We start from the raw sequence: 55,649 nt of genomic DNA on the forward strand, positions 1-55,649 counted from the left end.
CGCTTTTTCTCCACCAAAATACACCAATAACAAAGTGGGTGATCAATATTTACAAACAAATGCTAAAGAATGGTGGGCTGGTGGCCCTTGAAATGGTTTTAATGGTCAGTGCTTTAGATTTGAGAAAATTTAAAAAGACCCAAATCTTTTTGATCCTTGGCTCTTTTTAGTCTAAATCTTGCGTGATGCCAAGTGCATTGAAATAACCAGCTTGGGCTTTTTAGTGCTTTGACATATGATTTGGATTTTAGGATATAACAAGAATGAAAAAATGCACACCATTGGGCAGTACGATGAAAGCAACTATACTCTTGGGGCTATGTTTCTTAAACACTCTGCAAGCCACGCAGTATTTTTTTAGAGATTTTTACTCGAGTGATTTGGAGCGCGCTATCCGTTTGCCAAAGAAACTTAAGAAAGAAATCCAAACATGCACACAACTCAACACATTGCCCCATTACACAGAAACAGGCGAAAGAAAAGCCGATCCGTGCAGCGCAGCGTTTAAAAGATCAGCCACTTTAGCCTACGATTTGGCCTTAGGATTCCTCGTAAGTGGCAAAAAAGAATATGCCAAAAGGGCTCAAGAAATTCTAAACAAATGGGCTCAAAGCCTTAAAGTGGTGGGCTCTAAGGAAGCTAAAAATCTCATCAACTTTTACATGCCCTACATGAACATGGCCTATCTCTTCATCCGCTCAAAGTTTCCTAGCCCCCCATTTGAGCGATTTTCGCGCGGCGTGTTGGCGTATGCGCGCTATCATAAAGACAATAATATCGGGGCGTGGAGCGTGCTTTTTGGTGTGAGCGGCGCGCTTGTGATCCACGATCGCGCTTTGTTGCTAGAAATGGCGCGTCTATGGCAAAAATGGATTTTAAACGCCATTGATGAAAATGGTGTGATGCAAAAGGAGATTGTGCGCAGCAACACGGCTAATTACAATGGTGGCCCCACTAAGGGGATTAAAGGGATTGCCTACACGCATTTTGCGCTCACGCCCATTAGCGTGGCTGGCCAATTGCTTGCTGAAAATGGCTTTGATCTGTGGCACACCAAAGCCGGGCAAAAACTTTTTAAAGCCTACAACAAAACCGCAGAGTGGGTACTCAACCCCACAACTTTTCCCTACTACCAACCTAACTTAATGGGCATCCACCACAATGCTTATTTTCTGCTATTAAACCAGTACTTTAAGAGCACGGCGGGGCAACAAGCGATTGAACAAGACGGCTTTAAAGGCGATCGCTTTAGGCTGCAGTTTAACGATGCACTAAAAGCCATTAAATAGGCAAGGCCCACGCGCTTAAGGCGGCTTTAGCGTGTTTTTATAAAGCCCCCTAAGGGGGTGGCCTTGCTTTTTACGAACTTTTCATGAGATCTAAAAGCGTGTCTTTGTTGAAGCTTGGGGTGTTGAGCGTGGGGGGCTTTTTAAAGACTTGTTTTTGGCTCACGCTCTCTTGGATCGCGCTTAAAGCTTGCCTGATTTGTGTTAGGCTCTCTTGCAACGCATCCTTTAAAACCTCCTGCCCTTGTGCGAGCAGTCTTAAGGGATTGGGGGCGTTTAGCTCAAGGGTGTTTTCGCCTAGATTGATGCTAAGGGTGCTGTTAAAAAGAGCTTTTCCCATAAATTGCGCCTTTTGCATCACCTCTTGCACGCTCTCACAGCTCAAAGACTCTAACTTTAGGATTTTTTGGCAAGCGATTTGCAAGGTTTGCAAAGCCCCAATGCCCTCATTAATCCCCTTGATTTCGTGGCTAAATTTCTCAATTTTGTACGCCTTGTGCTGTGTGTCTAGCATTTCTAAAGACTGCGTGTCGATCACTCCCAAGTGTTTTTGCAGAGTCTGCAAAATGTCTTGTTTTAACATCATCCATCCTTTGTAGCAAGATACAGCGCACAAGCATTTTTTATTCCTTAAAACTTAGGGGGTTTTTTGGGTATAATGGCGGATTTTAACAGGATCGTCGATGAAGTCTATTTTATTGTTATTCTTGTGTGTGTCCTTAAACGCCGTCTCGTTGCAGCTTGTGAAAAAAGAAGGCTCCAGTACTGCCCCCACCTTGCTCTTGATGGGGGGGATTCAAGGCGATGAGCCGGGGGGGTTTAACACCACAGATATTTTTTTAATGCACTATAAAATCTTATCAGGGAGCGTGTGGGTTGTGCCCGTTTTAAACCGCTATTCCATGCTGCGCAACCATAGGGGGGTGTATGGGGATTTAAACCGCAAATTCGCCTATTTAAGCCCCAAAGACCCTGAATACCCCCTCATCCAATCGATTAAAAAAATCATCACCGCCCCGCAAGTGAGCGTTGTTTTGCACCTGCACGATGGGAGTGGCTTCTACCGCCCGCGCTATGAAAGCCCCCTACTAAACCCTAGGCGTTGGGGCAACTCGTCCATCATCGATCAAAACGAATTGCCCGCCGTGCCTTTTGGGCATCTAAGACAAGTGTCAGAGGGAATCATTGCCAATGTCAATAAATCCCTCTTAAAGCCCATCCACCGCTACCATATCCGCAACACCCACACAGCCAAGGGTAATATAGAAATGGAGAAAGCTTTAACTTACTTCGCTATTAAGCACAAAAAACCCGCCTTTGCTAACGAAGCGAGTAAGGAATTGCCCCTGCCCACAAGGGTGTATTACCACCTATTAGCCCTTGAGGGGCTCTTAAAAGAGTTGGGCATCCAATACAGCAAGGATTTTACCCTAAGCCCTGAAAACCTCTATAAACTCATCAACGACCCGAGTTTAAGCGTGGTGTTGAACGACAACACTCTCTTACCCATTTATGGCTTGCGTAAAACCCTAAACTTTTTCCCCCTGCCCAAAAACACCCCCCTAGATAAAATCCCCTTGGTTTCTAAAAGCTACATTTTAGGCTTGCTCCCCCGCCAAAAACAGGTGTGGCTCAAATACGGCAATAAATTAATGACCCGCCTACGCCCCCTTTACTTGCCTTTTGATCACAGCCTTAAGAATGTCAAACTCGAAATTGATGGCAAACAAGAGGAAACCACCCCCGCGCGTGTGGTGGAAGTGCATCAATCCTTTAAGGTCTTGGCGCAAAAGGGCTATCGGGTCAATGTCATCGGCTACACGCACAAGGGCGCGAGCGATGAGGCGGGTTTTGAGATCACCTATAAGGACCTAGACAAACGCTTTTCTATTGATACAGAGGGGCGGATTTACCGCATCGAGTTTTATAAAAACCAAGCGTTTAGTGGCATGGTGTTGGCGCGCTTTCTGTGAGTCTCGCTTTTTGTATCCTAAAAGCCTTAAAATCGTTAAATTTGCTAGACAACGCTCCGCCCTTGTGGTGGCCAAATGCCGGAAGCGTTGAGGTCGTGCTGGGGGCGATTTTAACCCAGCGCACCAAATTTAGCAAAGCACAAGAGAGCCTAGAGCGGCTTAAAAACGCTGGTATTTTAGAGCAAGACCCTAATAAGAGCCTACACAATCTAGCCCACACCCTCCCTGCCACGCTCGCACAACTCATTAGCCCCAGCGGGTTTTATAACCAAAAGGCGCGTTCTCTCATTGCCTTGAGCCAAAATCTCTTAAAGGACTTTGACAACTTTGAGAGCTTTAAAAAGGGGGTTAGCCGTGCGTGGCTTTTAGCGCAAAAGGGCGTGGGCTTTGAGAGCGCGGATAGCATTTTAAATTACGCCTGCTTGCGCCCCGTGTTTGTCGTGGATGCCTACACCTACAAACTCCTAGCCACTTTGGGACTAGAGATGGAGGACTACCATGCCCTGCAAGAGTTTTTCACAAAGGGGCTAGAGCAAGATCTGCCCCAAACCTTAGAGCTTTATGCTAACCAGCTGGACCTAGCCGGCATTTATGCGCGTCTGCATGGCAAGATTGTGGCTTGCATGCAAGCTAAAATCGCGCTTAAACCCCATTTAAAGGATTGCAATGATCTTTATTGACGCATGCTTTAGACAAGAAACCCCCTATACCCCCATTTGGCTCATGCGCCAAGCGGGGAGGTATTTGAGCGAATACCAAGAGGTGCGCAAACAAGCCAAGAGTTTTTTAGACCTGTGCGCCGATGTTAAACGCGCCACTGAAGTGACCTTACAGCCCATTGAAATTTTAGATGTGGATGCGGCGATACTCTTTAGCGATATTTTGCTCTTGCCCCACGCGATGGGTTTGCCCTTAGAATTTATCCCCGGTTTTGGGCCAAAATTCACGCAAACCATTACAAGTCTAGAAGACATTAGAGCCCTGAAAAGAGGTGCCTATAAAGATTTGGGTTTTGTCTATGAGATCGTATCTAGCGTGCGCTCTGCATTAGGCAAGTCTAAGGCGTTGATCGGCTTTAGTGGCGCGCCTTGGACTTTGGCGACTTATATGCTAGAGGGGCAAGGGAGCAAGACTTACAGCCAGTCTAAAAAAATCCTTTATAGCCAGCCTGAAGCGGCGCACGCCTTGCTAGAGGCACTGAGCCAAGAAATCATCCACTATTTAGATGCACAGGCACAAGCGGGGGCTAATGCGCTCATGCTCTTTGACTCGTGGGCGGGGGCGTTGGAGTTGGAGGCGTATTTAGACTTTGGTTGGGGTTATGTCCAAAAAATCACCAAAACCCTTAAAGCAAAGCACCCCAAAACCCCTCTGATTGTTTTTCCTAAAGGTGTGGGGGCGTACTTGGGGCATTTAAAGGGGGATTTTGAGGTCTTTGGGTGTGATTGGGGTGTACCTTTGAAATTAGCTAAAGAAATGTTAGGGGATTGCTATGTCTTGCAAGGGAATTTGGAGCCCGCAAGGCTTTATAGTCAAGAAGCGATGCTTGAGGGCGTGAAGCGCATTTTTGAGGTGATGGGTAAAAAAGCGGGTTTTATTTTTAACTTGGGGCATGGGATGTTGCCCGACTTGCCCCGTGCTCACGCCACCCAGCTTGTGCGCTTGGTGCGCGAGATCAGCCAGCGTTAGGCAAGCCTAGCTAGAAAGTGAAGACATAGTTGATGTACCAAGAGTAGTGGCGGATGATCGAGAGATTGGGGCCGAGTTTTTGGGGGATCATGGGGAATTTGATGCCCGCTTGTACCGCCGAGTGCGTGCCTAGTCTAATGCGTCCGCCCACATTAAAGAGGAACTGAAAGGCGGTGTGTGAAGCCATGTTGCCAAATTGCCATGTGTTACCGGCAAGTTGGATACCGCCCACTACCCCCATAGAAAAGGGGCTTGTAGCGATGAAATTAACGATCATATCCGCCGCCCCACCATAGGTGTAGAGGTTGTCTTTATCCCTGTTGCTAGATCCCCATTGGGTGCTGTTGTTCCAATCAAAGAAACCATACACCTGACCGCCAAACCATTTATTAGCAAAGCCCACACCCCCGATTTGTGCGCCCAAACCATAAAGAGGGGAGCCGGTGGTCAAGCCCTCACTATAACCCTTGTAGCCATACTTACCCTGTTGGTAGCCAAGACCTACAAAAAAGCCATTCTTTTCATCCGCTTGGGCTACAGACATAGCACCACAAGCCATCAAGCTAGAGAGAGCCAAGCCTTTCAATGTGCGTTTGAAACCAAGAACCATAAAAAACTCCTCATCAGATTTAGATTATGGACACACAAGCCAAGAGTGTTCCACCTGCTTAAAAACAAGCGCATGCAAGATCGGCCAAAGTGGTAAATATTGAATAAAAAAAAGAGAAAACTAAAAAAGCCTTTAATAAGATTTGAAAAAACTTAAAACGGAGAGTGGCTCCAGATGTAGGATTCGAACCTACGACCAAGCGGTTAACAGCCGCCTACTCTACCGCTGAGCTAATCTGGAACAAAAACGCCATTTTAGCATTTTTATATAGGGCTTGTCAAGAAGCACAGCCCTAAAAATTTAATTAAAGTTTTAAAACCCGCCTGTGCCACCACTCAATGGCATTTTTAAGCCAAAGTGCAGGCAACCCCACCACGCGCAAAGCCCCGATTTGGCCGACGGCATAGCGTACTCCTAGCGAGCAAACCACGCCTTTTGGCTTAAAGGTGAAAGGGGTTTGGGCGGGCTTGTTTTTGAGAACATGCTGAAACTGAGCCCCCAAATATGCCCCCATTTGATCTGCTAGCTGCGCTGTGGGCGGGTAGGGGCGGTTTTGCGCGTCCTTAAAAAGCGCGCAATCGCCCAACACAAACACCCCTCGCTCTTCCAAGCCCACAGGCTCTAAAAAGCTATTGACCTCCACACGGCTGCGCACGCTCTTAAAAAAAGGGGAGTTTTCAATGACAGGACTGCCCCGCACCCCGCAAGTCCAAAAGATAAAATCTGCTGGGATTTGCTCTTGTTGCCCTCCTATTTCCACCACAACCCCCTCTTTTAAACACTCTAGGATTTTTGCCCCAACTTGCAAGCGCACCCCTAGTTTTTGCAAATACTCCTGCGCCTTTTGGGCCAACTTAGGAGAAAACATGGGTAAAATTTTAGGCATGGCTTCTACACAGATGATGTTGATTTTGCCTTTAAAAGCATCCGCCAAAGCCCCCACGAGCTCAATCCCGCTAAAGCCAGCCCCACACACTACAAGGTTTAAGGGTTTTTTGCTCTCTTGCACGGCATTTTGTAATTTCTGGTGTAAAGCTTGGCATTGCTTGTAATCAACTAGGGGGTGGGCGTGTTGTGCTACCCCAGCCACCCCAAAGCTCTCGCTAGCAAAGCCCAGCCCCACGATTAACTTTGTGTAGGTGTACTCTTGTTTTTTCCCCACCACAACCCCCTCTTTAATCTCCAAAACCTCATCTTGGATGAAGCGCACTTGTGGAGGTAAAATTTCTGTTAGGCTGATGGCGTGGCATCCGGGCAAGCCGGCCACAACATCATGCAACAAGATCTGCACGCCGTGTTGGTAGCTTTGCGACACGAGAGTAAAAGAATAGGCCTGCAACACTTCTTTGCTTAAGGACTTGACAAACGCGAGACTCGCATACCCTGCCCCTAAAATCAAGACTTCTTGCACGCTTAGAGCCTACCACTTGATCTTAACAACGGGCTTGATGAAATTAGCCGGTTTGTCTTTCATCCACGCTAGAGCCTGTGCAATCTCTTCAAATTTGCCCTCTAAATGGTGCGTGATGATGGGCTTGACATCGAGCTTTTTAATTTGCAACAAGCGGGCAAGTTTTTCCATACGCCCTCTGCCCCCCGGGGTGAGCCCTCCCTTAATCGTTTTATGCCCCATCCCCACATCCCACGCCACGCGTGAAATGGGCAAATTCTCTCCACTGCCAAAGTAATTGACATTAGACACCACCCCGCCATTGATGAGGCAAGAGCAAGCCGCGCTTAAAATGTCCGTGCCCCCACCGGCAATGAGGATTTTATCCGCCCCCACGCCCTTTGTGATCTCTAGGATTTGTTGGGCCATAGGGGCTTTGCTAAAGTCGATGAAGTGTGTGGCCCCGTAGTGTTTGTGTGCCACTTCGTATCTAAAAGGCACGCAATCCACGGCGTAAATCTCACTCGCGCCCATCAGATTTGCCCCCGCTAGAGCCATCAGCCCCACAGGGCCTAGCCCCACCACAGCCACCCGATCGCCGGGTTTAATGTCTGCCTGCTCGGCGCAATGAAAGCCCGTTGTTACCATGTCGCTAAGCATCACGGCATCGGTCAAATCCACCCCTTCGGGCAAATGCCCCAAATTGCCGTCTGCATCGTTGATGTGGATTTTCTCGGCAAAGACCCCATCTTTAAAATTAGAGAACTTCCACCCCGCAAGGGCGGCGTGGTCGTGCTGTGGATAACCCCTTTGCGCCCCTAAAGAACTCCAATCAGGCGTGATTGCCGGGATAATGACCTTGTCCCCCTCTTTAAAATCCTGAACCAGCGCCCCCACTTGCAAGACCTCTCCCACTCCCTCATGCCCTAAAAACATATCAGCACGCTCGCCAATCCCGCCCTCATAGCAAGTGTGTAAATCCGAAGTGCAGGGCGCAACCGCCAGCGGACGCACAAAGGCATCGCGTGGCCCTAAATCTAGTTTCTTACGCACGGGTACCACACACTCTAACGACTCTTTTTCAATGATCCCCACGCGCCCAATGCCTAACATCGCAAAACCTTTTACCATGAAAACCTCCATTGTTAATTTTAAACAATGAGATTATAACGATTTAAGGTAACCTTTAAGACCCTATGGGCTTTTTAACCCCCAATAGTTAAGGCCCATGCTACTAATCTTAACTTCTTAGCTAAACCACCCCCGCTTTTGCCCGTACAACTTTTGCGCTGGGATTTTAACATTTTGCATTGTTCCCCTCTGCGTATAAATAGCGCAAGTCATTTAAAGGGATAAACTGCCCCTTGTGGTGGGTGTAAAAGTAGTCCCACCCATTGTGGTTGATCTTATTTAAAAGTTTTGCGCTCATTTTGTGGATGGAGAGCACCGCTCCGCTGCTATCTTGCACCTGCCCACTAGGCAAGATTTGGCATTGCTCTACCCCACTTGGGGAGCATAAAGCCTGCCCCACAAGCAAATATCCCGAATCAACTAAGGTTTTCATCGGCACTTTGGGGGGCTTTTTCTCGCATTCTAAGCGGCTAAAAGCGTCCATTTTAATAGGCGTACTTGTTATCCTAGCTAGGGCGGCTCGGATGTAATGAGAATCTTTTTCAATGCCTAAGAAGTTGCGTCCCAATCTTTTAGCCACTGCCCCCGTGGTGCCCGTGCCAACAAAAGGGTCTAGCACTAAATCTCCCGGCTTTGTCGCCATTAAAAGCAACTTTTCTAAGAGTCTTTCGGGCTTTTGGGTGGGGTGGAGCTTTTGCCCTTTGGAGTCTTTGAGTCTTTCAGCCCCCACACATAGGGGGATTTCCCAAATGGATTTTTCTTGCTTGCCCCCATTTAGGGCTTTTAAGGTTTTGTAGTTGAAAGTAAAAGAAGCTTTTTTGTCTTTAGCGCACCAAAGCAAGGTTTCATGCGCATTGCATAGACGCGTGCCGTTAAAATTGGGCACGGGGTTAGATTTTGCCCAAATGATGTCATTAATCACCCAAAAGCCCAAATCTTGCATCAAAGCCCCCAAGCGGTAGATGTTTTGAAACGAGCCGATGACGCAAATGCTGCCATTAGTTTTTAAGACCCGTCTGCATTCTGCCAGCCACGCTTGAGAAAAGCTGTCATAATGGGTAAAGTCCTTAAATTTGTCCCACTCCTCAGCCACGCCTGCAAACTTTGCCCCGCCCACTCTTAAAAGCTCTCCTTGGGTTTGCATAAAATAGGGCGGGTCGGCAAAGATAAAATCCACACTGCCACTAGGCAGCGTTGTTAAAATTGTGGCGCAATCGCCTTGTAAAATCGTGTTTTGCATTAGATCATGCCCTACGAATCTAGACTTTGATTTGCCCCTAGCTTTAAGCTAGGCAGTGCCCGCACAATCTTTAGACTAAGCGCGCTTGTGGGGGTGTATTTAAAATCTTGCAAAGGGATTTTAACTAGGTCTGTTGGGTCTAAATCCTCTAAAGTGGCTTGGTAGATTTTTGCGCTTAGGCGGTATTTGGTGTAGCTGTGGCGCACTTGGGCTAAAAGGGGCAGGCGGGTGTGTTCTTGCTCTTTTAATAGCGGGAATTGGTGCAAGTGGGCGTATAGCCCCGATTTGGCGCAGGTTAAATATAAAAAATTATCTTGCACGCACACGCCATAATGCTTGGTGATGGGGGTGCTTGGGGGTTTTTTAGCCACGCTAAAACGCATTAAATCGTGCTTGCCTTTGCACCCTCGTTGCAGAGGGCAGAGCAAGCAGGCGGGGTTAGTGGGGGTGCAAATAAGCGCGCCTAGGTCAATTAGGGCTTGGTTGTGATCAAAGGGGTTTTCTAAGTTTAAAAACTCTAGGGCCTTAACTTGCAGGAGTTTGGCGAGGTTGGGGCTTTTGGGCTCAAGCGCAAAGAGGCGCAAAAGCACCCGTGCAACATTGGCATCCACCACCCCCACCGCCTGCCTAAAGCCGAAGCACAAAATCGCGCTTGCGCTGTATGCGCCAATGCCGGGCAGGGCTAATAGGGCTTCATAGTCATTGGGCAGTTGTCCGCCGTGTTTTTCGCAACAAATTTGTGCGCTTTTGTGTAGGTTTTTTGCCCTCGCGTAGTAGCCCAGTCCCTGCCACAACAACAACACCTGCTCTAACTTGGCATCTGCTAGGGCTTTTAGTGTGGGTAGGGCTTGTAAAAAAGGGGGGTAGAATTTGTCGAGCACCACGTTAATTTGGGTTTGTTGGGACATGATTTCGCTGATATAGACCTCATAGGGGGCGTTTGGCCCGCTTAAGTGGCGGATGGATAAGTCAGTGCGCCCACTGGTGGCATACCACTTTAAAAGGGCATTGTGTAGGGGTTTAAACATCAAGCACTCTCCAAAAGTGGGTATTATAGTGCTTTTCTCTTAAAGGGGTGCTATGGAGTTTCAAATCGATTTAATCGATGAAGTGCAAAGCGAGTTAGAGGATTTAGAGCAACACTTAAGCCCGCTCATGGCGCATTTAGGCAGGAATGGGGGCGTGGAGTTGGTTTTGGTTTCGCCTAAGCGCATACAAGAATTAAACAATCTATATCGGGGCGTGGATAAGCCGACCGATGTTTTGAGCTTTCCCATTGACATGCCCGCCGCGGATTTATTAGGGAGTGTCGTCATCAATATAGAGCAAGCCAAAGAAGAAGCCCAAAAACGAGGACATCGCTTATTAGATGAGGTGACGCTGTTGTTCTTGCATGGCTATTTGCACCTACTAGGTTACGACCATGAGAGCGACAACGGGGAGCAACGCACGTTAGAAGAAGAGATCATACAAGCCTTTAATTTGCCCCCCAGTTTGATTGTGCGGACTGAAAATTTGTGAGTTGCTCTAAAGTGTTCGCCCACTTAGGGCTAAAAAAAAGGGGGCGCACTAAAGGGGGGATTAAAAGTGCACGGCAAGTGTCTTTATAAGACTTTGGCAGGGCAGGTTTAACCTTTAAAGCCCGCCCCACATAGACAAAGCCCCCCCCGCACCCCACCACAAAGCCCCCCCCCACAACCCCATTAAAGCCCTGTTGTGCTAACTCTAGGCGTTGTTTTGTGCTTAAAACATAGCCCAATTTTTTAAGCAGGCCATCTATGTAGTAGAGGTTTTGCGCCCCCTCTTTAAAAACAAAGACCCCCTTAAGCTCAAGGCAATTTAGGGGGGGATAAAGGGCGTGCTTTTCTAATTCTAGGGCTTTAAAGCTACGCACCAAACCGCGCGCTTCTGCCAAGTTTAAAAAGGGCGTGGCTAAATTATGGCGGATCAAATTGCGCTGGAAGCGTAAATCGTTGTTTGTAGAATCTTCAAAGTAGCGTAGATTGCGGGCTTGCAAATACTCTAGCAAAGCAGATTTAGGGGTGTAAATTAAGGGGCGAATCAGCGTGTAGTTTTTGCGCTGCTCTAGGGCACTAAAGCCAAGTATTGTTTGCAAGCTCGCCCCCTTGGCTAGTTGCATTAAAAACCACTCCAATTTGTCGTTCAAGTGGTGGGCTAAAATTAAATGGGTGTAGCCAAACTTCCTTATCAAGTCCTCAAAAAAGCGATACCGCTCTTTGCGCCCCTGTGCCTCTAAATTACCTCCCATTAGGGTCACTTGTTTGGTATAGACTTTTTTTTGATGCTTTGCCCCTAACTCTTTGGCGTAGGCGATTTCCTCTTGCGCTTGCACCCTCAAGCCGTGATCTAATATGGCTAAATCAAAGGGCAATCCCCGCTCTAAAAGCAAGAAAAACAACGCCACTGAATCGCCACCCGCTGAAAAGCCCAACAATCCCCTTCCTTGCCCTAAAGCCTCTAAGCTCTCTAACGCCACCATTTAAGCCCTAATTTAGTTTGGTTTAATAAAATGCGCTCATTGTTGCTCCATTTACTTTAGATTAACTTAACTCAATTCTACACAAGGAGCAACCCCGTATGTTAGCGTTTTTGTCTAAGTTTTTTCAGTTCAAAGAGCGCAACACTTCGCTAGGCATTGAAACCCTAGCCGGCTTAACCACTTTTGTCACCATTTCCTACATCGCCATTGTCAATCCCTCTGTTTTGCAAAAAGCGAGCATGGATTTTAATGGTGTGTTTGTGGCAACCTTAATCGTTACGATTGTGGGCACGCTCATCATGGGGATTGTGGCTAACTACCCCATCGCCATCGCCCCGAGTATGGGCATGAATGCTTATTTTACTTTTGTCTTGGTGCTGGGCATGGGCATGTCTTGGCGCACCGCCTTGGGGAGCGTCTTTTGGGCCTCTTTAATTTTTTTGATCCTTTCTTTAACCGGCTTTAGAGAAGCTTTGATTAAAGCCATACCCACCTCCCTAAAAGCGGGCATCACGGCAGGCATCGGGCTTTTCATCGCTTTCATTGGCATGCAAAACGCCCACTTAGTCGAGCCCTCTAGCGCAACGATCATCACCCTAGGCAACTTCTCTAGGCCCATCGCCTACATGTCCTTAATCGGGCTGTTCATCACCATCGTTTTATTGGTAAATCGTGTCAAAGCAGCCATATTCTTAGGCATTTTAATCACCGCTTTGCTGGCCTTGCTCTTAGGGCATTTAAAACTGCCAGACCGCCTTTTTGAATTGCCAAAGCACATGGAGAGCACCTTTTTTAAGCTGGACATTTTGGGCGCGCTAAAACCAGACTTGGGGGCGGTGATTTTCACTTTCTTTTTAGTCATGCTCTTTGACACCACCGCGACCATGATCGGCGTGGCACAGCAGGCAAACCTTATGCGAGGCGATCGCTTTTTAAACGCCAAAAGCGCGCTCAGTGCCGATGCAATCGCGAGCGCGGTGGGCGCAATGGTGGGCACTTCGCCCACTTCAACCTACATCGAGTCGGGGGCGGGGGTGAGTGTGGGTGGGCGCACGGGCTTTACTTGTGTTGTGGTGGCTTTGCTCTTTGCTGCCCTCATCTTTTTAGCCCCCTTGGCAAAAGCACTAGCCAGCGTGCCCGCCATCACCTCCCCGGCTCTCATCATCGTGGGCTTTATGATGATGAGCCATTTAAGCGAAATTGATTGGCATGACCTAGAAGAAGCCCTGCCCGCCTTTTTTGTGCTCTTTTGGATCCCCATCTCTTATAGCATCACCAATGGCGTGGGCATTGGACTCATCATTTACCCTCTCATTAAAATCTGTCGTGGCAAGTTTAAACAAGTGCATCCCTTGCTCTATCTCTTTGGGGCTTTATTCGTGGTGCAATTTGTGATAGACATGCACGGCTAAAGCCAGCAGCAATGACACAGCCCCTATTGTGGTCTTTTTTGCCAGGTATAGGGGCTTTGTAATGCAAATCTAAATGGTGGCGTTATTTTTATGGCCCTTTAAAGCGTGGGCGGTGTGGCCTTTAGGGTTTTTGCATAGGAACTTTCTTAATAATAAAAATCAAAAACAAGGATGGCAACGCATCAAAGAACTTTGGGCTTGTTTTAAGTTTGTTTGTGTAAAAATCGCCCTTTATCTGGGTAGGCAAACTTAAATGAAAGGTGGTGCTTTGTTATCCCGTTATTTTCTCCCCCAAGAGAACTTAGCTTTTGTACCCAACCACCGCCTGCGCTATTTGAGCTTAAGTGTGGCGTGTTTGGGAATTGCCTTTATTCTAGGCATCATTGGGTTGTATTTGATGCCAGAGAGTGTAACGCACTGGACGAAACAAAAATTTGGACTCATCAGTTGGCTTGAAAATGTCCATTTAGGCCCCGTGTTTGACAACGATTTATTTGTTTTTAATTGGGTCTTGCACCCCTATTTCGGCGCGATTTATTACATGCAAGCTCGGGTAGCGGGGTATCGCTTTTTAACGGGGGTGGTCTTTACGGCCTTGGTTTCTACTTTCTTTTGGGAGTATGGGCTGGAGGCCTTTGTCGAGATTCCTAGCATTCAGGATTTAATTTGCACCCCCACTTTAGGCCCGCTTGTGGGCGAGATTTTCTACCGCATCAGCCAGAGGCTACAACAGCCCAACAAATTGCCCAAAATCTTTACAGAGTGCGCGCTCTTTTTCTTGGATTTTATCGGTTTTAGTATCCAAAAATTGGGCTTTGCCAAGGCCTGTGGGATTTGTAACAAAAACGCCATTTACCATCAATCTACCCCAAAATGCTAGATTCACCCCCTATAAAGTGAGGTTTTTATGCAGTTTCAAGTTTCAAACCAAGCCAAGTTGCCGACCCCCTTTGGCACCTTTTGCTTACAATCTTTTAAAGAACAACAGGGGGCTTTGGAGCTGGACCATTTAGTGGTTTTTACCAAAGAATTAGGCAAAACACCCCTAGTGAGGGTGCATTCAGAGTGCTTGACCGGCGATGTCTTTGGCTCGCAAAAATGCGATTGCGGGGGGGAGTTACACATGGCATTAAAGCGCATCGGCAAAGAGGGAGGGATGTTGGTCTATTTGCGTCAAGAGGGGCGGGGCATTGGGCTTTTTAATAAAATCAACGCCTACGCTTTGCAAGACCAAGGCTATGACACCGTAGAGGCAAACGAGGCGATCGGCTTTAAGGACGATGAGAGGGACTACACCATCGTTAAGCACATTTTCGAGCATTATGGGCTTGAGAAAATCCGCCTGCTCACAAACAACCCTAAAAAAATCGAAGCCATTGGGGCTTTTGTGCAAGTGGAGCGGTGCAGCATTTTAGTCAAGAGCAATTGCCATAACCAGCAATACTTGCAGACCAAAAAGCTTAAAATGGGGCATTTGCTCTAATGCTAAGTTTTCACGAGGCTCTAGAAGTCATTGGGGCGAGTTTTTTAACCCCACTAGGTAGCGAGAAGGTCTTGTTTGCGGACGCTTTGGAGCGGGTTTTGGCTGAGGACATTTTGGCCCCAAAGGATAGCCCCGCCTACCCCACAGCTAGCATGGATGGCTACGCCTTTAGGTTAGAGGATTTGGATTTGTTGCAAACCCAAGGGTTGCTCGTGCAAGGGATCAACCCCGCCAATTTACAAGAGCCTCCCATGTTAAAGCCCGGTTGCTCGTTTAAAACCTTTGTGGGGGCAAAAATGCCTATTGGGGCAGATGCGCTTGTCATTGTGGAGGAGGTGCAAGAGCAGGCCGAGCGGATTTTTCTCACCCACAGCAGTGGATGTTCCCACGAGAGCGGGCATTATAATTGGATTAGACCCGTAGGATCACAGCACAAAAAAGGAGCGGTGGTGCTCTCTAGGGGCGATAAAATCACGCCTTATAGTGTGGGGGCCTTAGCCGAGCACAACCAAGTTTTTGTGCAAGTGTATAAAAAACCCAGAGTGGGGATTTTAAGCGGGGGGGCAGAGATTGTGGAGGTGGGCGCGCCCATTGAGGGGGTGCGCAGCGTGAATAACCACATGCTAAAGGCGATGGCTAAACAGCTAGGGGGCGAGGGGGTGCTTTACCCGCTTTTGCCCGACAAGCAAGAGAGCATCGAGCAGGCCATTTGCCACGCCTTTAGAGATTGCGACATGGTCGTTACAACCGGCGGGATGAGCAAGGGGGACTTTGACTTCACCCAGCACGCCATCGCCAATGTGAGCGAAATTGCCTTTAAATCCGCCAAAATCAAGCCGGGCAAACCCGTAGCTTACAGCATTCACGCCAAAGACGGCACGCACAAGCCCCTGCTAGCCTTGCCGGGCAACCCTCCCGCCGCCGCCCTCACTTTCTATCTTTTTGGCACGGCGATTTTTGCCAAACTCTTTAATATCCCCTACGCCCCGCCTTTTATACAAGCCATCTTAGAAGACGACTTTAACAAACACGAGGAACGCATGGAGTTTTTGGCTTGTTTTGTGCGCTTAAAAGAGGGGCGTTATTTTGCCAGTTTGCGCCCCAAGGCGCATCTATACGACACACAGAGCGCGCTTTTGGTGCTTGAAGAGGGGGCGCGGCACTACAAAAAGGGCGAAAGCCTTGCGCTCTTGTTGCACCATATTTTTTAAGGAGCTTATTATGGTATCTGTGCGCTTTTTAGGACCGATTAAAGAGGAGAGCCTAGAGTTAGACATCACAAATTTAGAAGGCTTGCGCCAAATCTTGCACGCAAAAGCGCAGGTCAAGCCGTGGCTAGCCATGAGCGCCATTGCGTTAAATGGGGTGCTTATCGAAGACATCAACACTCCCTTAAAGGCGGGCGATGAAGTTGTGGTTTTGCCGCCCGTGTGTGGGGGCTGATGTTAGAGATCGTTGAGGGCGCGCTTGATACAGGCGTGATTTACAGCGCGTGGGCTAGGCTGTGTGTTGAAAAAAACTTAGGCGCTTTGTGTGTCTTTAGTGGATTTGTGCGCCCTGAAGAGGGGCTAGAGGGTTTGAGTTTTGAGGTGTATATGCCCCTATTTGAGGCGTGGTTTCATGCATGGCAGCAACGGGCGGGGGCTGGAGGGGTGTTTTTGTGTTTGGCACACTCAATGGGGGATGTGCTCGTGGGGCAGAGCTCTTACATGGCGGGTTTAATGGGTGCGCACCGCAAAAAGGCGCTAGAGCTTTATAACCCCTTTATTGAGGACTTTAAGCGCAACGCCCCCATTTACAAGTACGATCTTAAAAACGGGCAAAGGATTTACGCCAAAGATCGAAGCCATCCATTGAAAGGGAGCGGATTATTGCAATGACAACCATTAAAATAGGTGTAGTGGTGGCAAGCGATCGCGCCAGCACAGGCATTTACGAGGATTTGAGCGGACTAGCGATTAAAGAGGTCTTGGGCGAATACATTTTAAACCCCCTAGAGTTTCTTTACCGCTTGCTGCCCGATGAGCAAAGCGCTTTGGAACAAACTTTAAGGGAGTTGAGTAAAGATTGTGCCCTCATCGCCACCACAGGAGGCACGGGGCCAGCCCCAAGAGATGTTACGCCAGAAGCCACTAAAGCCGTTTGCTCTAAAATGTTGCCCGGCTTTGGCGAGCTGATGCGTGCGGCCAGTTTAAAATATGTCCCCACAGCGATACTATCGCGTCAGAGTGCGGGCATTTGTGGCTCAAGTTTGGTTGTGAATTTACCCGGCAAGCCCAAGAGCATTAGGGAGTGTTTAGAGGCGGTGTTCCCGGCGATTCCTTATTGCATCGATTTAATCGGGGGCCCCTACATTGAGGCAAACCCTAAAAACATCAAAGTTTTTCGCCCCAAAAATGCTTAACCATTTAGACAGCCACCAAAACCCCACAATGGTGGATGTGGGCGCAAAGGCGCACACAGAGCGCAAGGCCATTGCCAGCGGACAAATTAGCATGGGCGCGCAGGCTTATAGGGCGGTTGTGGAGCAAAAGATCGCTAAGGGTCCGGTGTTGCAAACTGCCATCATCGCCGCCATTATGGGGGCTAAACAAACCAGCTCTTTAATCCCCCTATGCCACCCCCTAAGCTTATCAAGCGTGCAGGTGGAGGTGCAAGAGCTAGAGGAGCTTTGCGCTTTTAAATTGCGCGTGAGCGTTACACACACGGGGCAAACAGGCGTAGAGATGGAGGCCCTTACGGGGGTGAGCGTGGGGCTTTTAACGATTTATGACATGGCCAAGGCGGTGGATAAAAGCATGGTGATTAGTGGCATTTGCCTGGAATTTAAAAGCGGGGGCAAGAGCGGGGATTATAAGCGCCCTTAAGCCGTTAGCATAAGTGCGCTATAATAAGAGCTTCACCTAAAAAATAACACGACTTTAAGGAGAATAGATGCAATTAAAAACATGGTTATGTGGGGTGGGGCTAGCCGCCGTTCTTGCGGGGTGCGGACCGGACATCATCGTTACGAACAATGTCCCCTTGCGCTTGGCCTACAAGAGCCAAACCGCTAAGGCCCCCGCCACACACAAACAAATCATGATCTTAAAACCCCTGTTCCAATACAGCGACAATATTGTCAAAGAGTATGAAAACCGCTTCAAAAAGCAACTTGTGCTAAAAATCCAAACCTTGCTCGAAAATCAGGGGTATAAGGCCACGATTTTAGATGTGAGCGATAAAAATGACCTGACCTTTTCACAAAAACGGGACAATTATTTAGGGGTGGAACTGAGCGGAGAGATTGTGTTAAGACCTGATCCTAAAACCACAGAACAAAAGAAATCCAGCCCCGGGCTTATTTTCTCCACAGGCATGGATGTTACTAGAGGCGCGCTCTTGGCGATGGGTTATATTAAGGTGGTCTTCATTGAGCCAGAGAGCGGGGAGGCGGTCGATTCGTTCATGATCGATCTTAGCGAAATTGATGTGCGCGAGCCCTTTGTACGCTCCAGCCGATCCGAGCACACCGGGGGGCTTTTAAGCTCGCTTTACAAAGGCAAGGACGACTCGAATGATGCCGTAAAAAAGGCGTTAAACACCATCTTTAGTGCCGTGCTCGCTAAAATTGACGCAAAAATGACCCAAGAAAAAATCCAAGCCTACTCCAAAGACATCGCCGATCTAAAAGCCCAACGCAAGTACTGATGCCATCCCCCCGTTTAGATTGGGCTAAACGGGCAATCAACGCCCTCTTAGACGCTCTTGTTTTTAGCCTTTTTTTGAGTTTATTTTTAAGCCTTTTGAGGGTGGGCTTTATCGCTTACAGTGGGATTTATAAGGGCGCACTGGCCTCTCCCCTGCCCTTAGATCAAATCACTCAAGTGCTCAAAGACGGCTTTAAGTACGACAACCACATGGCCGCCGCCTTTTCTTTAATTTTCTTGCTAATCGCCCTTGTGCACTCTAGACTCGGCCATTTTTACGCCTTATTTGTGCTGGCCCTTTGCCTTGCCTTGCAGGTGGCAAACATCACCTACTACGAGATTTATGGCGGGGTGTTTGACACAAATTTACTAGACGCGTTTAACCAGACCCCCAAAATTTTAATGGGCATGGCATTGCATAGCGAACAGCACATCCCCACTAAGGTGTTTGTGTGGCTGGCATGCAGCGTGCTGGCAGGCTTTGTTTACCACAAACTGGGGCGTGCAAGTGATGGGCTTGCTGGGGTGTTGCAAAATTTGCCCTTTAAGCCCGTGTGTGGCTTGCTTGTGGCTAGTTTTTCTGTGTGGATGCTCTATTGCATCAATGCGCGCTTGGGGTTTAAAGGCGTTTCGCTAGACACCGCCGTTAAACCCGCCAAAAACCCTTTTTTACGCCAAGTAACCCCGGGGGCGTTTAGGGATTTATATTTGGTCTTTAAAGATTATAAAAAAAGCCACCATGTCCGCTTTGCCAACTTCACACATAAAAGCCTATTGCAAGCCAGCATAGATTATTTTAACTTGCCCCCCACGACCAAACTCCCTCTAGACTTAAGAAAACTCTTAAGCCACACGAGCCAAAACCCCAGCCCCTCCACCATTAGACATGTTTTTTACATTGTGTCCGAGTCGCTCTCTAGCTGGCACTTTGACCCTAGATTTGATGCGATCCACTTAGTGAGTGCCCTAAAAAGCCTCAACGACCAGCAACACGGCTTTATCTTTCCTCTATTCATAGAAAACGCTAAACGCACGGTCAAGAGTCTAGATGTGCAACTCACAGGGCTGTTTAACATCAACGACACAAATTTTGTCAATATGGGTGTGCATATCCCCAGCCTGCCCACCGCCATAGGCAACCAAATGAAAGGGCTAGGTTTTGACAACACCTTTTATTATGGGGGCAGCGGGATTTGGAATAGATTAGATCGCTTTAGCAAAAGAGAAGGCTTTGATCATTTTATTTTCAACACCTATTTAATGGACTTTGCCAAAGCCCAGCTAAAGGCCAACCCCAAAGCCTACCCCCAACCCTTAGAAAACGATTGGGGCGTGCATGACAATGTGCTTTTTGACTACATTTTAAAAAACACCCCCACCCACAAAAAAACCTTTAGCATGGTGATGACTTTAAGCAATCACCCCACCCGCAATGTCAATTTAAAAGCCTTTGGCGTGCCCGTTGAGAAAATACAAGACTTTGTCAGCCGCTCCAAAGATCAAAACATGCCCAGCGCAAACTTCTTAGGGCACATCTATTGGTACGACAAAATCTTAGTGGATTTCATCAAAAAGGCCAGTGCAAAATTCCCCAATTCTCTCTTTATCATCACAGGCGATCACTTTGATCGCAGTTTCATCTACGCCAAAGATAATCACTACTGGACTAAAAGCGTGCCTCTCATTATTTATGCTCCAAGCTTAAAGCCTAAACTTGCCGCGTGCATTGGCGCACACATTGACATTGCCCCCACGATCATGGAGCTGGTCGCGCCTAAGGGCTACCCATACGCCAGCTTTGGCAAACCCCTTTTTAAAAACGCCACCAATAGCACCGACACGCCCAAAGATTGTGCCGCGCGAGAACCCTTCGTGTGGGGGCAATCTAAAGATTTTGCTTTGGGTTTTGAGTCGGTGGCAGGACAGAGCCAAAAAAGCGGACTGGATTTTATCTACACGGATGGCGGCGCGCTCTTGTATGTCAAAAACCACGCTTGGATCAAAGCCCCACTTTTAGAGGCAGACATGGCCCTAGCCAAAGAGCTAAAAGACAAAAACCAAATCGCCAATGGCCTTAGCTGGTATTTTTTATTTAAAGGAGCCATTTTAAAGTAGGCAACCAAACATGGCTTAGTTGCCAAAACCGCTCAAAGATAGTTTGTAAGGCTCATTTGGTTAATCTTGCTCGCCGAGGCTAAGGATGCATCGTAATTGTTGCGCAGTTGGGCGAACTTGTTGTAGGTTTGGGCGACATCGGTGCCTGTGGTGTCGGCACGGATCGACTCGACTTGGTTTTTCAACACTTCATTGCGGCGCATGACATGGGAGAAGTTGCGGCTATGCGCCCCATTGGAGGCGATGATTTTTTCAATGTGATCGCTCAAGTGATCGATGAGGGCGATGCCATTTTGTATCCCCGTGTTACGCATTTCAGGGCCATAGCCTTGCAAGCTGTCTGGGCGATCGATCCCCTCGCGCACCGCTTCAATCACTTGGTCCAATTGTTTGAAAAAGTGGATATGCGGGGTGTCGATCGTGGGGGCGTTGTTGGCATTAAGGCGGATAGCGGGCGTGTCGCGTCTTAAACTCTCAGGACTAAAGTCGCTGGCCTTATTGTCGTAAAACATGAATTGCATGGGGGTCTTGGAGTGCATTTTATCGTGGATTTGCACTTGCCCCCGATCGTTGAGATTCACATCTACCCGCTCATCGGCTTGCTTTAAGAGGGATAAAAACGCGTCTTTGCTCGCTTTAGAGGGCGCACCCGCTTGGGCTTGCTCGTATTCTTTGGGGTCGCTGTTGCTAAAATTAAAGGCTAGCGTCATTGCGTCCATCAGCTGGCGGTAAGTGAAGTCATTAGGCTTGGTGAGGTGTGGGGGGGTGTCGTCTCTATTGTAAAGGGGGATGTGATACACCCCCCCGCTTTTCTTAGGCAAGTCTAAAAACGCCCCCCCGGGGCTTAGGTGCAACTGGGCTTTCACATCTACGCCATTATTGTCCTTAAGCACCATGGTGTAATCTTGTTGGGTGATTTTTGCCCCCATGGCAGAGGCGAGCGTGCTGGCCCCTGTGGCGTAATCCATGCTTTTAGGCACGATCTGAGACACATTGCTGTGTAAATACGCCCCTTGTCGGCTGAAGTAGGTTTGCTTATAGGTGTCGGCGTAATCTAGAGGCAAGGCTTGAGTGGGCGTGCCCTTAGCATCTAGGCTCGTGATCTTCAAGCTAAAGCCACTTTCACCATCAAAAGGGGGTTTGTTGCTGTCATGCGCCTTGTTGCGAACATTGTTATCCACGACCCTTAAATGCCCATCGTTAGACAGCTCGACATCTAATTTCCCCCCAAAGTGGCTTTTAATGCCATCCATTAAATCTTGCATGGTGGTGGTGGGGGTGATGGCTAAAATCAAAGGCTCTAGGGGGGTTGTGTCTATGTGGCCATCGGGTTTATTAGGGCGTGTGCCTTCAAGTTTGAGGCTAGCGACACTGGGGCCTAGTATGTCTTTTAGGGGGGTGTTTCTTGTGGCAGGGGTGTTGTCTTCTGTGGTGATGAACGCGCTTTTAATGTCGTGCATGCGGTGATCGTAGGGGTCCAGCGTGCTTTGCAAGCTCTCTAGCGAGCGGTTAGCCACAAACGCGCTTTTGACATAGGTGCTCACCCTAGCCCCACTGGTAAAGAGGTCGTTTAAATCATCTACATTTTTTTCACTTGAGAGCATGTGAAAGTCTAGGGCCGCGCGCCCCGGGGTCAAGTCTCTAATCTCAATCTCCCCCCACGCGTTTAAGGACACCTGCACGACTTGGTTGGTGGAGGTGTTGCCATACGCCTTGCCGATTTGATCCAACAAATCCTGCACTCTAGTGGCATCGGCTTTATTGTTATAACCCTTATCCAGCGCAAACTTTGCCTTAAAGGCACTCCCATCGGGGCGCACGCCTTGCAAGTAAAAATACTCGGGTTTGTCGTTGCGTGGGTCGTTGTCGGTGTCGCCAATGAGATCGCGCAAAGTGTCTTGGGCGTTGATATAGACTTCTTGCGGGTTTTGGGTGCGGTTGTAGGCATCCATAATATCTGGGTGCAACTTGCTTTGGTTGAGCTTTTTAATGTTGGCGGTGATGATTTTTTGGCGATCGACATCTTTACCCAAAAAGAGATTTTGCCCGCTGATGTTGTAGGGGACTAAATTATTCGAGCCGATCAAGGCATTTAAATTTTCGTTGTTGCCGTAGTAATTGCCCGCTTTATCAAAGGGGGGGCGATCGACCTTGCTCCCGCCAAAGAGATACTCGCCCCCAATAGAGGTGTTGGCGACATTGATCATGTGGTCTTTGAGTTTGGCTAGGTCTAGGGCGATGGCTTGACGGGAGGTCGTGGAGTGCACATCGCTGGCGGCTTGAATCAATTTTGTTTTAAATTGCTCCATCGTGCTGGAGAGCTCGCTTAGAGCCTTGTCGGTGTTGAGCGTGGAAGTGTAGGCACTTTGGGCGACATCGTGGGCCTGATCGAGCGTGTTGGATTCAAAGCCGTATTTGAGGTTTTGGTTATTGACATTGTTGTTTTGATAGCCGTACTCGGCTTTAAGCCCGGAGGCGATTTGGTTGTTGGCGGTGTTGAGTTTGTTTTGGAGCGCATTTTGGTAGTAGTTGATTTGGTTGTAGCGGTTGCTATCAGTGATGCGCATAAGACTTCCTTTTCAATGTAACTCATCCCAAACATGCAATATATATACCACTTTGCTAAGGTAAAATTTTAGGTTTCTTATGCTAGAATGGACTCTAATTTTAATTTCTAATTTTAGGCGGAGATATGTTTTACGCGGTCTTTAAGAATGGGGGCAAGCAGTACAAGGTGCAAGAGGGCGACATCGTCCTATTGGATCACATGGGCTTAGAGCCTAAGACAAATTTTCAAATCCACGAAGTGTTGGCCATCTGCCAAGAGGGGCAGGTGTCTTGTGGCAACCCTTTTTTAAGTGGGGCGCAAATTGAGGCAGAAGTCATCAACGAGGGGCGGGGCAAAAAAGTCGTGATCTTTAAGAAACGCCGCCGCAAGGACAGCAAAACTAAAAGGGGCTTTCGCCGCGACTTCACCCGCGTCAAAATCACAAAAATCGTAGCATAAAGGATTAAAGCATGGCACACAAGAAAGGGCAGGGCAGCACCCAAAATAACCGCGACTCCGCGGGGCGCAGACTAGGCGTTAAAAAGTTTGGTTCAGAGTTCGTGCGGGCGGGCAACATCATTGTACGCCAAAGAGGCACAAAAGTACATCCGGGTAAAAATGTCGGCATGGGCAAAGATCACACCATTTTTGCGCTCATTGATGGTGTGGTGCTTTTTAGCCACAAAGACAAGCACCGCAAGCAAGTTTCTGTCATGCCGCGAAATTAAGCATGATGAAAACCCTCACCCTTTTTTGCCTTAGCTGTTTGTGCGTGTGGGCGAAAGAGGGCGGGACCTTGATTTACGCGAGGGGAGCGGATGGTTCGGGGATGGACCCCGCCTTAGTTGTGGATGGGGAGAGTTACGCCGCCACTTCTAACATCTATGAAACCCTTGTGCGTTTTAAATACGGCTCTACAGAGATTGAGCCTGCTTTGGCGAGCAGTTGGGAGATTTCTAAAGACGGCCTGATCTACACTTTCCACCTGCGCCGTGGCGTTTATTTCCAAACCACCCATTATTGGGACCAAAAAACCGAACTCACCGCTAAAGATGTTCTTTTTTCTTTTGAGCGGCAAATGGGACAGATGCCCTACTACAAGGGAGGCAAATCTTACGGCTACTGGGCGAGCATGGGCATGTCCTCGATCATTAAAAAAATCGAGGCTTTGGATAAATACACGGTGCGCTTCACTTTAAAACACCCCGAAGCCCCATTTTTGGCGGATTTGGGGATGGACTTTTTAAGCGTGCTGAGTGCCGATTACGCCGCCCACTTAAAGAGCCTGAATAAAGAGGACGAACTCACGAGAAAGCCCATAGGCACGGGACCCTTTAAGTTGGCGACTTGGTTTAGAGACGATAAAGTTGTCTTGTTAAAAAACTCCGATTATTGGGGGTCTAAGGCGCATTTAGACCGGGTGGTTTTAAGGGTGATCCCTAATCCTTCTGTGCGCGCTTTGGCGCTGCAGCGAGGCGAGGTGTCGATCATCAATGCCCCTAATCGCAATGAAATCCCCCGCTTGGCGCACTTGCCCGGGGTGGCTGTGGATGAAAAGCCCGGGCTCTTTGTCACTTGGATGAGTTTAAACTTAGAAAAAAAGCCCTTTGACAACCGCCTTGTGCGTCTGGCCATCAACCACGCCATCAACACACAAGACTATGTCAAAATCGTGTATGAAAACTACGCCACGCCCGCGATCAACCCCATGCCCCCCACAATGTGGGGCTACAACAAGGACATTAAGCCCTATGGCTATGACTTGAAGTTGGCTAAAGAGCTCTTGGCTAAAGCCGGCTACCCCAATGGTTTTGAAACCACGCTTTTTACTGCCTCTAAATATAACAAACAAGCCGCCGAGTTTGTGCAAGCACAGCTGGCTAAAATTGGCATCCAAGTAAAAATTGAGTTTTTTGAGTGGGGGACTTACCTTAAAAAGGTGGCGATGGGCGAGCATAAAATGGCCTTTAGTGGTTGGAAGGCCGACACCCCGGATCCGGACAATTTTTTATACATTTTGTGGAGCAAAGAGGCGGCGGCAGAAATCCCCACCCGCAACGACTCTTTTTATAAAAACGATGTCTATTCTAAGCTCGTAACGCAAGCAAAACATCTCTCAAACCAAACCAAGAGGGCAGAGCTTTACAAAAAAGCCCAAGAGGTTTTTCACAGCGATGCCCCTTGGGTGCCTTTGGCTTACCCTTACAGCGTGGTGGCGCGACTCTCAAGTGTGCAGGGCTATCAAATAAGCGGGGTGCAAAATAACCGCTTTGTGCATGTGTATTTTTCTAAATAATGTTGCTTTTTTTGCTCAAACGGCTGTTATGGACGATTCCCACCCTGTTTGGGGTGAGTGTTTTAGTCTTTTCGATGGTGCATTTAGTCCCGGGCGATCCGGCACTTATGATTTTGGGCGAGCATGCCAATAAAGAGGCGATCGAGGCTTTAAGGGAGCAAATGGGCTTAAACAAGCCCCTACTAGAGCAATACCTAAGTTACATGGGGCACGTCTTGCACGGGGATTTAGGCACTTCTTTGGTGTCTGGCGAGAGTGTGTTAGAAGCCTTTTTGCAACGCTTCCCGGCGACTTTAGAGCTGTCTTTAAGCGCGCTCTTCATCGCCGTTGTTGTCGGTCTAGCCACGGGCATTTTAGCCGCCATTAAACGCTATAGTTTGTTTGATAATTTAAGCATGGGTTTTGCGCTTGCCGGTGTGAGCATGCCCGTCTTTTGGCTGGGGCTGATGCTCATTTACTTTTTTAGCGTGAAGCTGGGTTGGTTTCCCGTCTTTGGGCGGCTTAACGATGCCTACTACTTAGACGGGCCCACGGGCTTTTATTTGATCGATAGCCTCATTGCCGGCAATTTGCCCGCTTTTTGGGATACACTGCGCCATTTAGCCTTGCCTAGCATTGCCCTAGCCACGATCCCCACCGCCATCATCGCGCGCATGACCCGTGCGAGCATGCTCGAAGTTTTGCAAGAGGACTATGTCCGCACCGCACAGGCGAAGGGTTGCCCCCCTTGGCGTGTGGTGTTGATCCACACTTTAAGAAACGCCCTAATCCCCGTTACCACCGTGGTAGGGCTCATGCTGGCTGGGCTTTTGGCTGGAAGCATCCTCACCGAAACCACTTTTTCGTGGCCGGGCGTGGGGCGCTGGATGGTCAATGCCCTCAATCAAAGGGATTTTCCCATCATCCAATCCTCAAGTCTGATTGTGGCGGTGATTTTCGTGGGGGCAAATTTGGTCGTGGATCTTCTCTACGCCTTCATCAATCCGCAGATTAGGCTAAGTTAATGGAGCGTTTCAAGACCTTTTGGGAGAATTTTAAGCAAAACAAAGCCGGTTTAGTCGGGCTGTTTTTGCTGGTGGTGTTGGTGATCTGTGCGCTCTTTGCCCCGATCTTAGCCCCCTATGATCCCACTTTGCAAGACGCAAAAACACGGCTTGTGGTGCCCTTCTTTATAGAGGGGGGCAGTGGCACGCACTGGCTAGGCACGGACGATTTAGGGCGCGACATTCTCTCCCGCCTGCTCTATGGGGCGCGCATTTCTTTAACCATTGGTGTCGTTGCAGTGGGGATTGCCGTGTTCTTTGGGGTGATTTTTGGGCTTTTGGCGGGGTATTTTGGTGCTTTGGCAGACATGCTGATCATGCGTTTTATGGATTTAATGCTCTCCTTGCCCTCTATTTTGCTCATCATCATCGTGGTGGCGATCTTAGGCCCCTCTCTTACCAACGCCATGCTCGCCATTGGGATTGTGGGCGTGCCCGGGTTTGCCCGCATTGTGCGCGCCAGCGTCTTAGCCGAAAAGCAAAAAGAATACACCCAAGCGTCTAAACTCAACGGCTCTTCGCATTTGCGCTTAATGTTCGTGGTGATCTTGCCTAATTGCACCGCCCCCATCATCGTGCAAGCCACGATGGGGCTTGCCGGAGCCATCTTAGAGGCGGCGGGTTTAAGCTTTTTGGGGCTAGGGGCGCAACCGCCCAGCCCCGAGTGGGGCGCGATGCTCATGGACGCTTTGCAGTTCATCACCACTTCGCCATGGACTTTGGTGTTCCCCGGGTGCATGATTTTCTTAACCGTGATGGGCTTTAACCTTGTGGGCGATGCGATCATGGACGCGCTCGATCCTAAAAGGGCTTAGTGTGGCAAATCTCTTAGAAGTTAAAGACCTACAAACCTACTTTTCCACCAAGCACGGACTTGTTAAAGCCGTGGATGGGGTGAGCTTTTCTGTCGCCCCCGGGCAAACCGTGTGCTTAGTGGGCGAAAGCGGAAGCGGCAAGAGCATGAGTGCGTGGTCTGTCATGGGGCTTGTCAAACCCCCGGGCAAGGTCGTGGGCGGGCAGATCCTTTTTAAGGGGCAAAATCTTTTAGAGTTTAGCCCTAAACAAATGCAAGCCCTGCGGGGCAGCCAAATTGGCATGGTTTTTCAAGAGCCCATGACAAGCTTGAATCCTAGTTACACCATTGGCTTTCAAGTCGCCGAGGTCTTTAAAATCCACCAGCCCACCCTAAATGTGGCGCAAGTTAAAGAAAAAACCATGCAAGCTTTGGGGCAGGTGGGGCTTGGAGCGGATAAATTCAACGCCTACCCCTTTAACTTGAGCGGAGGGCAACGCCAAAGGGTGGTGATCGCCATGGCGATGGCGTGTGCGCCGGATCTACTCATTGCCGATGAACCCACCACTGCCCTAGATGTCACGATCCAGGCTCAAATCCTAGATTTAATGCAAGGCTTGCAAAAGAGCAAGCAAATGGCGATGCTGTTTATCACGCATGATTTGGGTGTGGTCGCACAACTTGCCGATGTCGTGGTTGTGCTTTACAAGGGTGAGGTGGTGGAGAAAGCGAGCGCAAAAGACTTATTTAACGATCCACGCCACCCCTACACAAGGGCACTACTAGAGGCAATCCCCAAGCCGGGGCAGCGCAAGGTGCGTCTAGCCAGCGTGGATGAAAATGTGAACTACCTAGACTTCCCTAAAGAGTTGCGATGCTAAGAGCGCAAGACTTGAAAAAATCCTATGGGGCGTTTGAGGTGCTAAAAGGGATCAACTTCACCCTAAATCCGCAAGAAATCCTAAGTCTCGTGGGCGAGAGTGGGTGTGGCAAGAGCACGGCGGCTAAAATTTGTGTCGGGATGCACCCAGCTAGCGCGGGCGAGGTGTTCTTTGAGGGCAAGCCCTTAAGCAAATTTAGAGCAAAAGAGTGGCGCGCTTACCGCCAAAGCGTGCAAATGGTGTTTCAAGACCCCTACTCTAGCCTAAACCCGCGCTGGCGTATCCAAGACATCATCGCCGAACCCTTGCTGTTAAACACGAATTTAAGCAAGAGTGAAAGGCATAAGCGGGTGCTAGAAATCATGGCGCAAACGGGCTTAAAAGAGGAATGGGCGCAAAGATACCCCCACCAATTCTCCGGCGGGCAACGCCAAAGGGTGGGGATTGCAAGGGCGTTGATTTTACACCCCAAAGTGCTCATTTGCGATGAGCCCGTGTCCGCTTTAGATGTGTCGATCCAAGCACAGATTCTAAACTTGCTCTTGGACTTACAAGCCCAGCTGGGTTTAAGCTATCTTTTTATCAGCCACGATTTGGGCGTAGTGGAGCACATCAGCGATCGCATTTTAGTGATGGAGGGGGGCGTGATTGTAGAAGAGGGGGGCGTGGAAAGTGTGTTAAGCGCGCCCAAACACCCCTACACCAAGAAACTTTTAAACGCCATCCCCCACTTAGATAAAATGTTGCAACGATTTAAGGAATAATTTCAATGTTTGTAGATTGTGTAGAAATTAGCGTGACTTCGGGCAAGGGTGGCCCGGGCTGTGTGAGCTTTAGACGGGAGAAATTCGTCATGGAGGGCGGACCAGATGGGGGCGATGGGGGCGATGGGGGCGACATTGTCTTTAAAGTGGATAGCAATAGCGACACCTTAAGTGCCTTTAGGGGCAAGAAGCACTACAAGGCACAAAATGGCGCCCCCGGGGGGCCTAAAAATTGCAGCGGCAAAAGAGGGCAGGATTTAATCATTTCTATCCCCCCGGGCACACAGATTTTTAACAGCGACACGGGGGAGTTGCTTTGCGATTTAGTGGAGAGCGGCACGCAAACGACCTTACTCAAGGGGGGTAAGGGGGGGCTTGGCAATGTCCGCTTTAAGAGCGCGTCCAAACAACGCCCCACCTACGCCCAAAAGGGCATCGCCGGCACGAGTTTAAACTTACGCCTAGAGCTTAAACTCATCGCCCATGTGGGCTTAGTGGGCTTTCCAAATGCGGGCAAAAGCACGCTCATTAGTGTGCTCTCCAACGCCCGCCCTAAAATCGCCCCCTATGCCTTCACGACCTTAATCCCCAATTTGGGCGTGGTGCAAGCCGGGCAGTTTCAAGAGTTCGTGATGGCAGACATCCCCGGGATCATCTCAGGGGCAAGCGAGGGCAAGGGTTTGGGGCTAGACTTTTTACGCCATTTAGAGCGCACCAAATTTTTATTGTTTGTGCTAGACACCACCTACGACATCCACGAGCAATATCAAGAGTTGCGCCACGAGTTGGCGCACTTCTCTAATGAATTGGCCCAAAAGGATTTTGGCATCGCCTTGAATAAAATAGATGCAGGGCAAGCCCCCGAGTTTAACGCTCCACAAGCGCGCTTTATCCTGCCCATCTCTGCTGCTACCACCCAAAACACCGGCCAGTTATTGCAACTTTTGGCGCAAGCACTGCATTTGGGCTAGTCCATGCCCCTTTTTTTTGCCAAAGATTTTAAAGATACAGAAAACACGAGCCTAGCCATCGGCAAGTTTGACGGCGTGCATTTGGCGCACCAAAAACTTTTAAGCTTGCTAGATGGCAAGGGGGCAGTGCTGATTGTAGATTGGTTGCAAAATAAACCCGCCCTAACCCCACTAAAAGAGAGGATTAAATTACTCAAAACTTTTGTCAAACAAGTCTATTTTTTACCCCTAGAGAAAGCAAGTAGGCTGGTGCCGGCGGATTTTTGCGCCCTTTTGCTCTCTAAGGGGGTGTGTTTGCAAAAAATCGTGGTGGGCTATGATTTTCACTTTGGGCTCAATAAAATGGGAGACACCCAAGCCTTGCAAAATCTCTTGCCCGCTCACATCCGCCTAGAGGTCATGCCCGCTTTCAAAATCAAGGGCATGGCCTTGCACGCACGGCACATCCGCGCCTGTTTGCAAAGGGGCGAGGTGGCTTTGTGCGCGCAGTTTTTAGCCCGCCCCTTTAGCCTAGAGGGGGCGGTGATCTTGGGGCAACGCTTGGGTAGTAAAGAGCTTTACCCCACTCTTAACATGGCTGTGCCTAAAAACGCCCTTTTGCCCGCTTTTGGGGTGTATGCCGTGCGGGTGCAACTTGAGGGCAGCCCAAGCGTTTTTGAGGGGGTGAGCTTTTTAGGCGAGAGGCTGAGTACGGATAAGCATTTGGCGCTAGAAACGCACATTTTAAACGCTAAAATCCCCACTCCGCCCAAAACCTTAAGGGTGTCCTTTATCCAAAAAATCCGCGACAATACATTTTTTGCTAATCTGCAAGACCTAAAAGCCCAAATTTTTACAGACATACAAAAGGCAAAAACCCTCTTAAAGACCCAGTAAGAGCAAGTTTGTTAGAATAGCCCCTATTTCCACAAAAGGCGTTTTATGGACTCTGCTCTAAGTTTAAAAGACATCCTAACTTTAGAAAAAATGGCAAAAACCCTGCGCTTTTTGTGCGCCGACATGGTGCAAGAGGCCAACAGCGGACACCCCGGCGTGGCGATGGGCTTGGCCGATGTGGCTGTGGTTTTAAGCCAGCATGTGCGCTTAAACCCTAAAAACCCCGAGTGGCTAGGCAGGGATCGTCTGATCTTTAGCGGAGGGCATGCGAGCGCGTTGGTGTATGCGCTTTTGCATTTATGGGGCTTTGATGTCAGCTTAGAGGATTTAAAAGCCTTTAGAAAATTGCACTCAGTAACCCCGGGACACCCAGAGTTTAAACACACCCCGGGGGTGGAGGTCACCACAGGTCCGCTAGGGCAGGGCTTTGCTAATGCGGTGGGTCTAGCGATGGCGGGCAAGTTGGCGCAAAACATGCTAGGCGATGCTTTTAAGCACAAGGTTTATTGTTTGTGCGGGGATGGAGATCTGCAAGAGGGGATCAGCTATGAGAGCGCGTCCTTGGCGGGGCATTTAGGGCTTGATGATCTCATTGTGCTTTACGACAGCAATACCATCACCATTGAGGGGGACACAAACCTAGCCTTTAGTGAAAATGTGCGCTTGCGCTTTGAGGCGCAGGGCTGGGCGGTGCTTGCTTGTGATGGGCACGACTTTTTAGACATTGACAAGACCTTAAACACCGCTAAAAAGAGTGATAAACCCACTTTAATCATCGCCCACACGACTATTGGCAAGGGGGCACTAGAGCTAGAGGGCAGTGCCAAGACACACGGCGCGCCTTTGGGGGCGGAGGTGATCGGGCGGGCCAAAGAGGCTTTAAAGTGGCCCAGTGAGGCTTTTTACATCCCCGAAGAGGTGAAATTGCATTTTAGCTTGCAAAAGGGCGAGGCTTTAGAGAGCCTTTGGGCGCAAGGCTTAAGCGTAGAAGTGCAAGAACAAATCGCCCACTTGCAAGCCAAAGACTTTAGCCAAGTGGCTTACCCCACTTTTGAGCTAGGGCAAAAGTGCGCCACGAGGGCGAGCAATGGGGCGATTTTAAACGCCCTCAGCCAAGCTTATTTGGGCTTTGTGGGCGGAAGTGCAGATTTGGCCCCGTCTAACAACACCCGTTTAAAAGCAGAGGGGGATTTTTTAAAGGGGCAGTGGGGGCGCAATTTGCACTTTGGCATCAGAGAACACGCCATGGGGGCGATTTGTAATGGGCTGGCGAATTATGGCTTGTTTGTCCCCTTTTGTGCGACCTTTTTTGTCTTTAGCGACTATTTAGCCCCCGCTTTGCGCCTAAGTGCGCTGATGCAAAATCAGGTCTATTATGTCTTTACCCACGATAGCATCGGTGTGGGCGAGGATGGGGCGACTCATCAGCCCATAGAGCAATTAAGCCACTTAAGGGCGATCCCTAATTTTGAAGTCTATCGCCCTATGGACGCGCATGAAAATGTCCTTTGTTGGCAAGTGGCGTTAAAACGGAGCAAGAGTGCTGCCTTTGTACTCTCTAGGCAGGATTTAGAAGTGGCAAGCACGGCTAGTTTAGAGCAGGTGCAAAGGGGGGGATATGTGCTTTATAAGAGCCCCAAAGAGCCACAAATCAGCCTCCTTAGCAGTGGGAGCGAGGTGTTGCCTTGTTTAAAAGCCGCCCACTTACTAGAGGCTGAGGGGGTTGGGGTGCAGGTGGTGAGCGTGCCTTGTTTTGATCTCTTGTTGCAGCAAGAATTAGAGTATTTAAACACGCTCTTGGTGGGGCGGGTGTTGGCTGTAGAGGCTAGCCGTGGGCTGGAGTGGTTTAAGTTTGCCGATGAGGTGTTTGGCATGCAAAGTTTTGGCAAATCTGGCAGGGGGGCGGATTTGTTTAAGCATTTTGGTTTCACGCCTGAAAATATCGCCAACAAGGCTAAGGCGTTGCTGTGAAAGAGCCCTTGTATGTCTTTAGCCACCAAAGGGCGTGCAAGGCGTTTTGGGCCAAGCAGCCTGATGGCTTTTTGCCCACAGCTCTAAGCGCTAATGAGTTTTATAACCAAATCAGTTACATTCCGAGTCTAGTCAAAATCCCTAAGAGTGTGCGCCGTTTGCTCTTAGCTAATGCCATTGAAAGGGTCCTAGAAGATCTGCCTAGTGAAAAGGATGAACATTTATTGGTTTTTAAGAGGAGTTTTTTAGGCTATTTGGAGAGCAGCAATTTTGTGGGGCACTTTTTCAACGAGCTGGCCAAATTTGACTTAGACATTCACCAAATCCAAGATCGAGACATTTATGGCGATTTCACCCACCATCTAGAAGTGCTGGAGCGCATCTATAAGCACTACACCACACAGCTAAAGGATTTGGGTTTTTACGACCCCATCTTGCGCCTAAAACCCAAACTAGTCCCCCCCGTGTTGCAAAGGTTTTCAAGGGTGGAATTTTATTTGGGTGGGTCTTTAAACCTCTACGAGCAAGAATTGCTTTTTGCCGTGAGCGCGCTTGTGCCCGTGTTTTTGCATGTAAGAGTGGATCGCTACAACAAGGACTTTTTAAATTTTTTAAAGTTAGATTTGAAAGAGGACTTTAGCTACAAGATTGACTTGCAAGCCTTGCAAGAAGGCAAGGATGCCTTGATACAGAGCGCACATAAACCCCTTAGAACTGAGAACATTCGCATCCACCACTTCAACAGCCGCCTAGAGCAAGTGGGGCTTGCTTTAGCCAAGGTGCAAGAGTGGCTAGAGGCAGGCTTAGAGCCTTCAAAGTTAGCCATCATCACCCCCGATTCGAGCCTAACGGCGCACTTGCACCTTTTAGACACCCAGCGCAATTTAAACTTCGCCTTTGGACAAAATGTCAAATGGGCTTATCAGGCTTACTTTGAGGCTTTAAAGCATTTACAAGCAAACCCTGACACGCCCCCCCTAGAGGATTTAAACGCACAATGCGAGGCACTGATGGCTGCACTAAAAGCTTCTCAGGCTCTACAAGACTTCCACCAAGAGTTTTACAACACACACGCTAAGGTGAAAGCCCTCTTGCCCCATTACACCTTTGATAATTGGCGTGAGCTTTACACCCGCGCGCTCGAAGAACAGCGAGTGGATGACACCACAGGCGGGCAGGTGAAAGTCTTGGATGTGCTGGAGTGTCGGGGGCTAGATTTTGATAGGGTCGTGATTTTAGACTTTACCGATCAGCTTGTGCCAAATTTGGCAGATCACGACCTTTTCTTAAACAGTAAAATCCGCGCAAGCCTCAACATCCCCACCTTAAAAAACAAGCAGAATTTACAAAAACACTACTACTACCAAATCCTAAAAAACAGCCAAGAAATCGACATCGCCTACCACAGCGCGCACAACGCCACGCACTCTAAAATGCTTTTAGAATTAGGGCTAGAGGGGCAAATTGTGCAGGGGGCTTTTAACCTTTTCCCTCCCGAGCGCAAACACCCTTACCAAGAGGACACTTGCACGGCTTTAATCCCTCCCAATTTTATTTTTAGCGCTACGAGACTGAACGATTTTTTAGCTTGCCCTAGGCGCTTTTACCTTAAATATTTGCAACACTACACCCCCCCAGAGAGTAAAAACGCCAGCACGGGGATATTCTTGCACAAGCTTTTAAAGACCCACTATGAACAGCATCCCACAACCCCCATCACTGCCGCAACTTTATTAGATCTGGCCAAAACCGACCACCCCAAATGGCAACAAATGAGCGCGCTCGAGCAATTTAGCTTTGAAGTGATCGTGGATAAAATGCAAAGCTTTTTTGACAAAGAGCGCACAAGATTACAACAATGTCAGGTTGTGGCGTGTGAAAAAAAATTTACATTTTCTTTAGCGGGTTTTACCCTTACAGGGCAGATCGATCGCATAGACAAATTTAATGACGGCTCGTGTGCCCTCCTTGATTACAAATTTAAAGCCTCAAAAGAGCTAAAAGCCGACACCCTAGAGAGCGTCAAAGAGAGCCAAGATTTTCAACTAAGCCTTTATGCTTTGGCTGTGGCAGCAGAGCTAGGCCATGCTAGCTTGCAAGCGTCCTTTTACAGCCTAAAAGATGCAGAGTTGATCACAGAAACAACAGGAGTTTTACAAGCCAAACAAGAACGATTGATCCAAATTTTAGAGAGTTTTAAACGCCCCATTGACTTTGTTAAAAACGCCCATAAGAAAAATTGCCAGTATTGCGCCTACCAAGACATTTGCGGCGTGGAGTATCAAGAAAGGAAAGGCTATTAAGCTTGGGTTCCTTGTCCTGTTAGTGGGGCTTTTCTTAGCCACTTGCTTTGGAGAAAGTGGGCTAATGGGGGCTGTGGGCGTGGGGATCGCCCGTTGGCACATAAGTTATTTTGGGGCAATCGCCTACGCCGACCCCATTTATTTATTCTTTGTGTCGCGGTGGTTAAACCAAAAGAGCCTAAGAGCCTTGCAGGCCATTTTAGCAAGTCTCATCGGGTTTTTGGGTTTGCTTGTGGGGCAGGCTCTCTTGTTAAAACAAGGGCTTGTGGGCTTGATTTTACTGGATTTGATCCAAGAGCAAATCGGCACGCTTGGGGCGTGGCTTGTGGTGTTAGGGGCACTGCTCTATGCCTTTGGCGCGCTCTTTCCTAAGAGTTTTAGCAAGTGCAAAGAAAACCTACCCGCCTTAGCCCGCCTAAGTCTTGAGAAGGGCAAAGAGTGGGGGGAGAGTCTATTAAACACCACACAGGGGCTTAAACCCCATAAAAGAGCAAGCTTTGCGCCCAAAACCAAAGGGGCAGCGTTTGATCCAAAAAACTTTAAAGAACGCCCGGAAAGCTTTAAAATCAAGGTGAGCCACTACCAAGAAGCCCAGCAAGAGCAGGATTTACAAGTGCGCCTAGTCCCCCCACAAGAGCCAAAACAAGAACCCCTAGCTTCCCAAGAAGCGCAAGAAGTCCAAACCCCAGAGTCAAAGCCCAAAGCGCCAAATTTTCATTTAGACCTATCTGCGCATAAAGATTTATTAGAGCAACGCCACGCCTTGCAAAAGCCCAAACAAGGCGCGTTGCCTAGCCTAGATTTGCTAAACTCCCCAGTGCCCTTAGCCCCGCAAACAGACAATCTCCAAGAGAAAATCCACAACCTACTCAACAAACTCAAAATGTTTAAGATCGAGGGCAAAGTTGTGAATACCTGTGTCGGTCCGATGGTCACGACCTTTGAGTTTCGCCCCGCAGGGCACATCAAGGTGAGTAAGGTGTTAAGCCTTGCTGATGATTTGGCGATGGCTTTGTGCGCCCAATCCATCCGCATACAAGCCCCCATCAAGGGCAAGGATGTGATGGGCATTGAAATGGCCAACGACCAAATCGCCCCCATTAGCCTCAAAGAAATCCTAGAAAGCCCCGCTTTTTTGCAAAGCACAGGCCTAAGCCTAGCTTTAGGCAAAAGCACCACAGGCGTGCCCTACATTTTAGATTTAAAGACTTTGCCCCATTTACTCATCGCCGGCAGTACGGGCAGCGGTAAGAGCGTGGCGATGCACGCCTTGATTTTGTCCTTGCTTTACAAGCACACTCCCCAAGATTTGCAATTTGTGATGATCGATCCTAAAAGGGTGGAATTTAGCCTATACTCTAACTTGCCCCACTTGCAAACCCCCATCATCACCGACCCTAAAGAGGCGCAAAGCGCCTTAGAGGATTTGGTACAAGAAATGGAGCAACGCTACAACTTACTAAGTACCAAACGGGCAAAAAACATAGAGAGTTATAACCAAAAATCCGCCCAAAAATTGCCCTTTGTCGTGGTGTTGATCGACGAATTAGCGGATTTAATGCTGACAGGGGGCAAGGACATTGAAACCCCCATCATTCGGCTCGCCCAAATGGGGAGGGCAAGCGGATTGCATTTGATCATCGCCACACAACGCCCCAGCGTGGATATTTTAACGGGGTTGATTAAGGCGAATTTGCCCTGTAAGATCAGCTTTAAAGTCGGCTCTAAGGTGGATGCACGGGTGGTTTTAGACACAGAGGGGGCGCAAAATCTCTTGGGGCGGGGGGACATGCTCTTAGCCGCGCCGGGCGGCAGCGCACCCGTGCGTCTGCATGGGGCGTTTGTGGCTGAGGAGGAGATTGAGCGAGTCGTGGATTTTATTGAAGGAAAGCAACATGCAAAATCTGTATGAAAACACCCAAGAGTTAGACAATCGGGCGTGCGCGCTCTATGGGCTTGAGCCTAGCTTGCTGATGGAAAATGCAGCCGCAAGTTTGCATCAAGAGCTAGACAAGCGAGCGCAAGGCTTAAAAAACGTGCTGGTTGTGTGTGGGGGGGGCGATAATGGAGGCGATGGCTACGCTTTAGCTAGGCGGCTAAGGGGGAGCAAGTACAGCGTGCAGGTCTTGAGCGCAAAAGAGCCTAAAAGCGCGCTGTGCCAAATCCAATACCAACGAGCCTTAGCCAGCCGTGTAGAAATCTTGCCCGCCTTAGAGCTTTGCCAAACCCCGCAGGTTGTCATAGATTGTCTATTGGGCTCGGGGCTAAAGGGGGTATTAAGCCAAGAATTACAAGATGTCATCCACAGCCTCAACGCTTTAAACGCTCTCAAAATCGCGTGCGATGTGCCAAGCGGGCTAGACGCGCACGGCTTTATAGAGTCTGTGGCTTTTAGGGCCAATTTGTGCGTGTCTATGGGGGCTTTAAAAAGCGGGCTTTTTAGCGATGGGGCTAAGGACTTTGTGGGCGAGGTGGTGGTGGCAAATTTGGGCGTGGGGCAAGACTTGTATGAAGAGGATAGCGTGCTTTTTTTGCTAGAAAAAAGCGATTTGGTCTTGCCTTGGCGCGTGAAACAAAACACCCACAAGGGCTACTTTGGGCATGTTGGGGTGGTGGTGGGCGCGCAGAGCGGGGCGGGGCTTTTAAGCGCCAAGAGTGCTCTAGCCTTTGGGGCGGGGATGGTGAGCGTGCTAGGCGCGCCCACTTTGCGCTACATCAAGCCAGCCGAGATCATGTACTCTCCAACAATCCCACAACAAGCAACTGCCTTTGCGCTAGGCATGGGGCTTGACACTTTGCCTAAAAACTTAGAGCAAATGCTCGCACTTGCTCCCTGTGTGCTCGATGCGGGAGTGTTTTATGAAAAGGCCCTAGTACACATTTTAAAGCAGCCCTACCAAGTGGTGCTGACCCCACACCCCAAAGAGTTTTTAAGTTTGTTGCAGATGCTTGGCCACCAATTAGACATGCCCGAGTTGTTGCGCTTTAAATTGAAGTGGGCGCACGCCTTTAGCCAAGCCTACCCGCATATTGTGTTGCTTTTAAAAGGCGCAAACCCCATCATCGCTTACAGCGGACAAATCTACATAAACCCGCTAGGCAGCAGCGCGCTGGCTAAGGGGGGGAGTGGAGATGTGCTAAGTGGCATGATAGCCGCCCTTTTGGCGCAAGGTTATAGCTTATTAGATGCGGCGCTCAATGCAAGCCTAGCCCACGCGCTGGCAGGTAGCGCCGATCCACACAGCTACTCCCTAACCCCTAGCAAGCTCATAAACGCCCTAGCCACGCTCTAAGAGGATAAAAATCTCTACATTGCCTGCTTTGCCCTTTAGGGCAGACTCGCACACGCAACACACCTTTAAGCCCAAATTTTGCGCCAAAGTTAAAAACTCTTGCAGGCTTTGGTTGATGGCTTCTTGGTCTAAGACCACACCCTTTTTATTGCGCTTAACCCTCAAACCCACTTCAAACTGCGGTTTAAAGAGCAAGAGAAGTTGAGAGCTTAAGGGGGCAAGGGTGGCTAAGAGCAGGCGCAAAGAGGTGAAGCTGACATCGCACACGAGCAAATCATAAATTTGGCTTGGCTGGAAAGCGCGGATGTCGCAAGACTCATGCAGCTCGATTTTGGGGTTTTCTCTTAGTTCTTTGGCTAATTGTCCCTGCCCCACATCCACGCACACGACCCGACCAGCCCCCTTTTCTAACAACACTTGCGCAAACCCGCCCGTGCTCGAGCCCACATCCAAAACGACCTTATTTTGGCAATCTAGGGGGTGTTGCTCCAAAAAGCCCCACAACTTCTCGCCTGCCCGCCCCACAAAGCGTTTTGGCTGCGGCTTTAGGGTTTGTAGCTGTGTGGCTAGCTTGTCTGTGATCTGCAAGCTTGGCTTTAACCCTAGCCCGATTTGCCCTTTTAAAATCAGACTTTTGGCATGCTCTCTACTTGTGGCAACCCCCCTTTGGACCAAGAATTGATCTAAGCGCATTTTAGCCCTTGCAAAGCACATGCAAGTGTTCAATGGTGTGCTCTTTGGTGTTGGGGCTGTTGCTAAAACGCGGGTGGGTTTGGCTCAAACGCTCGTAGTGCCCGTATTGGCTAAAAAGGGTTTTAACTTCCTCTAAGCGCAACAAGCCTTCATTGTTGTAGCTTAAAAAAATAAAGCGGGCCGTTGTGTGTTTGAGTACATACTCTAGGTTTTGGTAAGCTAAAGACTTTTTACACCAAGCCGACTTTTCATACCTCCTTAAGCCCGTCTTGCCCTTGGGAGTGAAGTTGTCATAAAGGGCGATGCTGTTTAAGAGGTGGTAATTGGCCCCATATTCGCGCTGGTTATAGGGGGGGTCTAAATACAAAATATCGGTTTTAAGGCGTGTGATGATTTCTTTTGCATCTGTGTGGTAAGCGTGGTGGGTGTTGTGGCTGGGCACTAAAGAGGCGGGGGTCAAGATTAAATCTTGTTGCGCGCTCTTTTTAAGCTTTTTTAAAAACGCCCCATAGACACAGGCGGTGTTTGCCACTTTGTCCGCCACTTCTAAAAGCGAAGTGAGTAAAAAATAATATTCAGCCTGACTGATTTTTCCCAATGACTGCCACTCTTGAATTTGCGTGCGCATGGCATCGATTTTTAAGGCGTTTGTGTCGCTAAAGTAGAGCCGTCCCTCCCCGCCCCCTAAAGCGTAGTGTTTGTAGATTTTGCCGGCCAAAGGGGGTAAGTTGTTTAACTTGTCTATCAGCATTTGTGCCCGCTTGAGGGGTTTGGTGTTTTCAATGTAGTGTTTGGCAAGCACAAAGCTATAAAACTCTTTATCGTTGCTTAAAACTTGCTTCACATGCCCTTTAAAAAAACGCCCCACTGCTGCCGTGCCTGAAAACAAATCTGTAAAGACGCATTCAGCTAAATTAACACCCCGCGCCTTTAAACTTTCTTGCACGCTGGCGAATAAAAACCCGAGTAACTTTTGTTTCGATCCTATGTAGTTCATAAGAACAGAATAGCATAAACTAGGGGCTTTTAGGGGCTCTTAAAACCCTTGCAAAGTGCAAACAACACTGCGCTAAAATAAAAGGGGGCAAGGTGTAGCTCACATGCACAATGGTGTTTGGGGTGATTTGGCTAAAGAGCACCAAATACCCCCAACAAAGTGCGCTCACACAAGCCATGCCCATTAAGAGCATGGCCAACACCTCGAGCCCCTTTGCGATTTTTTCTTTTCTCTCTTGCGCCATTAGGGGGCTATTTTAGTGCAAAATCTTAAATAATTTAAGGCGGGGCATCAACCAAGAGATGTTAAGGCAAGAGCGTGTATTTTTAAACCCCTAGCAAAGGGCAGAAAACATCAATTCTACAAACTAAATCACTCCCACAGCCACAATAGCTAAAGTGGGGGGGATAGAGTTAGCCCCGCTGGTGGCGTTGTTTAGCGACACATTGCCACTGATAAAAGGCACGCCCAGCTCTTGGTGCGTCTCTTTAAGTCCTAAGCACATTTGGCTAAGTACCCACGCGCCGTGTTGATCCATCGCCCCTAAGTTGATTGAATCGCTAAAGCTTAAAACCTTTGCGCCCATGTCTTGTAATTGCTGGTAAGCTCTATAACACACGTTTTTACTATCCTCTTTAGGCTCTTGTAAGGCTGAGGGTGTGGAGCTGGCTAGAGCGATGCAGAGGTGTTTTTGTATTTGGGGCAACCAAATTTTAGCCGGGGGCAGAGAGGTTAGCTCAACGAGTGGGGAGGTTAAACTTAGGTCTTGTTTGGGGTTTAATGGGGTTGGTGGGGGGGTTAGGGGCAAGGGTAGATGCGCCAACTCTTGGTTTGCATAAAGGGCTTTAAAGATGGGTTCTATGGTGGCTGTGCCTAGGGCGTGAGCGTTTAAGCCGTGTTTTGCGGCGGTTTGCAAGACCTTTTCTAAGTTTTGGGGGCTGATGCATAAGAGCATGCGCTCTTGGGTTTCGTTGAGTAAAATTTCCATAGGCTCTAGTTTCTTGGCACAGGGCACTTTATCAAGCTCTAGCACAGCCCCCACGCCCCCTCGCATCGCCATTTCTACGCACGCCACGCCAAGCCCCCCCGCGCCTAAATCTTGCGCCCCCAAAACGCCTATTTGTGTGTAAATCTCTAAGCAAGCGTCTATGAGCTTGGCTTGTGTTTGTGGATCGCCTGTGGGGATATTGCTTTGCGTGCTGTGGGCGTTGAGCTCTTGGCTACTCATACACGCCCCATCCACGCCCACGCCCTCAGCCGCTCGCCCGAGCAGTACAAACGCCCCTCCCGCCTTTGCATGTGCTTGCACTTTGTGCTCTAAAAGCACAAGCCCCACACAAAAGGCATTGACAACGACATTGTGCGTAAAGCCCACACTAAAACCGCTCTCGCAACCTAAGTTTTGGGTGTGGGTGTGGTGGGCGTAGGCGTTAAAGCCTTCTAGGGCTTCTTGATAATGCGCACCCGTGTCAGGACAACGCAAAAGGGCAAAGCAGGCAAGGGGTTTTGCACCCAAGCTTAAAATGTCGCGTTGCACGCCACCTAGCCCCGTAGCCGCCCCCGCATAGGGGTTTAAAAAGCTTGGATGGTTGTGCGACTCGATCTTAAACGCCGCGCCAAGCCCCCCCCCTAGATCCACCACGCCCCCACTTCCCCTTAAATCCGCACCAAAGGTTTTTAAAAGCTCTTTGCTGGAGCGGTAGCTGCAATGTTCGCTATAAAGGGTCGCCGCTAGGGCGTGTTCAAGTGTATTTGGGGGGCGTTTTAAGCGGGCCGTCAGTGCCTGTAAATCCTGTGTGCTCAAGGTGTGCAAATTCATCCCTTTTTAAACTACTTTAGCAAAGCCTAGCTAATAAACGCTAGAATGGTCTTAAGGAGTTTTCTATGGGTCTTTTCATTTTGCAATTTTTAGTCTTGCTGGGGGCATTGTTCTTGGGGGTGCGCTTGGGAGGCATGGGGATTGGCTTTGCGGGCGGTCTTGGCGTGGCGGTGCTCACTTTAGGGCTTGGCATGGATGCCGGGGCGATCCCTTGGGATGTGATTTTAATCATCATGTCTGTGATTGGGGCGATTTCGTGCATGCAATTAGCGGGGGGGCTAGATTACTTGGTGTTGGTGGCGGAAAAGATTTTGCGGGCCAATCCAAAATACATCAACTACCTAGCCCCTTTCGTCACTTACAGCTTGACGCTTTTAGCGGGCACGGGGCACACTTCGTTCTCTGTCCTGCCCGTGATTGTAGAGGTGGCTAAGGGGCAAAAAATCCGCCCCTGCCGTCCCTTATCTTTGGCGGTGGTGGCTAGCCAAGTGGCGATCACGGCTAGCCCTGTGTCTGCCGCTGTGATCACGATGAGCGCCTTTGTGGAGCCTTTGGGCGTGTCTTACCCGCTCTTGCTTGGGCTTTGTATCCTTTCAACTTTCCTAAGCTGTGCGCTTACGGCGTTTATTGTGAGCGCGTTTTTTGCCAACAACTTAGAGGGGGCGGTGGCGTTGCAGACCACAGAGCAAAAAGACTTGCCAAAGGGGGCGCGCTTGTCGGTGTGGATTTTTGTGGCGGGGATTGTGGTGGTGGTGCTTTACGCTACAGCGATTTCTAAAAATGTGGGCTGGATCGCGCCCGTGCATTTGCCCCGCGACGGCGCGATCATGGCGTTCATGCTCACCATTGCGGTGTGTATCGCCATGTTTTGCAAGCTCAAGTGCAACGACTTGGTGCAAACAAGCACTTTTAAAGCGGGGCTTAGTGCTTGTGTGTGCGTGCTGGGTGTGGCGTGGCTGGGAGACACTTTTGTGAAAGGCTACATTGAGCCCATTAAAACCCACGCCGCCGTGTGGATCACGCACTACCCCTTTTTGCTCGCCGTAGGGCTATTTTTCACAAGCATGCTTTTATACTCGCAAGCAGCGACCACAAAGGCGCTGATTCCTAGCGTGATTTTAGCCATGGGGCTCACCCCAACACACCCACATGGCGTGGCAACACTCATCGCCTCGTTTGCGGCGACCTCAGCTCTCTTTGTCCTGCCCACTTACCCGACCCTACTCGGGGCGGTGCAAATGGACGATACGGGAAGTACCCAAATTGGCAAATATGTTTTTAACCACCCTTTTTTAATCCCCGGAGTTTTAGTCATTACCTTTTCTGTAGGCTTTGGGTTTTTATTCACTTCAATTTGGCTTTAGTTGTTAGGGGTTTCTGGGGTGGGGTTTTTACTAAAGAGAGATTCAAGCAGTTTCAAGCCCACTTTTTCAGGCACTCTAGGGGTGTTTTCTTTAGGCTCAAGCACTTCAAAGTCTATGTCAAAGCCCGTGAGCATGCAGGCTAGGCGGACATTTACGCCATTACGCCCAATCGCCTTGCTCTTTTGATCGCCATACAAAGTAACTTGGGCATTTTTCTTGCCCTCGCTTTCGCCTAGTTTGATCTTAATGATTTGGGCGGGGGACAACGCATTGGCGATGTACATTTCGGGGATTTCGTTGTAATGCACACAGTCGATGCTCTCGTTGCAAAGTTCTTTGCTGATGGCGTTGATCCTAACACCCTTCACCCCCACGGTCGCGCCAATGGGATCAATTTGGTTGTTGTGCGAGCGCAGGGCAAGTTTAGCCCGATCCCCCGGGATGCGCGCAATGCCCATGATCTCGATTTCCTCATCGGCGATCTCAGGCACTTCTAGGCGCAAAAGGGCCTCTAAGAATTTAGGTGTGGTGCGCGAGAGCTCTAAAATTAAGCCTTGTTTGCTAAAGCGCACATGTTTTAAAACCGCCCGCACGCTATCGCCCACCTTAAAGCTCTCCCCTTTGATGCGGTTTTTTAAGGCCAAAATCGCCTGCAAGCCATCGATCTCTATGTAGGTGTTTTGCTCCCCATCCACATCTAAAACAACCCCGCTCACAATGGTGTTTAGCATCGCCTTGTATTTTTGGAAGTACTGATCCTCTAGGCTCTTTTGTATGTTGTACTCTAGGTCTTTAAAAAGGGCATTGACCGCTCCTCGTTTCATGTCTTTCAAGCTGATCTCGTAGTGTAACAAGTCATCGGGTTTTAAAGACGGGTCGCTCTTGTGTGCTTGGCTTAGGGCTAGAGTGTTTCTAGGATCCAGTGCAAGTCTAGGGTCGTCATCGGCGCACACCTGTACGACATGCAAGAGCGTTAGGTCTTTGTTTGAGTCGTCTATGACAAAGTTTGCCTGCGCATCTAAGCACTCTTTGGCGACTTTTAAAATGCTGTTTTTAACGACATCTTTAATCGTGTCTAAGCTCAGTCCCTTTTCATAGGCAATCAGCTCGACTATGTCTAGTATTTTCTCCATGCTAATCCTTATATTTGCTTTTAAGTGGTGTTGTGGGGGAAGTGGCTCTATTATAGCAAAAAATCGTTTTTAAAACTTAGGGATCGGCACTTGGGTGGCAAAATTAAAGTGCATTTCTCCTAGCCCGTCTATCTCCATATCTAATTTGGCATCTTGCTCTGAAATGTAATCTAATTTTTTAAAGGCGACCAAATAGGCTTTAGAATATTTGTTTGTGGTGCGCAGGATTTTGTCAAATTCATCTTTATCGATGGGGCGCACCCACATGGGCGTGGTCGGTCCGTGCGTGCCATAGAGAGTGTAACCAATGCCTCCATTGTTGTAAATGCTTTGGTCTTGGGTGAAAATCTCCACAAAGAAAAATTCCCGTTGGTGGTAGGTTACAGGATCGACATCGTTTAAATGTGTGATGAACACGCTCACAACGGGGCGCAAGTCTTTGATGATCTCGCCTTTGCGGGTGGCTTGGGTGCGCTTTTCCTCTAAGAAATCTGGTATATAGGCCGTGTCAAAGCGATTTGCGCAACCACAAAACAACAAGCAAAACACTAAAAATAAACAACGCATGTAGGTATTTTAGCCCAAAATTTTATAAATTTGCGCCCCATTTTGCCGATCTAGCCCCCATGGATCATGCAAGCGTGTTTAGAAAAAATGGGGTTTTTGTGCCTTTTGTGGTGCTGGGCGACCCCTCATATGAAGAGAGTTTGGCGATCGTCAAAACCCTGATCGATGCAGGGGCAGATGCGCTGGAGTTGGGATTTGCCTTTTCTGACCCAATGGCAGATGGGGTGGCGATTCAAGCAAGCCATGTGCGTGCTTTACAGGCCGGGGCGTGCATGTGGGCGAATTTTGATCTCCTGCAAAAGATACACGCTTACAACCCCAAGATTCCCATTGGGCTCTTGCTGTATGCCAATTTAATCCATAGCTATGGCCTAGACAGTTTTTATAAAGATTGTGCGGCTTGTGGGGTGGCTAGCGTGCTGGTAGCAGATGTGCCCTTAGCTGAGAGCGCGCCCTTTGTTGCAAGCGCAAACAGCCACAACATTGCCCTCATTTTCATCGCCGCTCCGCACACAAGCCCCAGAGACTTAGAGCAAATTGCTAAGTTGAGCCAAGCCTATGTCTATGTGCTGGCGCGCTCGGGTGTTACGGGCGCGGGCGAAAATTTAGGTACGGATGCGAAGGGCGTGATCGCCACGCTTAAGAGGGTTAAAAATGTGCCTTGTATGCTTGGCTTTGGCATCTCTAAGCCCGCCCACGCCACACAAGCCCTAGAAATGGGGGCTAACGGGGTCATTTGTGGCTCGGCTGTGGTGAAAATTATAGCCGAGCACTTAGACAACCCCACACGCGCGCACGCCGCGTTAAGAGAGTTTGTGCAAGGTTTTAAAGCTTTGTGTTGAGTCTCTTGTAGTAAAAAAAGGCAATCACCGCTAGGGTTAAAAAGGGCCCCAAAACCCCCACTTCGGGCAAAAACACTCCAGAAATGCTGAATTTTCCCATCGCAAAAAACAGCCCCCAAAGAACCAAAGAGAGCAAGATAAATTTTAGGCTCAAAAGGGCTAGGTTCTCATAGCGGGCGAGTTTGGGCGTGTGGTAGGCGATGAGTACCGCCGTTAAAGGCACAAAGAAGGGCAACAAAATCGACACATACAAAAACCCGCGGATCTTTTTTGTGTCCGCCTTTTGGCGGTAGAGCACATGCAAGGAGCGCAGGGCATCGGTGATCGAGACGGCGGGTTTATTTTGATAAATGGTGTCTAGCACTTTGGGGCGAAAACCCTTAAGCGTCTTTAACACAGGCAGTTTTTGCACCTTGAGTGCCTTAGAACCTAACAGAAAGGGAGTTGGGAGCGTTAAAAAACTCACCCCGTGCAACACCCAAAATTTGCCCTCAAAAAAGGCACTGGGAGCTTGGGCGAAGGTAACAAGTTGCTTGTTTCTCAAGGTGAAGATTTTAATGTTCGTGGCGCTTTGTAAAAGCGGGTTGATTTTGCCAAAATAGACATAGTCGTTGTTGTATTTAACCAAGAGATTTTCAGAGATATTGCCCGCGTTGTCTTTGTAAATGATGGCTTCGGCCTTTTCTTGCATATAGACAAAGGGCGTGGCGCTTAACCCCACAAAAATGGCGATAAAGAGGGCATTGATGGCGAGCATGGGTTGCAAAATTTGCTTAATGGAGTAGCCAATGGAGAGCAAGGCGGTGTATTGGTTGGAATGGATAAAGGCAGTGTAAAAAAGCACTAAGGCCAAGAGCAAGGATAGGGGCAGGGTGTAATTAAGTGCATACAGCCCGTCATAGACAAAAAAGAGCAAAAGCAGGTTCGCGGCTGTGGGGAATTTTTCGGCGTATTGCAGGCTGTCGATGCCGATGAAAAAAAACTCAAGAGCGCAAAGGATGATGGCGCAATACTTGAGGTAGTAAGAGCCCACAAATAACCACAAGCGCATGCATTTTAAACTTTGAGAGTGAATTTATTTTGCATAGCGTTAAAATCGCCCGTTTTAAGGAAAAAAAGCAAGGCTTCTTTAGCATGCTCTAAAATTTCATCTTTCAAGGCTTGCTCTTGGGGGCCAAATCGTTCTAAGACATGGGAGATGACCCCATTTTCCCCACGCCCGATTCCAATTTTCATTTTATAAAAAGGCTGGACGCAGTGTTGCATGAGCGACTTTAAGCCATTGTGCCCGCCATGCCCGCCCTGCGCTTTAAAACGCACCGCTCCCAAGGGCAAATCTAAATCATCATGCACCACCAAAATGGTTTCTGGAGCATGCTTGGTTAAAAAAGCCTGCAAAGACTGCCCTGAGTTATTCATGTAGGTGGTGGGTTTGAGTAAATACACCGTACCCACCTTGGCATAATCGCCCTTGTAGAGATTGGAGTGTCTAAATTTTAAAGCCAAACTTTGTGACACGAGGTCTAAAACATCAAAACCCACATTGTGCCGGGTGTTGGCGTAAGTGGGTGTGGGATTGCCAAGCCCCACCACTAACATTATTTTGCCTTAATGACCCCGACAATGGCGTTGTTTGGGTTTTCAAGCACCTTAAGGTGGGCGGGGACTTGCAAATCCCGCACCAAAATCGCATCGCCCACATCCAAAGCGGACACATCTAGCTCAAAGTGGGCGGGTAGGTTTTCAGGGATACATTCCACCTGCACACGGGCTTTAGAGAGCATCAAAATCCCTTTGTTTTTCAAGCCTACGGGTGTACCCTTGGTTTTCACAGGGATTAAAAATTTAGATTTCAAGCCCTTTTGCAAGACCAAGAGATCGACATGGATTAAGGCGTTGGTTACGGGGTCCTTTTGGTAGGCTTGCACCACGACATTGTAGCTTGCTTGCCCAACTTTCACCATAAAATCTAAATTGGGTTTGTGCTTGACAAAGCGGATAAAATCATTGGTTTTAAATGTGGCATGGACATTTTCCATCCCTTTGGCGTACAAGTTTGCCATCAAAACCCCTTCTTTGCGTAACGCTTTTTTAGCAGATTTGCTAAGTGCAGCCCTAGCTTCACCTTCTAACATGGCTTGTCCTTCTATCTTAAGATTAGAGCGTGGATTACTCACAAGAATAAATGCGAATTCTAGTCTCAAACAACTTAGACAACGCTTATATTTAAAAACATGCCCTATTTTTGGCTTTAAAATGCTAGTATGTGCGCATGCCATGTAACATTTTAGACAACCTTAGAGCCTGTAAAAAACATGCTTTAGTCTGTGCCCTTTTCATGACAATCTCTCCGCTTAAGGCGAAGAATTTAAGCTACATGTCTTCAGCTTACCAAATTGGCATGGTCTATCTCAAACCCATAAACGCCAACAAGCCCTTACAAGGGGCTTCGATCACTTGGGGTTATGAGATCAACCCCAAAAACTCTTGGCTTTACAGCCGTTATTACATTTTCTTGGATTATGGCAATATTTTATTGGGACAGGCATCCAAGCAAGCGAATTTATTCACCTATGGTGTGGGAGGGGAGCTGATGGTGTCTTACAACCAAAACCCCATTAACTCTTGGACCATCTTTTTTGGCTTACAACTGGGGGCAAACTCGTGGGTGATTAACCAAAAGGTCTCAGATTTGATTGAAAACACTTGGGATTCTTTTAAAGATTTTTCGTTTAGGCCGGCGTATTTTCGCGCAATGGGGACTTTCGGGGTGCAGTTTAGAACAATCGTAACTTGGCACATTGTAGATGTGGAGGTGGGGATGAAAGTCTTTCTAAACCCCGAACCCAAAAGCCCGTTTGAGCGTAATCTTTTGTTTTTTATCTCACATGCGTGGCATTTTTAACTCCACGCAATCGTTGGCAACTCAAAAAGCGATTAACCTTAGATTAACTACTTGAGATTAGTATCCCGGGGCGTTTCCAAATCTTAGGAGAAAGAGCTTAAGAGCAACAAAACAACAGCAGCAAAACAAGTAGGCCCTTCCAACAGCTAAAGAGACTACCTTAATCTTGGGTGGCTAGGCTTCTAGGCGGTGCTATGAGGCTTAACACGGGCGCAATTCTACTATAAAGATTTTACTTTGTCAAGAGGAACGGGCTTTTTGTCAGAAAATGTCTTTTAGGTGTGCATATTTAACACACACAACAAGCCAAGCTTAAGCGAATGCGGTGCATTCACTCGTCCTTAAGCGTATAAGCGATGGGGATGCGCAGCCGCACGCTTTGTTTAGGAGTGGGGAAGAGACTTGAGGCTTCCTTAACCGCTTGCAAGGCAGCGTGGTTTAAAATGTCTGAGCCTGAGCTTTTGGCGATCTTAATGTCTGTGGTACTGCCATCGGTGTTTAAGACAAATTCCACAAACACTTCCCCCTCAATGCCCCGAATCATCGCCATGCGTGGGTAGCGGTTTTTAGATGAAATGGCCATTTGGATTTTCATTAAAAAGGCATCGCTCACACCCTGATTGTAGGCCATTGAACTGGTTTTTGCCCCCTGAGAAGTCTGATTAGACTCTTGAGTTTTTTTAGGCTCCTTTTGATTTAGGTCCTTGTCTTTGGCCACCGCTTTGGTGGTGTCTTGTTCTTCCTTTTTGGGCTCAGACTTAGGCTCTTCTTTTTTGGGGGTGGGCTTTGGCTCCTCTTTAGGCTTTGGCTCGGGTTTGGGCTCAGACTTAGGCTCTTCTTTGGGTTTTGGCTTGGGCTCAGGTTTTGGTTTAGGCTTTGGCTTAGGTTTGGGTTTGTGGTGGGGGTGGGGTTTTGGTTTGGGTTTGGGTTCTTGGGGTTTTGGTTCCTCTTTTTTGGGCGGGGTGGGGGCTTGCTTTGTGTGCTCTAAGTGGGTGGCGTGCGTGTCGATGCTTGCTAGGCTCATGGTGATGCTTTGATTGCCTGCTTGGGCCAAACGCTCAATGTGGTCTGGATAACTGGCAAAGAAAACCCCAATCCCCAGCGCGTATAAAACGGCTGTTATGACAAAACTGATGCTGGTAGATGACCTACTTTTTTTCTGTGGAGATGGAGAAGTTTTCATGGTTTAGGTCTTTAAGAATATCGATGATTTCGATAAAAGTGCCAAACTTCGAGTCTTTATCACTGCGTAAATCCACAAGGACTTTTGGGTCTAGTGTGGTGATGAGCGCGCGCAATTGCTCTATATTCTTGGGCTTATCATCCACAAAAATCCCGTCATTTTTATCCACCACAATTGTCACTTTCTTTTCCTCTGGAGAAGCCTTTTGAGCACTGCTAGCTGAGGGGAGATTAACCTTGATCTTGCCCTCAGCAATGAAGGTCGAAACGCTGAGTACCAAAGCCAACAACACCAACATCACATCGATAAAGGGGACAATGTTTAGCCCATCGCCTCTCCTTAGTTTAGAACGCATTAGGCACTCTTCTTGTGCATGAGGCGGAATTTTTCAGACAGCACATCGCTTTTACGCAACATAGCGTTATAGACCACAAGCGTGGGGATCGCCACAACAAGTCCAAAAGCTGTGGCCTTCAAAGCCAAAGATAAACCCAGAGTGATGGCCTTGGCATCTAATCCTGTAGAGCTGGTGCTCATGTCATAGAAAGTAACCATCACGCCTAAAACCGTGCCTAAAAGCCCGACATAGGGCGCATTTGAATAGACAATGTAAAGTGTCGTTAAATTTTTGCTCAAATCCAAATCGAGCCGATCAGCGTCATCATATAGGCTAAAATCAAGCTTGCTGTAAAAGATGATGCGCTCAATGGTGAACCATATCGCCACAAAACTCATCAGGCCTAAAGTCGTGAAAATGCCAAAATCCACATATTCCCCAATCATTTTCATCGATAAACTCGACATCATAGCATCCCTCAGTTTGCAAGTTATAAAAGTGTGTATTATATGTGTTTAGTAATAAAAAGTCAAGAAAAAAACAATTAAAAAATAACGATAATCAGTACAATTCTTCTAGAAAACTTAAGAAGCCCCGCCGGTTAAACCTCGCGGAGCAAGTAACTTTGCAGGTACAAACCCACCCCGGCAAAGCCGGGGGCATGGGCTAGTCTTGGTGCCCGCCGTGTTCGTGGTGGTGATGATGCTCCGCCCCATCTTTATGGTGGTGATGGTGGTGATGGTGGTGGCCACCATAGTAGTGGTGGTGATGGTGGTGATGGTGGTGGCCATCGTGCCCTTCGTGGTTATGACAGCATTCTTCTGACATAGAATCCTCCAAAAATAAATTTTACACTAGATCGCTCTAGGTGGCTCTATTCTACACTAAAAAAGCTGTTTTTTGGTAAATCGTTTAAAAAAACCATGCATTCTTTTTCAAGAGTGTAGAGAGAATAACGCAGGGTTTTAAAGCTCGGGTCTTGGGGTTTTTGGGGCATTAGATATTTAAAGCACTCTTCAAGTACTCGTGCGCTCTCTTGAGCCCGCTTGAAATTAGCTTGCAACATGTTTAGGCTTGAGGGCTCTTTAGGGGGGTTATCGTGCAAGCTTAGGACATCGTTTAGGCTGTCGCGTTGGGTGTAAAGCCAAAGAAAATCAATGCCATACCTAGTAAAAATCAAAGTGGCCTGATGGCGGATTTGCTTTAGGCGGAGGGCTAAGTTTTCGTTGTTATGGAGGTAGCGCAGGGCGTCCTCGACCACCCGCACCCCCTCCTTGAAGCGGTTTAAATTCGCGTCTAAAAGACGGCCGATGGGCTCAGTCGTTGCGCCCCCCCATAATGCCTAAGATTTGCAAGAGGGAGATGAAGATGTTTAAGAAATCCACATACAAAGCCACAGCCGCTTCTACGGGAGTTTCATAGAGTCCGCGGATGATGCTTTGTGTGTCGTAAGCCACAAAGAGGCTAAAGAGCACCACGCACACCCCGGCGATAGCCACTTGCATCATGGGCGAACCTAAGAATAGATTGATTAAAGAAGCCACCATCACCACAATCACAGCGATGAAAAGCATCTTGCCCATGTTGGCCAAGTCGTTTTTGGTTTTAATGGCATAGACGCTCATCACACCAAAAACAATGGTTGTCATCCCCAAAGCCTGCCAAATGGCACTAGCCCCTGAGCGCGCGATCACAAACCCTAACAAGGGCACCAGAGTGATGCCCGACAAAAAGGCGAAAGCAAAGAGCATGAGCAGATTGACTGTGGGCATTTTGCGGGTGAACATGAGCCCAAAAAAAGCGGCGATTTCCCCGATAAAAAACGCCCATTTATACTGCCTAACCACTTCAAAATGCATCATGCCAATCAGCGCACCAATGGTGGCTAACAGAAGGCTAGCGGCAAAGAATTTATAAGTGGTTTTGACAAAACTAACTAAGGCGGTTTCGCTCTGCTGGGCATAGGACGATGCACCCTCGTGCACCTGCGACCTGTCATACAAAGCCATGGTAAGTCTCCTTTATAAAAAATTGCCCGGGATTATAGCACACGCCCTTAATACCTTGCTTAAAATATGCTTTTCTAAAGAGTGGGGCAACTTGCTGAAAAAGGGTTGCTTGGCAGTTGCCATCAATCAAGGTTGGAGTGGATTGCTGGTGCGCGGCGCGGATTTTGTGCGCCACACCCCAAGCATTTAGCGCAGCCGGTGTCCCAAGTGTTAAAGGGTGTTGAGACTTTCGATCATAGAGGGGTGGGTGTAAATCATCTCTTTGAGAGTGGAAAAACTTAGATCTTGGTTAATGGCAAGGCTAAAGAGATTGATGTATTCATGGGATAAGGGGCAGTGCAAGCTTGCTCCCAAAACGCGCTCTCGCCCCCCCTCTTCGACCAAAACCTGCAAAAGCCCTGTGGTGTCTTCTAACACACGTGCCCCGGGGATGGCCGCCGTTTTAAGGCTGTGGGTACAAAAAGCCTTGTCTTTAATTTCATGCGCCCTTGAACCCACATGGCTATAAGGGGTTTCAATGTAAAGTACTTCGGGCAAGACATCGCGGTTGTGGATGGAACGCCTTTTTGCCCCATAGAGGTGGTCATAAACGATGCGGTAGTCGTCCAAACTCGCATAGGTGGTGAGCATTGCCCCGCCTTTGACATCCCCGATCGCGTAAATGTTGCCCTCGCCCTCTGCGTTTGCCACTAAAAACTCATTGGTCAAAATTTCTTGTTGAGAGCCTAGCTGGATACCCGCTCGCTCGAGTTGCAAAGCGGCAGTGTTGGGGGCGCGCCCTGTGGCGAGCAAAACTGCATCGGCTCTTAAAGTTTTGTCCTGCTGGTTTTGGGTGTAGTGGATACAATCCCCCTCGATCGCCTTTAAATCTGCGTTGCATAAGATTTGGATGCCCTTTTGGCTCAAGGACTGATAAATGCTCTCTCTAAAGATAGGGTCTTCTTTGGGTAAAAAGGTCGAACCGCGCACGAGCACGCTCACCTGTGTGGTGTTTTTGCTGGAGGTGCGCCCAAACAAGTTAAACATGCTAGCAAATTCTAAGCCGATATAGCCCCCGCCCACCACGACTAAATGCGCCGGCAAGGTGGTTAATTGCATCAAAGAGGTGCTGTCATAGACCTTATCGGAGTTGATAGGAACTTTGGGGACGATGGGGAGCGAGCCCGTGTTGATCACGATGCGATCGGTGCTGATTTCTTGGCAGCTATCGTCGTGGTAGATCATCAAGGTGTGGCTGTCCTTAAAACTAGCAGTGCCATCGATCACATGCACTTTCGCTTCTAACAAGGCTTCATAATTTTTTTGGCGTAACAAGGCGACCGTTTTATTTTTAATCTCTATGGCTTCTTTATAGCCTGTTGCCCCCTTTTTATGAGTCGCTAAATGCAAGAGGGCCTTAGAGGGGATGCACCCGATGTTGATACAAGTACCTCCATACATTTCTTTGCTGGCTTCTATGAGAGCGACTTTTTGGCCTCGCTTTGCAGCAGCGGTAGCCAAAGTCTTGCCCCCTTTGCCAAACCCGATCACGACTAAGTCGTACGCAAATTGCATAAAGCCTCCTTCGTTTTTGCAATGCTAGCATACTTATTGAAACTGCCGGGCTAAAATCGACCCCATTTTGATATTGTTAAAAATTCTTAGATAGTAATATCTAGCACATGCGGATCGACAAGTTGCTCTAGCTCTTCTGTGTTCTCAACGGCCCGCTCTAACTCGCTGTCGCTGTAATAGTGCCCGTGGTAGCAATGTTCTTTATCCTTGCCCTTTTGGCAACGGGTGTCGCCACCGCCTTGGGTTGTGCTTTGCTCTTGTGGCTCTTGTTCGCGCTTGGGGGGTTGGTGTGGGGTTTCTTCTTTATCCTTACTAACGGCCTTGTTTTTTTCTAGCGCGCGGGTGGCCTGCACGCTTTGCAACCGCTCTAAAAAGACTTGCTGATCGACCTCAGAGAGTTTAGGCAAAGCATTTTGATTCACAATGGAGCCGTAAGGGGCGTTTTGGTTGATGTAGGTTAAGTTGCCGGGTATGGACACGGACATCGCGCACTCCTTTAGACTAGACCAGCGGACTAGAGTCTTGTTGGCTAAAGCCTAGCTTTATATCGGCAGAGTTAGCGGCGGACTTTGCGTAAAACGAAATTTAATAGGTCGTAGCTGTCTAAGGACACGGTGAAATAAACTTGGTAGGAGGATTGCGTGGTGTGGTAGTTGCTCATGGTGTTATAGACAAACTGGGTTTTAATGCTGGCAAAGGAGCTTCTAAATTCGTAGTAAATGTCAAAGCGGTTGTAAAGGGGGGCTTGAAAAAAGGCGACTCCACGGTAAATAGGTGTGGGGCAATAATTTTTAGAAGCCATGCAAATGTTGTCTATGTAGGTGCTGTTGTAAATGCGCTCATAGGCATTTTGCCCATGCTGGCTTGCAAAAAAGAGATCGGAAATCCCAAAGCCCTTAAATTGCATATTCGTTTGGGCGAAAAAGCCATTATTCACCTTAAACCCGGTTGCCATCCCCATTTGGCGCAAGCGCTCTAAACTCGCCAACACGCCCATAGAAAAGTCTAGCTTGTCCATAAATGGGGTCACACTGAGTAAGTCGCTTTTGGCGTAGGCTTGGTAGTAGAGGCGATCGAGCAAATAATGCCCACCGTAGGGAATATTGCTCGAAGTGTTGGGCCAATTGAGTAAAAATTGATCTTCGACATGGAAATACTCCGCATTGCCCCCAAAAATCAAAAGTCCCTTTAAAGTCTCCAGCTCGCTATAACCCATGAAGCTAAAGCGATCCATGCCATTGCCTAAGGCGTTATGCCCGAATTTACAGATGTAGCAGTTGCCCCCAAACCAGTCGAGCATGAACTCAGCTTCTAGGTGAGTGGATTTGAAGGGGTTTTTAGGCGGTCTGTATTGCAGTAAAAAGCCCCGAGCATTAGGGTCGATGAACCAATAATAGGGGGCAAAAACATTTAGGGGGTAGTGTCCGTTGAGGTATTTTCTAGGGAAAATCCCCCCATAGAAGTTAAAAGCGTGCCCCCTTGCTTGGTAGTAGAGCGTGGGCCCCCACTTGGAGGGGAAATTCATTTGGTAGGTGTGGATGTTTTGGAAAAAGAACGCCCCGACCATGAGCTTTTGCTCCACGCCTTTGGTGTTGAAGGCAAAACCAAATTCTGGGGTGAGACGGGTGTTTAGCGTGGTGTTGGTATTAGGCCAATAAGTCGTGTAGCCTTCGTGGTCCATGATGAAGAGATTAAAGCCTAAATTGTAGCGCAAGTGCTGGGCTAGATTGGAGGCATGTAGGCTCACGAAAAAATAGAGCAAGCAAAAAACACGGGATTTGAGGGAGAACATGGCAATCCTTTAAGCCGATAAAAGGCGCATTATACTATAATGATTGACTTTATTAGAGAGGAGATAAGATGTTTCACGAGTACCGGGAAGAAATCAAGGAACTTAGCAACAAAAACCCCCATTTCCACAAGATTTTTGAGGAACACAACGCCCTAGACGATGAGATCACCACTTTAGAGGCGCACAACACCGATGAG

58 protein-coding genes and 1 tRNA gene (1 of these 59 cut by a window edge) are annotated in these 55,649 nt (G+C 48.5%); 33 read left to right on the plus strand and 26 right to left on the minus strand.

The window, feature by feature from the left end:
- The first annotated feature begins 293 nt into the window (after positions 1-293).
- Positions 294-1,289, plus strand: coding sequence for an alginate lyase family protein (locus tag HAL07_RS02340; RefSeq protein ID WP_053944944.1), 996 nt, complete (start codon positions 294-296; stop codon positions 1,287-1,289).
- Positions 1,290-1,359: 70 nt separating this feature from the next.
- Here the strand turns inward: HAL07_RS02340 and HAL07_RS02345 are convergent, their stop codons facing one another.
- A complete protein-coding gene (locus tag HAL07_RS02345) occupies positions 1,360-1,869 on the minus strand; it encodes a flagellar FLiS export co-chaperone (protein ID WP_053944945.1) in 510 nt (169 codons plus the stop codon).
- A 100-nt stretch (positions 1,870-1,969) separates the two neighbouring features.
- Between HAL07_RS02345 and HAL07_RS02350 the strand changes: the two genes are divergently transcribed.
- Genes HAL07_RS02350 through hemE form a run of 3 tightly spaced genes read left to right on the plus strand, consistent with a single transcriptional unit; the run spans position 1,970 to position 4,948 of the window.
- On the plus strand, positions 1,970-3,259 hold the full coding sequence (locus HAL07_RS02350; protein WP_053944946.1) for a M99 family carboxypeptidase catalytic domain-containing protein: 1,290 nt from the start codon (positions 1,970-1,972) through the stop codon (positions 3,257-3,259).
- Positions 3,256-3,939: a 3-methyladenine DNA glycosylase gene (locus HAL07_RS02355; RefSeq protein WP_053944947.1), complete on the plus strand. Its 684-nt coding sequence runs from the start codon at positions 3,256-3,258 to the stop codon at positions 3,937-3,939. Before HAL07_RS02350 ends, HAL07_RS02355 begins: the two co-directional genes overlap by 4 nt.
- Entirely contained in the window at positions 3,926-4,948 is a 1,023-nt protein-coding gene (hemE, locus tag HAL07_RS02360; RefSeq protein ID WP_053944948.1) for a uroporphyrinogen decarboxylase, read from the plus strand. Before HAL07_RS02355 ends, hemE begins: the two co-directional genes overlap by 14 nt.
- Positions 4,949-4,958: 10 nt before the next feature.
- Here the strand turns inward: hemE and HAL07_RS02365 are convergent, their stop codons facing one another.
- The 6 genes from HAL07_RS02365 to HAL07_RS02390 all read right to left on the minus strand — a co-directional run bounded on the left by HAL07_RS02365 (position 4,959) and on the right by HAL07_RS02390 (position 10,347).
- Complete coding sequence (locus tag HAL07_RS02365) at positions 4,959-5,492, minus strand: outer membrane protein (protein ID WP_238374464.1); 534 nt, start codon at positions 5,490-5,492, stop codon at positions 4,959-4,961.
- Between the two features lie 231 nt (positions 5,493-5,723).
- Positions 5,724-5,798 (minus strand) — tRNA-Asn (locus HAL07_RS02370).
- 64 nt (positions 5,799-5,862) lie between these two features.
- Complete coding sequence (locus tag HAL07_RS02375) at positions 5,863-6,969, minus strand: NAD(P)/FAD-dependent oxidoreductase (protein WP_053944950.1); 1,107 nt, start codon at positions 6,967-6,969, stop codon at positions 5,863-5,865.
- Positions 6,970-6,978: 9 nt separating this feature from the next.
- Entirely contained in the window at positions 6,979-8,079 is a 1,101-nt protein-coding gene (locus HAL07_RS02380) for a zinc-binding dehydrogenase (RefSeq protein ID WP_053944951.1), read from the minus strand.
- A gap of 166 nt (positions 8,080-8,245) precedes the next feature.
- The gene (locus tag HAL07_RS02385) at positions 8,246-9,319 is read right to left on the minus strand and encodes a DNA-methyltransferase (protein WP_053944952.1); all 1,074 of its coding nucleotides are present in this window, start codon (positions 9,317-9,319) and stop codon (positions 8,246-8,248) included.
- Positions 9,320-9,330: 11 nt separating this feature from the next.
- A complete protein-coding gene (locus tag HAL07_RS02390; protein WP_156295924.1) occupies positions 9,331-10,347 on the minus strand; it encodes an A/G-specific adenine glycosylase in 1,017 nt (338 codons plus the stop codon).
- Between the two features lie 52 nt (positions 10,348-10,399).
- On the opposite strand from HAL07_RS02390, the gene ybeY reads away from it, so the two are divergent.
- Complete coding sequence (gene ybeY / locus HAL07_RS02395) at positions 10,400-10,840, plus strand: rRNA maturation RNase YbeY (RefSeq protein WP_053944953.1); 441 nt, start codon at positions 10,400-10,402, stop codon at positions 10,838-10,840.
- On the opposite strand, the gene tilS is transcribed toward ybeY, so the two are convergent.
- The gene (tilS, locus tag HAL07_RS02400; RefSeq protein WP_053944954.1) at positions 10,797-11,819 is read right to left on the minus strand and encodes a tRNA lysidine(34) synthetase TilS; all 1,023 of its coding nucleotides are present in this window, start codon (positions 11,817-11,819) and stop codon (positions 10,797-10,799) included. The two genes, ybeY and tilS, sit on opposite strands and share 44 nt — an antisense overlap.
- 98 nt (positions 11,820-11,917) lie before the next feature.
- On the opposite strand from tilS, the gene HAL07_RS02405 reads away from it, so the two are divergent.
- The 10 genes from HAL07_RS02405 (at position 11,918) to HAL07_RS02455 (ending at position 20,518) form a co-directional block, all read left to right on the plus strand.
- Complete coding sequence (locus HAL07_RS02405) at positions 11,918-13,231, plus strand: NCS2 family permease (RefSeq protein ID WP_053944955.1); 1,314 nt, start codon at positions 11,918-11,920, stop codon at positions 13,229-13,231.
- Positions 13,232-13,499: 268 nt separating this feature from the next.
- On the plus strand, positions 13,500-14,111 hold the full coding sequence (locus HAL07_RS02415; protein ID WP_053940896.1) for a DUF3943 domain-containing protein: 612 nt from the start codon (positions 13,500-13,502) through the stop codon (positions 14,109-14,111).
- 27 nt (positions 14,112-14,138) lie between these two features.
- Positions 14,139-14,714 (plus strand): GTP cyclohydrolase II, encoded by a 576-nt coding sequence (ribA, locus tag HAL07_RS02420; RefSeq protein WP_053944957.1) that lies wholly within the window; start codon positions 14,139-14,141, stop codon positions 14,712-14,714.
- On the plus strand, positions 14,714-15,925 hold the full coding sequence (locus HAL07_RS02425) for a molybdopterin molybdotransferase MoeA (protein WP_053940894.1): 1,212 nt from the start codon (positions 14,714-14,716) through the stop codon (positions 15,923-15,925). The genes ribA and HAL07_RS02425 overlap by 1 nt, the downstream gene beginning before the upstream one ends.
- A gap of 10 nt (positions 15,926-15,935) precedes the next feature.
- On the plus strand, positions 15,936-16,157 hold the full coding sequence (locus tag HAL07_RS02430) for a MoaD/ThiS family protein (protein ID WP_053944958.1): 222 nt from the start codon (positions 15,936-15,938) through the stop codon (positions 16,155-16,157).
- Positions 16,157-16,594 carry a molybdenum cofactor biosynthesis protein MoaE gene (locus tag HAL07_RS02435; protein ID WP_053940892.1) on the plus strand — a complete coding sequence of 146 codons (438 nt, stop codon included), beginning with the start codon at positions 16,157-16,159 and terminating at the stop codon, positions 16,592-16,594. Before HAL07_RS02430 ends, HAL07_RS02435 begins: the two co-directional genes overlap by 1 nt.
- Positions 16,591-17,118, plus strand: a complete 528-nt coding sequence (gene mog / locus HAL07_RS02440; protein ID WP_053944959.1) for a molybdopterin adenylyltransferase — start codon at positions 16,591-16,593, stop codon at positions 17,116-17,118. The genes HAL07_RS02435 and mog overlap by 4 nt, the downstream gene beginning before the upstream one ends.
- Positions 17,111-17,581 (plus strand): cyclic pyranopterin monophosphate synthase MoaC, encoded by a 471-nt coding sequence (gene moaC / locus HAL07_RS02445; RefSeq protein ID WP_053944960.1) that lies wholly within the window; start codon positions 17,111-17,113, stop codon positions 17,579-17,581. The genes mog and moaC overlap by 8 nt, the downstream gene beginning before the upstream one ends.
- 67 nt (positions 17,582-17,648) lie before the next feature.
- On the plus strand, positions 17,649-18,404 hold the full coding sequence (locus tag HAL07_RS02450) for an HpaA family protein (RefSeq protein ID WP_053940889.1): 756 nt from the start codon (positions 17,649-17,651) through the stop codon (positions 18,402-18,404).
- Complete coding sequence (locus HAL07_RS02455) at positions 18,404-20,518, plus strand: LTA synthase family protein (protein ID WP_053944961.1); 2,115 nt, start codon at positions 18,404-18,406, stop codon at positions 20,516-20,518. Before HAL07_RS02450 ends, HAL07_RS02455 begins: the two co-directional genes overlap by 1 nt.
- A gap of 32 nt (positions 20,519-20,550) precedes the next feature.
- Here the strand turns inward: HAL07_RS02455 and flgL are convergent, their stop codons facing one another.
- A complete protein-coding gene (flgL, locus tag HAL07_RS02460) occupies positions 20,551-23,085 on the minus strand; it encodes a flagellar hook-associated protein FlgL (protein WP_053944962.1) in 2,535 nt (844 codons plus the stop codon).
- 125 nt (positions 23,086-23,210) lie between these two features.
- Here flgL and rplU point away from each other — a divergent pair, with 125 nt between their 5' ends.
- The 13 genes from rplU (at position 23,211) to HAL07_RS02525 (ending at position 38,257) form a co-directional block, all read left to right on the plus strand.
- Positions 23,211-23,525, plus strand: coding sequence for a 50S ribosomal protein L21 (rplU, locus tag HAL07_RS02465; protein ID WP_053940886.1), 315 nt, complete (start codon positions 23,211-23,213; stop codon positions 23,523-23,525).
- Positions 23,526-23,536: 11 nt separating this feature from the next.
- Positions 23,537-23,794 (plus strand): 50S ribosomal protein L27, encoded by a 258-nt coding sequence (rpmA, locus tag HAL07_RS02470; protein WP_053940885.1) that lies wholly within the window; start codon positions 23,537-23,539, stop codon positions 23,792-23,794.
- Between the two features lie 5 nt (positions 23,795-23,799).
- Positions 23,800-25,362, plus strand: coding sequence for an ABC transporter substrate-binding protein (locus HAL07_RS02475; RefSeq protein ID WP_053945050.1), 1,563 nt, complete (start codon positions 23,800-23,802; stop codon positions 25,360-25,362).
- Positions 25,362-26,366 (plus strand): ABC transporter permease, encoded by a 1,005-nt coding sequence (locus HAL07_RS02480; protein WP_053944963.1) that lies wholly within the window; start codon positions 25,362-25,364, stop codon positions 26,364-26,366. Before HAL07_RS02475 ends, HAL07_RS02480 begins: the two co-directional genes overlap by 1 nt.
- The gene (locus HAL07_RS02485) at positions 26,366-27,220 is read left to right on the plus strand and encodes an ABC transporter permease (protein WP_053940883.1); all 855 of its coding nucleotides are present in this window, start codon (positions 26,366-26,368) and stop codon (positions 27,218-27,220) included. Before HAL07_RS02480 ends, HAL07_RS02485 begins: the two co-directional genes overlap by 1 nt.
- Before the next feature lies 1 nt (position 27,221).
- Entirely contained in the window at positions 27,222-28,079 is an 858-nt protein-coding gene (locus HAL07_RS02490; protein WP_053944964.1) for an ABC transporter ATP-binding protein, read from the plus strand.
- Positions 28,073-28,843 carry an ATP-binding cassette domain-containing protein gene (locus HAL07_RS02495; protein WP_053944965.1) on the plus strand — a complete coding sequence of 257 codons (771 nt, stop codon included), beginning with the start codon at positions 28,073-28,075 and terminating at the stop codon, positions 28,841-28,843. Before HAL07_RS02490 ends, HAL07_RS02495 begins: the two co-directional genes overlap by 7 nt.
- A gap of 5 nt (positions 28,844-28,848) precedes the next feature.
- Positions 28,849-29,814: a GTPase ObgE gene (gene obgE, locus HAL07_RS02500; protein WP_053944966.1), complete on the plus strand. Its 966-nt coding sequence runs from the start codon at positions 28,849-28,851 to the stop codon at positions 29,812-29,814.
- Between the two features lie 3 nt (positions 29,815-29,817).
- Positions 29,818-30,690 (plus strand): bifunctional riboflavin kinase/FAD synthetase, encoded by an 873-nt coding sequence (locus HAL07_RS02505; RefSeq protein ID WP_053944967.1) that lies wholly within the window; start codon positions 29,818-29,820, stop codon positions 30,688-30,690.
- A gap of 45 nt (positions 30,691-30,735) precedes the next feature.
- Positions 30,736-32,661 (plus strand): transketolase, encoded by a 1,926-nt coding sequence (gene tkt / locus HAL07_RS02510; RefSeq protein WP_053944968.1) that lies wholly within the window; start codon positions 30,736-30,738, stop codon positions 32,659-32,661.
- The gene (locus HAL07_RS02515; protein WP_053944969.1) at positions 32,658-34,964 is read left to right on the plus strand and encodes a PD-(D/E)XK nuclease family protein; all 2,307 of its coding nucleotides are present in this window, start codon (positions 32,658-32,660) and stop codon (positions 34,962-34,964) included. The genes tkt and HAL07_RS02515 overlap by 4 nt, the downstream gene beginning before the upstream one ends.
- Before the next feature lie 64 nt (positions 34,965-35,028).
- Positions 35,029-36,876 (plus strand): FtsK/SpoIIIE family DNA translocase, encoded by a 1,848-nt coding sequence (locus HAL07_RS02520; protein ID WP_238374465.1) that lies wholly within the window; start codon positions 35,029-35,031, stop codon positions 36,874-36,876.
- Complete coding sequence (locus HAL07_RS02525) at positions 36,860-38,257, plus strand: bifunctional ADP-dependent NAD(P)H-hydrate dehydratase/NAD(P)H-hydrate epimerase (RefSeq protein ID WP_053944971.1); 1,398 nt, start codon at positions 36,860-36,862, stop codon at positions 38,255-38,257. The genes HAL07_RS02520 and HAL07_RS02525 overlap by 17 nt, the downstream gene beginning before the upstream one ends.
- Here the strand turns inward: HAL07_RS02525 and tlyA are convergent.
- From tlyA to HAL07_RS02545, 4 genes are all read right to left on the minus strand, one after another.
- Entirely contained in the window at positions 38,243-38,950 is a 708-nt protein-coding gene (gene tlyA, locus HAL07_RS02530) for a 23S rRNA (cytidine-2'-O)-methyltransferase TlyA (RefSeq protein ID WP_053944972.1), read from the minus strand. The two genes, HAL07_RS02525 and tlyA, sit on opposite strands and share 15 nt — an antisense overlap.
- Before the next feature lies 1 nt (position 38,951).
- Complete coding sequence (locus HAL07_RS02535; protein WP_053944973.1) at positions 38,952-39,947, minus strand: DNA adenine methylase; 996 nt, start codon at positions 39,945-39,947, stop codon at positions 38,952-38,954.
- A gap of 19 nt (positions 39,948-39,966) precedes the next feature.
- Positions 39,967-40,191 carry a hypothetical protein gene (locus HAL07_RS02540; protein WP_053940566.1) on the minus strand — a complete coding sequence of 75 codons (225 nt, stop codon included), beginning with the start codon at positions 40,189-40,191 and terminating at the stop codon, positions 39,967-39,969.
- Between the two features lie 123 nt (positions 40,192-40,314).
- Positions 40,315-41,766, minus strand: coding sequence for an AIR synthase-related protein (locus HAL07_RS02545; protein WP_053944974.1), 1,452 nt, complete (start codon positions 41,764-41,766; stop codon positions 40,315-40,317).
- Positions 41,767-41,831: 65 nt separating this feature from the next.
- Here HAL07_RS02545 and HAL07_RS02550 point away from each other — a divergent pair, with 65 nt between their 5' ends.
- Complete coding sequence (locus HAL07_RS02550) at positions 41,832-43,130, plus strand: anaerobic C4-dicarboxylate transporter (protein WP_053944975.1); 1,299 nt, start codon at positions 41,832-41,834, stop codon at positions 43,128-43,130.
- Here HAL07_RS02550 and nusA read toward each other — a convergent pair.
- Together nusA and HAL07_RS02560 are read right to left on the minus strand one after the other, a co-directional pair.
- On the minus strand, positions 43,127-44,263 hold the full coding sequence (nusA, locus tag HAL07_RS02555) for a transcription termination factor NusA (protein ID WP_053940564.1): 1,137 nt from the start codon (positions 44,261-44,263) through the stop codon (positions 43,127-43,129). The genes HAL07_RS02550 and nusA overlap by 4 nt on opposite strands.
- 69 nt (positions 44,264-44,332) lie before the next feature.
- Positions 44,333-44,830, minus strand: a complete 498-nt coding sequence (locus HAL07_RS02560; protein ID WP_053940563.1) for a hypothetical protein — start codon at positions 44,828-44,830, stop codon at positions 44,333-44,335.
- A gap of 59 nt (positions 44,831-44,889) precedes the next feature.
- Here HAL07_RS02560 and trpA point away from each other — a divergent pair, with 59 nt between their 5' ends.
- Positions 44,890-45,672: a tryptophan synthase subunit alpha gene (trpA, locus tag HAL07_RS02565; protein ID WP_053945051.1), complete on the plus strand. Its 783-nt coding sequence runs from the start codon at positions 44,890-44,892 to the stop codon at positions 45,670-45,672.
- On the opposite strand, the gene HAL07_RS02570 is transcribed toward trpA, so the two are convergent.
- Genes HAL07_RS02570 through HAL07_RS02580 form a run of 3 tightly spaced genes read right to left on the minus strand, consistent with a single transcriptional unit; the run spans position 45,656 to position 47,807 of the window.
- On the minus strand, positions 45,656-46,723 hold the full coding sequence (locus tag HAL07_RS02570) for an LptF/LptG family permease (protein WP_053942019.1): 1,068 nt from the start codon (positions 46,721-46,723) through the stop codon (positions 45,656-45,658). The genes trpA and HAL07_RS02570 overlap by 17 nt on opposite strands.
- Before the next feature lie 5 nt (positions 46,724-46,728).
- Positions 46,729-47,271 (minus strand): aminoacyl-tRNA hydrolase, encoded by a 543-nt coding sequence (gene pth / locus HAL07_RS02575; protein ID WP_053944976.1) that lies wholly within the window; start codon positions 47,269-47,271, stop codon positions 46,729-46,731.
- Positions 47,271-47,807, minus strand: a complete 537-nt coding sequence (locus HAL07_RS02580) for a 50S ribosomal protein L25/general stress protein Ctc (RefSeq protein WP_053944977.1) — start codon at positions 47,805-47,807, stop codon at positions 47,271-47,273. The genes pth and HAL07_RS02580 overlap by 1 nt, the downstream gene beginning before the upstream one ends.
- Positions 47,808-48,010: 203 nt before the next feature.
- Between HAL07_RS02580 and HAL07_RS02585 the strand changes: the two genes are divergently transcribed.
- Positions 48,011-48,577: an outer membrane protein gene (locus tag HAL07_RS02585; RefSeq protein WP_053945052.1), complete on the plus strand. Its 567-nt coding sequence runs from the start codon at positions 48,011-48,013 to the stop codon at positions 48,575-48,577.
- A gap of 331 nt (positions 48,578-48,908) precedes the next feature.
- On the opposite strand, the gene HAL07_RS02590 is transcribed toward HAL07_RS02585, so the two are convergent.
- The 3 genes from HAL07_RS02590 to exbB are packed head-to-tail and all read right to left on the minus strand — an operon-like array spanning position 48,909 to position 50,564.
- A complete protein-coding gene (locus HAL07_RS02590; protein WP_053944978.1) occupies positions 48,909-49,760 on the minus strand; it encodes an energy transducer TonB in 852 nt (283 codons plus the stop codon).
- Complete coding sequence (gene exbD, locus HAL07_RS02595) at positions 49,726-50,115, minus strand: TonB system transport protein ExbD (protein ID WP_053941355.1); 390 nt, start codon at positions 50,113-50,115, stop codon at positions 49,726-49,728. Before exbD ends, HAL07_RS02590 begins: the two co-directional genes overlap by 35 nt.
- Positions 50,115-50,564, minus strand: coding sequence for a TonB-system energizer ExbB (gene exbB / locus HAL07_RS02600; protein WP_197271597.1), 450 nt, complete (start codon positions 50,562-50,564; stop codon positions 50,115-50,117). Before exbB ends, exbD begins: the two co-directional genes overlap by 1 nt.
- A 235-nt stretch (positions 50,565-50,799) precedes the next feature.
- Here exbB and HAL07_RS08275 point away from each other — a divergent pair, with 235 nt between their 5' ends.
- Entirely contained in the window at positions 50,800-50,922 is a 123-nt protein-coding gene (locus tag HAL07_RS08275; protein ID WP_264828270.1) for a hypothetical protein, read from the plus strand.
- Between the two features lie 49 nt (positions 50,923-50,971).
- Here the strand turns inward: HAL07_RS08275 and HAL07_RS02605 are convergent, their stop codons facing one another.
- From HAL07_RS02605 to HAL07_RS02630, 5 genes are all read right to left on the minus strand, one after another.
- Positions 50,972-51,409 carry a hypothetical protein gene (locus HAL07_RS02605; RefSeq protein ID WP_053944979.1) on the minus strand — a complete coding sequence of 146 codons (438 nt, stop codon included), beginning with the start codon at positions 51,407-51,409 and terminating at the stop codon, positions 50,972-50,974.
- 4 nt (positions 51,410-51,413) lie between these two features.
- Positions 51,414-52,106, minus strand: a complete 693-nt coding sequence (locus tag HAL07_RS02610) for a Bax inhibitor-1/YccA family protein (RefSeq protein WP_053944980.1) — start codon at positions 52,104-52,106, stop codon at positions 51,414-51,416.
- A 210-nt stretch (positions 52,107-52,316) separates the two neighbouring features.
- Entirely contained in the window at positions 52,317-53,660 is a 1,344-nt protein-coding gene (locus tag HAL07_RS02620; RefSeq protein ID WP_053944982.1) for an FAD-dependent oxidoreductase, read from the minus strand.
- Between the two features lie 86 nt (positions 53,661-53,746).
- Entirely contained in the window at positions 53,747-54,145 is a 399-nt protein-coding gene (locus HAL07_RS02625) for a hypothetical protein (RefSeq protein ID WP_053944983.1), read from the minus strand.
- A gap of 71 nt (positions 54,146-54,216) precedes the next feature.
- On the minus strand, positions 54,217-55,452 hold the full coding sequence (locus tag HAL07_RS02630) for a hypothetical protein (RefSeq protein ID WP_053944984.1): 1,236 nt from the start codon (positions 55,450-55,452) through the stop codon (positions 54,217-54,219).
- A 68-nt stretch (positions 55,453-55,520) separates the two neighbouring features.
- Between HAL07_RS02630 and HAL07_RS02635 the strand changes: the two genes are divergently transcribed.
- Positions 55,521-55,649: the 5' portion of an HP1242/YdcH family protein gene (locus HAL07_RS02635; protein ID WP_053941362.1), read on the plus strand. 87 nt of this gene lie beyond the right edge of the window; only the first 129 of its 216 coding nucleotides appear in the window; it begins with the start codon at positions 55,521-55,523; its stop codon lies off the right edge, out of view.

This window comes from Helicobacter ailurogastricus (genome assembly GCF_001282945.1).
GTDB lineage: Bacteria > Campylobacterota > Campylobacteria > Campylobacterales > Helicobacteraceae > Helicobacter > Helicobacter ailurogastricus.

Excerpts from the sequence above, each read along its gene's own strand:
- HAL07_RS02340 (WP_053944944.1), top strand. The coding sequence starts at position 294 with ATGAAAGCAACTATACTCTTGGGGCTATGTTTCTTAAACACTCTGCAA.
- HAL07_RS02345 (WP_053944945.1), bottom strand. The coding sequence starts at position 1,869 with ATGTTAAAACAAGACATTTTGCAGACTCTGCAAAAACACTTGGGAGTG.
- HAL07_RS02350 (WP_053944946.1), top strand. The coding sequence starts at position 1,970 with ATGAAGTCTATTTTATTGTTATTCTTGTGTGTGTCCTTAAACGCCGTC.
- hemE (WP_053944948.1), top strand. The coding sequence starts at position 3,926 with ATGATCTTTATTGACGCATGCTTTAGACAAGAAACCCCCTATACCCCC.
- HAL07_RS02365 (WP_238374464.1), bottom strand. The coding sequence starts at position 5,492 with ATGTCTGTAGCCCAAGCGGATGAAAAGAATGGCTTTTTTGTAGGTCTT.
- HAL07_RS02380 (WP_053944951.1), bottom strand. The coding sequence starts at position 8,079 with ATGGTAAAAGGTTTTGCGATGTTAGGCATTGGGCGCGTGGGGATCATT.
- HAL07_RS02385 (WP_053944952.1), bottom strand. The coding sequence starts at position 9,319 with ATGCAAAACACGATTTTACAAGGCGATTGCGCCACAATTTTAACAACG.
- HAL07_RS02390 (WP_156295924.1), bottom strand. The coding sequence starts at position 10,347 with ATGTTTAAACCCCTACACAATGCCCTTTTAAAGTGGTATGCCACCAGT.
- ybeY (WP_053944953.1), top strand. The coding sequence starts at position 10,400 with ATGGAGTTTCAAATCGATTTAATCGATGAAGTGCAAAGCGAGTTAGAG.
- tilS (WP_053944954.1), bottom strand. The coding sequence starts at position 11,819 with ATGGTGGCGTTAGAGAGCTTAGAGGCTTTAGGGCAAGGAAGGGGATTG.
- HAL07_RS02405 (WP_053944955.1), top strand. The coding sequence starts at position 11,918 with ATGTTAGCGTTTTTGTCTAAGTTTTTTCAGTTCAAAGAGCGCAACACT.
- ribA (WP_053944957.1), top strand. The coding sequence starts at position 14,139 with ATGCAGTTTCAAGTTTCAAACCAAGCCAAGTTGCCGACCCCCTTTGGC.
- HAL07_RS02425 (WP_053940894.1), top strand. The coding sequence starts at position 14,714 with ATGCTAAGTTTTCACGAGGCTCTAGAAGTCATTGGGGCGAGTTTTTTA.
- HAL07_RS02430 (WP_053944958.1), top strand. The coding sequence starts at position 15,936 with ATGGTATCTGTGCGCTTTTTAGGACCGATTAAAGAGGAGAGCCTAGAG.
- HAL07_RS02435 (WP_053940892.1), top strand. The coding sequence starts at position 16,157 with ATGTTAGAGATCGTTGAGGGCGCGCTTGATACAGGCGTGATTTACAGC.
- mog (WP_053944959.1), top strand. The coding sequence starts at position 16,591 with ATGACAACCATTAAAATAGGTGTAGTGGTGGCAAGCGATCGCGCCAGC.
- moaC (WP_053944960.1), top strand. The coding sequence starts at position 17,111 with ATGCTTAACCATTTAGACAGCCACCAAAACCCCACAATGGTGGATGTG.
- HAL07_RS02450 (WP_053940889.1), top strand. The coding sequence starts at position 17,649 with ATGCAATTAAAAACATGGTTATGTGGGGTGGGGCTAGCCGCCGTTCTT.
- HAL07_RS02455 (WP_053944961.1), top strand. The coding sequence starts at position 18,404 with ATGCCATCCCCCCGTTTAGATTGGGCTAAACGGGCAATCAACGCCCTC.
- flgL (WP_053944962.1), bottom strand. The coding sequence starts at position 23,085 with ATGCGCATCACTGATAGCAACCGCTACAACCAAATCAACTACTACCAA.
- rplU (WP_053940886.1), top strand. The coding sequence starts at position 23,211 with ATGTTTTACGCGGTCTTTAAGAATGGGGGCAAGCAGTACAAGGTGCAA.
- rpmA (WP_053940885.1), top strand. The coding sequence starts at position 23,537 with ATGGCACACAAGAAAGGGCAGGGCAGCACCCAAAATAACCGCGACTCC.
- HAL07_RS02475 (WP_053945050.1), top strand. The coding sequence starts at position 23,800 with ATGAAAACCCTCACCCTTTTTTGCCTTAGCTGTTTGTGCGTGTGGGCG.
- HAL07_RS02480 (WP_053944963.1), top strand. The coding sequence starts at position 25,362 with ATGTTGCTTTTTTTGCTCAAACGGCTGTTATGGACGATTCCCACCCTG.
- HAL07_RS02485 (WP_053940883.1), top strand. The coding sequence starts at position 26,366 with ATGGAGCGTTTCAAGACCTTTTGGGAGAATTTTAAGCAAAACAAAGCC.
- HAL07_RS02495 (WP_053944965.1), top strand. The coding sequence starts at position 28,073 with ATGCTAAGAGCGCAAGACTTGAAAAAATCCTATGGGGCGTTTGAGGTG.
- obgE (WP_053944966.1), top strand. The coding sequence starts at position 28,849 with ATGTTTGTAGATTGTGTAGAAATTAGCGTGACTTCGGGCAAGGGTGGC.
- HAL07_RS02505 (WP_053944967.1), top strand. The coding sequence starts at position 29,818 with ATGCCCCTTTTTTTTGCCAAAGATTTTAAAGATACAGAAAACACGAGC.
- tkt (WP_053944968.1), top strand. The coding sequence starts at position 30,736 with ATGGACTCTGCTCTAAGTTTAAAAGACATCCTAACTTTAGAAAAAATG.
- HAL07_RS02520 (WP_238374465.1), top strand. The coding sequence starts at position 35,029 with ATGGGGGCTGTGGGCGTGGGGATCGCCCGTTGGCACATAAGTTATTTT.
- HAL07_RS02525 (WP_053944971.1), top strand. The coding sequence starts at position 36,860 with ATGCAAAATCTGTATGAAAACACCCAAGAGTTAGACAATCGGGCGTGC.
- tlyA (WP_053944972.1), bottom strand. The coding sequence starts at position 38,950 with ATGCGCTTAGATCAATTCTTGGTCCAAAGGGGGGTTGCCACAAGTAGA.
- HAL07_RS02535 (WP_053944973.1), bottom strand. The coding sequence starts at position 39,947 with ATGAACTACATAGGATCGAAACAAAAGTTACTCGGGTTTTTATTCGCC.
- HAL07_RS02540 (WP_053940566.1), bottom strand. The coding sequence starts at position 40,191 with ATGGCGCAAGAGAGAAAAGAAAAAATCGCAAAGGGGCTCGAGGTGTTG.
- HAL07_RS02545 (WP_053944974.1), bottom strand. The coding sequence starts at position 41,766 with ATGAATTTGCACACCTTGAGCACACAGGATTTACAGGCACTGACGGCC.
- HAL07_RS02550 (WP_053944975.1), top strand. The coding sequence starts at position 41,832 with ATGGGTCTTTTCATTTTGCAATTTTTAGTCTTGCTGGGGGCATTGTTC.
- nusA (WP_053940564.1), bottom strand. The coding sequence starts at position 44,263 with ATGGAGAAAATACTAGACATAGTCGAGCTGATTGCCTATGAAAAGGGA.
- HAL07_RS02560 (WP_053940563.1), bottom strand. The coding sequence starts at position 44,830 with ATGCGTTGTTTATTTTTAGTGTTTTGCTTGTTGTTTTGTGGTTGCGCA.
- trpA (WP_053945051.1), top strand. The coding sequence starts at position 44,890 with ATGGATCATGCAAGCGTGTTTAGAAAAAATGGGGTTTTTGTGCCTTTT.
- HAL07_RS02570 (WP_053942019.1), bottom strand. The coding sequence starts at position 46,723 with ATGCGCTTGTGGTTATTTGTGGGCTCTTACTACCTCAAGTATTGCGCC.
- pth (WP_053944976.1), bottom strand. The coding sequence starts at position 47,271 with ATGTTAGTGGTGGGGCTTGGCAATCCCACACCCACTTACGCCAACACC.
- HAL07_RS02580 (WP_053944977.1), bottom strand. The coding sequence starts at position 47,807 with ATGTTAGAAGGTGAAGCTAGGGCTGCACTTAGCAAATCTGCTAAAAAA.
- HAL07_RS02585 (WP_053945052.1), top strand. The coding sequence starts at position 48,011 with ATGACAATCTCTCCGCTTAAGGCGAAGAATTTAAGCTACATGTCTTCA.
- HAL07_RS02590 (WP_053944978.1), bottom strand. The coding sequence starts at position 49,760 with ATGAAAACTTCTCCATCTCCACAGAAAAAAAGTAGGTCATCTACCAGC.
- exbD (WP_053941355.1), bottom strand. The coding sequence starts at position 50,115 with ATGCGTTCTAAACTAAGGAGAGGCGATGGGCTAAACATTGTCCCCTTT.
- exbB (WP_197271597.1), bottom strand. The coding sequence starts at position 50,564 with ATGTCGAGTTTATCGATGAAAATGATTGGGGAATATGTGGATTTTGGC.
- HAL07_RS08275 (WP_264828270.1), top strand. The coding sequence starts at position 50,800 with ATGCTCCGCCCCATCTTTATGGTGGTGATGGTGGTGATGGTGGTGGCC.
- HAL07_RS02610 (WP_053944980.1), bottom strand. The coding sequence starts at position 52,106 with ATGGCTTTGTATGACAGGTCGCAGGTGCACGAGGGTGCATCGTCCTAT.
- HAL07_RS02620 (WP_053944982.1), bottom strand. The coding sequence starts at position 53,660 with ATGCAATTTGCGTACGACTTAGTCGTGATCGGGTTTGGCAAAGGGGGC.
- HAL07_RS02625 (WP_053944983.1), bottom strand. The coding sequence starts at position 54,145 with ATGTCCGTGTCCATACCCGGCAACTTAACCTACATCAACCAAAACGCC.
- HAL07_RS02630 (WP_053944984.1), bottom strand. The coding sequence starts at position 55,452 with ATGTTCTCCCTCAAATCCCGTGTTTTTTGCTTGCTCTATTTTTTCGTG.